Source organism: Saccharothrix espanaensis DSM 44229 (assembly GCF_000328705.1).
Taxonomy (GTDB): domain Bacteria; phylum Actinomycetota; class Actinomycetes; order Mycobacteriales; family Pseudonocardiaceae; genus Actinosynnema; species Actinosynnema espanaense.
The window spans coordinates 3428172-3485842 of sequence record NC_019673.1; the positions used below are offsets into that span (position 1 = coordinate 3428172).

The 57671-nt window shown below is 72.6% G+C and carries 38 protein-coding genes and 1 pseudogene (2 of these 39 cut by a window edge); 31 read left to right on the forward strand and 8 right to left on the reverse strand.

Annotation, left to right across the window (positions count from 1 at the left end; genetic code table 11):
* The 12 genes from BN6_RS15670 to BN6_RS15725 all read left to right on the forward strand — a co-directional run.
* Positions 1-651 carry the 3' portion of an AfsR/SARP family transcriptional regulator gene (locus BN6_RS15670; protein WP_041312885.1) on the forward strand. Its footprint begins 57 nt before the window's first position, so only the last 651 of its 708 coding nucleotides appear in the window; its start codon lies beyond the left edge, outside the window; its stop codon occupies positions 649-651.
* Between the two features lie 13 nt (positions 652-664).
* Entirely contained in the window at positions 665-1429 is a 765-nt protein-coding gene (locus tag BN6_RS15675; RefSeq protein ID WP_015100638.1) for an AfsR/SARP family transcriptional regulator, read from the forward strand.
* A 78-nt stretch (positions 1430-1507) separates the two neighbouring features.
* Positions 1508-1771: an acyl carrier protein gene (locus BN6_RS15680; RefSeq protein WP_015100639.1), complete on the forward strand. Its 264-nt coding sequence runs from the start codon at positions 1508-1510 to the stop codon at positions 1769-1771.
* 28 nt (positions 1772-1799) lie between these two features.
* The gene (locus BN6_RS15685) at positions 1800-3032 is read left to right on the forward strand and encodes a beta-ketoacyl-[acyl-carrier-protein] synthase family protein (RefSeq protein WP_015100640.1); all 1233 of its coding nucleotides are present in this window, start codon (positions 1800-1802) and stop codon (positions 3030-3032) included.
* 2 nt (positions 3033-3034) lie between these two features.
* Positions 3035-3754: an alpha/beta fold hydrolase gene (locus BN6_RS15690; protein ID WP_015100641.1), complete on the forward strand. Its 720-nt coding sequence runs from the start codon at positions 3035-3037 to the stop codon at positions 3752-3754.
* On the forward strand, positions 3751-4719 hold the full coding sequence (locus BN6_RS15695; RefSeq protein ID WP_015100642.1) for an acyl-CoA thioesterase family protein: 969 nt from the start codon (positions 3751-3753) through the stop codon (positions 4717-4719). Before BN6_RS15690 ends, BN6_RS15695 begins: the two co-directional genes overlap by 4 nt.
* Entirely contained in the window at positions 4716-5762 is a 1047-nt protein-coding gene (locus BN6_RS15700) for a beta-ketoacyl synthase N-terminal-like domain-containing protein (RefSeq protein WP_015100643.1), read from the forward strand. The genes BN6_RS15695 and BN6_RS15700 overlap by 4 nt, the downstream gene beginning before the upstream one ends.
* The gene (locus BN6_RS15705) at positions 5759-6097 is read left to right on the forward strand and encodes a MaoC/PaaZ C-terminal domain-containing protein (RefSeq protein ID WP_015100644.1); all 339 of its coding nucleotides are present in this window, start codon (positions 5759-5761) and stop codon (positions 6095-6097) included. Before BN6_RS15700 ends, BN6_RS15705 begins: the two co-directional genes overlap by 4 nt.
* Positions 6094-6558 carry a 3-hydroxyacyl-ACP dehydratase FabZ family protein gene (locus tag BN6_RS15710; protein ID WP_015100645.1) on the forward strand — a complete coding sequence of 155 codons (465 nt, stop codon included), beginning with the start codon at positions 6094-6096 and terminating at the stop codon, positions 6556-6558. The genes BN6_RS15705 and BN6_RS15710 overlap by 4 nt, the downstream gene beginning before the upstream one ends.
* Entirely contained in the window at positions 6555-7289 is a 735-nt protein-coding gene (gene fabG, locus BN6_RS15715) for a 3-oxoacyl-[acyl-carrier-protein] reductase (RefSeq protein ID WP_015100646.1), read from the forward strand. The genes BN6_RS15710 and fabG overlap by 4 nt, the downstream gene beginning before the upstream one ends.
* A gap of 1 nt (position 7290) precedes the next feature.
* Positions 7291-7980 (forward strand): 2-hydroxychromene-2-carboxylate isomerase, encoded by a 690-nt coding sequence (locus tag BN6_RS15720; protein ID WP_015100647.1) that lies wholly within the window; start codon positions 7291-7293, stop codon positions 7978-7980.
* A gap of 211 nt (positions 7981-8191) precedes the next feature.
* Positions 8192-9175: a Gfo/Idh/MocA family protein gene (locus tag BN6_RS15725; protein ID WP_041312887.1), complete on the forward strand. Its 984-nt coding sequence runs from the start codon at positions 8192-8194 to the stop codon at positions 9173-9175.
* Here the strand turns inward: BN6_RS15725 and BN6_RS15730 are convergent.
* Positions 9168-11606, reverse strand: coding sequence for an ABC transporter permease (locus tag BN6_RS15730; protein WP_015100649.1), 2439 nt, complete (start codon positions 11604-11606; stop codon positions 9168-9170). The genes BN6_RS15725 and BN6_RS15730 overlap by 8 nt on opposite strands.
* Positions 11606-12391: an ABC transporter ATP-binding protein gene (locus BN6_RS15735; RefSeq protein WP_041312889.1), complete on the reverse strand. Its 786-nt coding sequence runs from the start codon at positions 12389-12391 to the stop codon at positions 11606-11608. Before BN6_RS15735 ends, BN6_RS15730 begins: the two co-directional genes overlap by 1 nt.
* A gap of 387 nt (positions 12392-12778) precedes the next feature.
* Here BN6_RS15735 and BN6_RS15740 point away from each other — a divergent pair, with 387 nt between their 5' ends.
* The 8 genes from BN6_RS15740 to BN6_RS15775 all read left to right on the forward strand — a co-directional run bounded on the left by BN6_RS15740 (position 12779) and on the right by BN6_RS15775 (position 20816).
* On the forward strand, positions 12779-13813 hold the full coding sequence (locus BN6_RS15740; protein WP_015100651.1) for a LysR family transcriptional regulator: 1035 nt from the start codon (positions 12779-12781) through the stop codon (positions 13811-13813).
* Positions 13814-14275: 462 nt separating this feature from the next.
* Positions 14276-15202 carry a 3-oxoacyl-[acyl-carrier-protein] synthase III C-terminal domain-containing protein gene (locus BN6_RS15745; RefSeq protein ID WP_015100652.1) on the forward strand — a complete coding sequence of 309 codons (927 nt, stop codon included), beginning with the start codon at positions 14276-14278 and terminating at the stop codon, positions 15200-15202.
* A 2-nt stretch (positions 15203-15204) separates the two neighbouring features.
* Positions 15205-16557 carry a preATP grasp domain-containing protein gene (locus BN6_RS15750; protein WP_015100653.1) on the forward strand — a complete coding sequence of 451 codons (1353 nt, stop codon included), beginning with the start codon at positions 15205-15207 and terminating at the stop codon, positions 16555-16557.
* A complete protein-coding gene (locus tag BN6_RS15755; protein WP_015100654.1) occupies positions 16554-17861 on the forward strand; it encodes a type III PLP-dependent enzyme in 1308 nt (435 codons plus the stop codon). Before BN6_RS15750 ends, BN6_RS15755 begins: the two co-directional genes overlap by 4 nt.
* On the forward strand, positions 17858-18130 hold the full coding sequence (locus tag BN6_RS15760) for an acyl carrier protein (protein ID WP_015100655.1): 273 nt from the start codon (positions 17858-17860) through the stop codon (positions 18128-18130). The genes BN6_RS15755 and BN6_RS15760 overlap by 4 nt, the downstream gene beginning before the upstream one ends.
* Before the next feature lie 3 nt (positions 18131-18133).
* Entirely contained in the window at positions 18134-18958 is an 825-nt protein-coding gene (locus BN6_RS15765; protein WP_015100656.1) for a beta-ketoacyl-[acyl-carrier-protein] synthase family protein, read from the forward strand.
* Positions 18955-19638 carry a hypothetical protein gene (locus tag BN6_RS15770; RefSeq protein WP_015100657.1) on the forward strand — a complete coding sequence of 228 codons (684 nt, stop codon included), beginning with the start codon at positions 18955-18957 and terminating at the stop codon, positions 19636-19638. Before BN6_RS15765 ends, BN6_RS15770 begins: the two co-directional genes overlap by 4 nt.
* The gene (locus BN6_RS15775) at positions 19635-20816 is read left to right on the forward strand and encodes an acyl-CoA dehydrogenase family protein (RefSeq protein WP_015100658.1); all 1182 of its coding nucleotides are present in this window, start codon (positions 19635-19637) and stop codon (positions 20814-20816) included. The genes BN6_RS15770 and BN6_RS15775 overlap by 4 nt, the downstream gene beginning before the upstream one ends.
* An 80-nt stretch (positions 20817-20896) precedes the next feature.
* Here BN6_RS15775 and BN6_RS45655 read toward each other — a convergent pair whose 3' ends face one another.
* Entirely contained in the window at positions 20897-22012 is a 1116-nt protein-coding gene (locus BN6_RS45655) for an MBL fold metallo-hydrolase (RefSeq protein WP_015100659.1), read from the reverse strand.
* A gap of 323 nt (positions 22013-22335) precedes the next feature.
* Between BN6_RS45655 and BN6_RS45660 the strand changes: the two genes are divergently transcribed.
* Positions 22336-22605 (forward strand): hypothetical protein, encoded by a 270-nt coding sequence (locus BN6_RS45660; RefSeq protein WP_231905402.1) that lies wholly within the window; start codon positions 22336-22338, stop codon positions 22603-22605.
* A gap of 139 nt (positions 22606-22744) precedes the next feature.
* Here BN6_RS45660 and BN6_RS49600 read toward each other — a convergent pair.
* Positions 22745-22957 (reverse strand): annotated as a pseudogene (locus tag BN6_RS49600) (MarR family transcriptional regulator); the annotation flags it as partial.
* 146 nt (positions 22958-23103) lie between these two features.
* Complete coding sequence (locus BN6_RS15785) at positions 23104-24696, reverse strand: tryptophan halogenase family protein (RefSeq protein WP_015100660.1); 1593 nt, start codon at positions 24694-24696, stop codon at positions 23104-23106.
* Positions 24697-25077: 381 nt separating this feature from the next.
* Between BN6_RS15785 and sbnB the strand changes: the two genes are divergently transcribed.
* From sbnB to BN6_RS15835, 10 genes are all read left to right on the forward strand, one after another.
* Positions 25078-26106, forward strand: a complete 1029-nt coding sequence (gene sbnB / locus BN6_RS15790; RefSeq protein WP_041312892.1) for a 2,3-diaminopropionate biosynthesis protein SbnB — start codon at positions 25078-25080, stop codon at positions 26104-26106.
* A 36-nt stretch (positions 26107-26142) separates the two neighbouring features.
* Positions 26143-27129 carry a 2,3-diaminopropionate biosynthesis protein SbnA gene (sbnA, locus tag BN6_RS15795; RefSeq protein ID WP_015100662.1) on the forward strand — a complete coding sequence of 329 codons (987 nt, stop codon included), beginning with the start codon at positions 26143-26145 and terminating at the stop codon, positions 27127-27129.
* Entirely contained in the window at positions 27126-41807 is a 14682-nt protein-coding gene (locus tag BN6_RS15800; RefSeq protein ID WP_015100663.1) for a non-ribosomal peptide synthetase, read from the forward strand. The genes sbnA and BN6_RS15800 overlap by 4 nt, the downstream gene beginning before the upstream one ends.
* Positions 41804-42616, forward strand: a complete 813-nt coding sequence (locus BN6_RS15805; RefSeq protein WP_015100664.1) for an ABC transporter permease — start codon at positions 41804-41806, stop codon at positions 42614-42616. The genes BN6_RS15800 and BN6_RS15805 overlap by 4 nt, the downstream gene beginning before the upstream one ends.
* Before the next feature lie 20 nt (positions 42617-42636).
* Positions 42637-43848 carry a cytochrome P450 gene (locus BN6_RS15810; protein WP_015100665.1) on the forward strand — a complete coding sequence of 404 codons (1212 nt, stop codon included), beginning with the start codon at positions 42637-42639 and terminating at the stop codon, positions 43846-43848.
* A gap of 90 nt (positions 43849-43938) precedes the next feature.
* Positions 43939-44166, forward strand: coding sequence for an MbtH family protein (locus BN6_RS15815; protein ID WP_015100666.1), 228 nt, complete (start codon positions 43939-43941; stop codon positions 44164-44166).
* Entirely contained in the window at positions 44166-45110 is a 945-nt protein-coding gene (locus tag BN6_RS15820) for a daunorubicin resistance protein DrrA family ABC transporter ATP-binding protein (protein ID WP_015100667.1), read from the forward strand. The genes BN6_RS15815 and BN6_RS15820 overlap by 1 nt, the downstream gene beginning before the upstream one ends.
* Positions 45111-45225: 115 nt before the next feature.
* Positions 45226-46488, forward strand: a complete 1263-nt coding sequence (locus BN6_RS15825; RefSeq protein WP_015100668.1) for a cation:proton antiporter — start codon at positions 45226-45228, stop codon at positions 46486-46488.
* Positions 46485-47006: a flavin reductase family protein gene (locus tag BN6_RS15830; RefSeq protein ID WP_015100669.1), complete on the forward strand. Its 522-nt coding sequence runs from the start codon at positions 46485-46487 to the stop codon at positions 47004-47006. Before BN6_RS15825 ends, BN6_RS15830 begins: the two co-directional genes overlap by 4 nt.
* 100 nt (positions 47007-47106) lie before the next feature.
* Positions 47107-47754 carry a hypothetical protein gene (locus tag BN6_RS15835; RefSeq protein WP_148302891.1) on the forward strand — a complete coding sequence of 216 codons (648 nt, stop codon included), beginning with the start codon at positions 47107-47109 and terminating at the stop codon, positions 47752-47754.
* A 114-nt stretch (positions 47755-47868) separates the two neighbouring features.
* Here BN6_RS15835 and BN6_RS15840 read toward each other — a convergent pair whose 3' ends face one another.
* The 3 genes in view from BN6_RS15840 to BN6_RS15850 are tightly spaced (each overlapping or abutting the next) and all read right to left on the reverse strand, a layout consistent with a single transcriptional unit that may run on beyond the window.
* Positions 47869-48060 carry an MbtH family protein gene (locus BN6_RS15840; protein ID WP_015100671.1) on the reverse strand — a complete coding sequence of 64 codons (192 nt, stop codon included), beginning with the start codon at positions 48058-48060 and terminating at the stop codon, positions 47869-47871.
* On the reverse strand, positions 48050-49282 hold the full coding sequence (locus BN6_RS15845) for an MFS transporter (protein WP_015100672.1): 1233 nt from the start codon (positions 49280-49282) through the stop codon (positions 48050-48052). The genes BN6_RS15840 and BN6_RS15845 overlap by 11 nt, the downstream gene beginning before the upstream one ends.
* A protein-coding gene (locus tag BN6_RS15850) for a non-ribosomal peptide synthase/polyketide synthase (RefSeq protein ID WP_015100673.1) crosses the window boundary here: on the reverse strand, positions 49279-57671 show its final stretch. 10192 nt of this gene lie beyond the right edge of the window; the window shows 8393 of its 18585 coding nt (coding positions 10193-18585); its start codon lies beyond the right edge, outside the window; its stop codon occupies positions 49279-49281. The genes BN6_RS15845 and BN6_RS15850 overlap by 4 nt, the downstream gene beginning before the upstream one ends.

Sequence of the window (57671 nt, forward strand, 5' to 3'; positions counted from 1 at the left end):
GGATCGCCGGTCCCGTTCGACCAGCTGGTCGAGGAATTGTGGGCCGGTAAACAGATGGGAAACGCGCGCAACGCGCTACAGGCCAATGTGGTGCGGTTGCGGAAACTCCTGGAGCAGTTCACCGACCGGCCGGGCGACGAGCTGGTGCGCACGGTGAGCAGCGGCTACCTGCTCGACGTGCCCGCCGACGCGGTGGACGCGCACCTGTTCCGCGAACTCGCCGACAAGGGCTCCGACCGGGTGCACACCCGGCCGGACGAGGCGATCGAGCTGCTGGAGCGGGCGCTGCGGCTGTGGCGCGGACCGGCGCTGTTCGACGTCAGCGACGGGCTGAAGTTCCGGATCGAGGCCGCCCGGCTCGACGAGCGCCGGCTCAGCGCCCGCGAGGACCTCATCGCCGCCAAGCTCGCCAACGGGGAGGACCGCGGCGTGGTCTCCGAGCTCAAGCAGCTCGCCGCCGAGTACCCGGAGCGCGAGCGGTTCAGCGAGCAGCTCATGGTCGCGCTCTACCGCAACGGCCGGCAGACCGAGGCGCTGGACGTGTTCCACCACACCCGCCGCCGCCTGGCCAGCGAACTGGGGCTGGAGCCCGGCCGCGCGATGCGCCGGCTCTACCAGGCGATCCTCGTCCACGACCAGGTCTTGCTGTAGGAGGGGAAACGAAGTGCTGGAGTTCCGGATCCTGGGGCCGGTCGAAGTCCACCACGACGGCGCCGAGGTGCCGTTGGACGGGTCCAAGCCGCGCACCGTGCTGACGGCGCTGCTGCTCGCCGACAACGGCGCGGTGTCCGACGCGCAGATGAGCGACTTCCTGTGGGGGCAGCACCCGCCCGCGACCTACAACGCGCAGATCTACACCTACGTCTCGCGGCTGCGCAAGACGCTGCGCCGGGAGGTCGGCATCACCCGCCGCTCGCGCGGCTACGAATTGCGGCCCGCGGCCTGCTCGTTCGACCTGAGGGAATTCGAGGAACAGGCCGCGCAGGGCCAGGCCGCGCTCGCCGCGAACCGCTACGAGGACGCCGCCCGGCTGCTGCGCGGCGCATTGCGGCTGTGGCGCGGGCCCGCCCTCACCGGCGTTTCCGAGCACCTGTCCGACGCCGAGGCGCCCCGGCTGGAGGAGGCCCGGATCGCGGCGCTGGAGAGCCGCATCGAGGCCGACCTGGCGCTGGGCCGGCACGCCCCGCTGCTGCCCGAGCTGACCCGGCTGGTGCACCAGCACCCGCTCCAGGAGCGCTTCCGCGCCCAGCTCATGACCACCTTCTACCGCTGCGACCGGCAGGCCGACGCGCTCTCGCTCTACGAGGAGGGCCGCCGGATGCTGGCCGACGAGCTCGGTATCGACCCCGGCTCGCTGCTGCGCGAGGTGCACCTGGCGATCCTCACCGCCGACCCGGTGCTGCGGGGACCCCGGCGCATCGCCGTATAGGTCCCCGCATAGGCCGGATATAGCCGCCGAAAGCACGCTGGGAAACGAAGCGGAATCCCGTGTGCTTGGAGGCCCAAGGTGACCAGTTCGGTGAGCATCGACGCGGACGGCAAGGCGAAGATCAAGGAAATCGTGTCCGAGATCCTCGAGATCGACCCCGAGGAGATGACCGACACCAGCCTGTTCAAGGAGGACCACGACGCCGACTCGCTGGGCGCGATCGAGATCCTGTCCGCCCTGGAGCGCACGTTCAGCGTCGAGATCGACCAGGCCGAGCTGACCCGCATGGTCAACCTCGAAGGCGTCATCGCCGTCGTCGCCGAAGCCCAGGCCGCCAAGTAGGCCGCGGCGCGGGCGCTGGGAGGACACGATGCGCGACGGAGGGCGGCAGCCGCGCCGGGTGGTGGTCACGGGACTTGGCGTGGTCACCAGCATCGGCATCGGCGTCACCGAGTTCCTGGCCGGCCTGCGCGAGGGCCGCAGCGGCGTCAAGCCGATCACCTCGTTCGACACCACCGGCTTCAGCCACGCCAACGGCTGCGAGGTCGCCGACTTCGACCCGGCGGCGTGGCTGGAGCGGGTCGACCCGGACGAGCTGGGCCGGGCGAGCCAGTTCTCCGCCGCCGCGGCCCGGATGGCCGTCGCCGACGCGGCGATGAGCCTGGACGAGCTGCGCGGCAAGCGCGCCCTGGTGTCGGTCGGCACGACCGACGCCGAGTCCCGCGACCTGGACAACCTGATCGCCGACCAGCTCCGGGACGGCCCGGAGTCGCTGGACCCGGTGGTGGCCCGCCGGTCCACGGCCGGCCGGCTGTCCTCCAGCATCGTCCGCGAGCTGGAACTGGCCGACGTCGAGGCGGTCACCATCCCGACCGCGTGCGCGGCCGGCAACTACGCCATCGGCTACGGCTTCGACGCCATCCGCGAGGGCGAGGTCGAGGTGGCGCTGTGCGGCGGCGCGGACGCCGTGTGCCGCAAGACCTTCACCGGGTTCTACCGGCTGGGCACCATCGCGCCGGAGGTCTGCCAGCCGTTCGAGAAAAACCGCAAGGGCATCCTGACCGGCGAGGGCGCGGGCATCCTGGTGATGGAGTCGCTGGAGTCGGCACTGGCCCGCGGCGCGCGGATCTACGCCGAGGTGCTCGGCTACGGCCTCAACTGCGACGCCAACCACCCGGTGGCCCCGGACCGCGACTCGCTGGCCCGGTGCATCGAGCTCGCGCACCGCAACGCGGGCGTGAAGCCGGCGGACATCGACTTCATCTCCGCCCACGGCACCGGCACGAAGGCCAACGACGTCACCGAGTCCGGCGCGATCCGGCAGGTGTTCGACACGCCGCCGCCGGTGGTGTCGATCAAGTCGATGCTCGGCCACTCGATGGGCGCGGCGAGCGCGCTGGCGTCGGCGGCGTGCGCGCTGGCGATCCAGGAGGGCTTCATCCCGCCCACGATCAACCACCACGAGACCGACCCCGAGTGCGGCGTGGACTGCGTGCCGAACACGGCCCGGCCGGCGAACCTCGACGTGGTGCAGAACAACGCCCTGGCGTTCGCGGGCAACAACGCGGTGCTGATCCTGGGCCGGTACCGGGACGAGGGCTGACGGTGGACGGCAAGGCGCAGGCGCTGTTCCTTCACGGACTGGCGGGCAAGGCGGCGGTCTGGGACCCGATCGCCGCCGCGCTGCCCGACCGGTTCGCCACCACCAGGCCGGACCTGCCCTGGCACGGCATGGCCGACCCGGCGTGGGCGCACCTGCCCGACCCGGGCCGGTACCTGGTGGACGCGGTGTGGGACGGCCACGACGTCGTGGTGGCGCACTCGATGGCGGCCATGCTGCTGGTCGAGTGCTACGCCCAGGGCCGGGTCCGGCCGCGCCCGACCGTGCTGCTGTGCCCGTTCTACCGCCCGGACCCGGCCGACTTCGACTGGCCGACGATCTCCTACTACCTCAACGACTTCCACCGCACGTTCACCGAGGCCCTGCGGGTCGGCGAGACCGCCCGCTTCCCGGAGAGCCGCCGCGAGTGGCTGGCCCGGTCGCTGCGCGACCAGGTCGGCCCCTACGGCTGGACGCGGTGGTTCGAGACCTACCTGCGCACCCCGTTGCTCGACCTCGGCGCGATCGGCGCGCCGGTGCTGGTGGTGAGCGGCGTGGACGACGTCGCCGCCCGCCCCGAGGACGGCCGCGCGCTGGCCAAAGCGCTGCCCCGCGCCCGGTTCGAGCTGCTCGACGGGTGCGGCCACTTCCCGATGATCGAACAGCCCGACCGGCTCGCGGCCCTGGTCCGCGACTTCTTCGAGGAAAGCCTGGAGTTGACGTGACGACCACCTCCGTTTCGCTGCGCCCCCGCTACGAGGGCTCCAACATCTGCACCTGGATCGGCTTCAAGCACGTCAACTACATGGTCGAAGAGGCCGTGCTGGACCACCTGCGGCAGAGCGGGTTCCCGGCCGGGCAGCTCTACGAGCGCTTCGGCCTGTGCACCGACATCGTGGACCTGGACACCAAGATCCTCACCGCGTTCCACATCGACGACCTGGCGCAGGCCACCGTCTCCAGGGTCCGCCCCGAATCGGCCACCCAGGACGGGGGTCCGCTCAAGCTGCTGGTGGAGCTGACCGTCGAGCGCGACGACAAGACCGTGAAGGCGGTCAAGTCCAAGGTGTCCGTGTCGTTCCGGCTGGACCCGCACGGCTTCGACGCCGAGCCGGTCCCGGCCGCGCTCGCGCCGCACGTCGTGGAGCGGATCGCCGCCCCGGCCAAGACCACCGGTGCCACCGCGCCGATCCCGGTCGGCGACGCGGACCCGCTGGACCTGCTCACCGCCGGGCGCAACGCCTTCGCCTGGGCGTGGCGGATCCCGTACTTCTACTGCCACTTCACCGAGCGCGTGCAGATGTCGGGCTACCTCCGCCAGATGGAGGAGATCCTGGACCTGTTCGTCGAGGACCGGGGCGCATCCATCAAGACCCTGCTGGACGAGCAGAACTGGATCCCGGTGGTGCCGCACTCGCGGATCACCTTCACCGAAGAGGCGAACATGGAGGAGACGCTCTACACGGTGTTCACCGTGGAGGAGGTCTTCAAGAAGTTCACCTTCACCGCGCGGATGGACTGCTACGTGCTGCGCGACGGCGAGCTGGTGCAGACCGCCACCGGCAAGATCACCCACGGCTGGGCGGTGATCGAGAACCGCAAGGACTGGAGCCTGGTGAACTTCGACGACCGGCTCATCGGCGCGATCACCGGCAAGGCGGGGTCGCTGTCCGGCCGGGGCGTGTCGTGACCACCGCTCTGGAGTCCGGTGTGGACACCCTGGTCTTCTCGGCGTGGTCGGCGGTCTCGCCCTTCGGGGTGGGCTCGGCGGCGTTCGCCGAGGGCGTGCGGGCGGGCGCTTCGGCGCTCGCCCCGTCCGACGGCCCGTTCCCGACGGCCGCCCTGGTGCCCGACTTCAGCGCGCAGGAGGCGTTGGGGCGCAAGGGGACCCGCTCGATGGACCGGGTGACGGCGCTGGCCGTGAGCACGGTCGGCCGGCTGCTGGAGGAGTGCGGCCCCGACCTGCTGGCGCAGCCCGACCGGGTCGGCGTCGTGCTGGGCACCGGCTCGGGCAGCGTGCAGTCCATCATGGACTTCACCCGCGACGCGCTGACCGGCGACAAGCCCTACCACGTCGACCCCGCGCTGTTCCCGAACACGGTGATGAACCGGGCCGCCGGGCAGAGCGCGATCTGGCACAAGATCAAGGGCCCCAACACGACCATCGCGGGCGGCGCGCTCACCGGCCTGCTCGCGCTGAGCTACGCCACCCGGCTGCTGCGCGGCGGGCACTGCGACCGCGTGCTGGTCGGCGCGGCCGAGGAGTACTCGACGCAGCGCGCGTGGCTGGAGTGGCGCGGCAGCGAGGGTTCCGCCGCACCGCTGGGCGAGGGCGGCGCGGTGTTCCTGCTGGAGTCCGAGCACGCCGCCGCGGCCGCCGGCCGCCCGGTGCTGGCCCGACCGGTCGCCACCCGGTTCCGCGGCTTCTTCGAGCCCTCCGGCGCGGGTGCCGCGCTGACCACGTGCGTGCGCTCGGCGTTGGCGGAAGCCGGTGTGGCCGCCGATGACATCGCATTCGTCTCCACGGACGGCGCGCACGAGGACGCGGTCGTCGAGGCGCTGGGCCGCACGCCCGAGTGGGTCCGGTGCGCGCCGCTGGTCGGCGACACCTCCGCCGCCGCCGCCAGCTTCCAGCTCGCGGCCGCCGTCGCGACCGGTCGTTCCGGGCACGCCCTGGTGACCGGCGTCGAGTCCGACGGCACGGTCGGCTGCACGGTGCTGGAGCTGCCGTGAGCACGGCCGGCCCGGTGTCGCCCTCGGTGTCCACTTCGGCAGTGCACGTGGACCCGGCGGACCCCGTGTTCGCCGGGCACTACCCCGGCTTCCCGATCCTGCCGGGCCTCTTCGTGGTCGAGCACGTGCGCGCGGCCCTGCGCGAACAGGAGCCGGGGCTTCGGGTGACGGCGCTGGACCGGGCCAAGTTCCTGCGCCCGGTGTTCCCCGGCGACGACCTCGCCATCGAGACGACGCTGACGCGCGAGGAGGACCAGGTGCGCTGCGTGGCCAAGGTGTCCACGGCGGCGGGCCCGGTCGCCGAGTTCAAGCTCCGGCTGGGAGGTGCGGCGTGACCGGTGTGGACGCGATCCGGCGGATCATCCCGCACCGCCACCCGGTGCTGCTGGTGGACCGGGTGGTCGAGGTGGACCCCGGCCGGGGCATCGTCACGCTCAAGGCCGTGAGCGGGAGCGAGCCCTGCTACGCCGACGGGACCGAGGACGCCTACCCGGTCGGGCTGCTGCTGGAGTCGTGGGCGCAGTCCGCCGTGCTGCTGACCCGGTGGGAGAACCCCAACCCGGACGTGCTGGCCGACAAGGTGGAGCTGATCACCGGCATCCGCGACGTCGTGCTGCACGCCGAGGTGTTCCCCGGTGACGTGGTCGAGCACCACGTGCAGGTGGTCCGCGAGGTCGCGGACGCCGCGATCCTCGCCGGCCACAGCGTGGTCGCGGGCCGCAAGGTGCTGGAGATCGGTTCGTTCACGATGGCGCGGCGCGGCGTCGAGGTGCTGCGCCCGGAGGGAGTGGCATGAGGCGCGTCGCACTGGTCACCGGGGGCTCCCGGGGCATCGGGCACCGGGTGGTGACCCGGCTGGCCCAGGACGGGTACGACGTGGCGTTCTGCTACCAGGCCAACAAGGACGCCGCCGACGTGGTGGCCAAGGAGGCCGCCGAGGCCGGCGCCGCCGTGTTCGTCGCGCAGGTCGACGTGGCCGAGAAGCGCGAGGTCGACCGGTTCGTCAAGGACGCCGAGAAGGAACTCGGGCCGCTGCACGCCGTCGTGTCGTGCGCGGGCATCGTCCGGGACAACCCGTTGGTGCTGCTGAAGGAGGAGGACTGGCAGCGGGTGCTGCGGGTCAACCTCGACGGCACCTACCACCTGTGCAAGGCCGCCGCGTTCGCGATGATGAAGCGCAAGGCGGGCTCGCTGGTCACGCTGTCGTCGGTGGCGGGGGTCTACGGCAACGCCGCGCAGACCAACTACTCCGCGTCCAAGGCCGGGATCATCGGGTTCAGCAAGGCGCTGTCCAAGGAGGTCGGCAAGTACGGCATCCGGGTCAACGCGGTCGCGCCCGGCTTCATCGAGACCGACATGGTCGCGGGCCTGGGCGAGGACTTCGCGGCGAAGATGACCGCGCAGATCCCGCTGGGGCGCTTCGGGAAGCCCGAAGAGGTCGCCGACCTGGTGGCGTTCCTGGTGTCGGACCGGGCGTCCTACGTCACCGGCCAGGTGTTCGGCGTCGACGGCGGTCTGGTGATCTGAGATGAGCAAGCACCCGAAGTTCTACTTCTCGTTGCGCAGCCCGTACTCCTGGCTCGCGTTCCACGACCTGCTGCGCGACGCGCCCGACGTCGCCGACGCGATCGACTGGGCCCCGTTCTGGGAACCGGACGAGCGCAACGACCAGGCGCTGAAGGAACGCGGCGAGCAGTTCCCGTACGTGGCGATGTCGCGCGCCAAGCACCTCTACATCCTCCAGGACGTGGCCCGGCTCGCCGGCGCGCGCGGGCTGTCGGTGAAGTGGCCGGTCGACCGCGAACCGGTGTGGGAGGTGCCGCACCTGGGCTACCTGGTCGCGCTGCGGTCGGGGCTGGGCCGCGAGTACATCGCCGAGGTGTGCTCCGCGCGCTGGCAGCACGGTCGGGACATCTGCGACCGGGCGACCGTCGCGGACATCGCGGCCCGGCTGGGTCTGGACGCCGACGAGGTGTCGAACGCCGCCGACGACCCGGACCTGCGGGCGCGCGGCGTGGAACTGCTGATGGACGTCTGCCGGGACGGCGTGTTCGGCGTCCCGTTCTTCGTGCACCGGTTCACCCGCTTCTGGGGCGTCGACCGCCTGCCGGACTTCGTCGCCCACGTCCGGTCCAAGCTCGCCCCGGCCGGCGCCCTGCCCGAACCGGTCGCGCACGCCGCGTCGGCCGAAGCCGGCCACGAGGGCGGCTGCGGCTGACCCACCCCGCACCCCCGCGACCGGTCCCGACGCCGGTCGCGGGCGTGGGCGATCCGCCCTGGCCTTCGCCGCCGAGGGCGGACACCGGTAGTGCCGGCGGCTGCGCCTGACGCACGGGCGTTCGTGGTCGACCGGCGGGTCCGGTGTGGACGGGCGCGGTGCGGGTGGGTGAAACGGTTCACTACGCTGACCTCGATCACGAGGAGGCGACATGTCCGACCTGCGCTGGGGTGTGCTCGGTTCGACGGCGTCCATCAGCCGGCAGGTCGCCCCCGCGATCCACCGCGCGCCCGGCAACGCCGTCACGGCGGTCGCGGGGCGGCCCGGTCGGGTCGAGGCGTCGACGGTGTTCGCCGAGCCGTTCGGCGCGCGTGTCCACGACGGTTTCGACGCGCTGCTGGCCGACGAGGACGTGGACGTCGTCTACATCGCCCTGCCCAACACCGAGCACGTCCCGTGGACGTTGCGCGCGCTCGACGCCGGCAAGCACGTGCTGTGCGAGAAGCCGATGGCACTGTCCGCCGCGGACGTCGACCGGATCGCCGCCGCCGCGGGCGACCGCACGGTGATGGAGGCGTACATGTACCGCTTCCACCCGCAGCAGCGCCGCGTGGTCGAACTCCTCGCCGGCGGCGAGATCGGCGACCTGCGCGTGGTGCGCGCCGCGTTCGCGCACCCTATGCACCCCGGCGGCATCCAGTACGACCCGGCGTTGGGCGGCGGCGCGACCTGGGACGTCGGCTGCTACGGCTTCGACGTGGCGCTGTGGGCGTTCGACCGGACCCCGGACAGCGTCCGGGCCCGCTGGCACGCCGAGGGCGGCGCGGCGGTCGACACCACCGGCGTGGCCGTGCTGGACTTCGGCGCGGGCCGGTCGGCGCTGGTCGACTACAGCTTCGACTACGGCCCGCGCTCCCGCTACGAACTCCAGGGCACCCGCGGGTCGATCTCGGTACGCAACGCGTGGGCGTACTCCGACGAGGAGTGCGTGATCACGATCGCGACCCTCGACGGCACCCGCGAGGAGGTCCTGCCCGCCGCCGACCCGTACCAGCACCAGGCCGAGGCGTTCGGCGCGGCGGTGCGCACCGGGACCGCGCCGCTGGTGTCCCTGGCCGACTCGCGGCGCACCGCCCGGGTGGGCGAGGCGCTGGTCGAGTCGGCCAGGACGGGTGTCGACGTGCGGCTCAGCTGAGCGTCGCCGCGGCTTCCACGGGCGGGGTGCGCAGCACGTAGGCCGTGGACAGCAGGGTGGACAGCAGGGTCAGCCCGCTGACCGCGCCGACGATGGTCAGGTAGATCCCGATCGGCCCGCTCGGCCACCACGAGCCGTCCATGGCCAGCGCGAACGGGACCAGCGTCACCAGCGACACGATCCCGCCGAGCAGGATGCCGCCCAGCGACACCACCACCGCCTCGACGCCGACCATCCGCAGGATCTGCCCGTGGGTGGCCCCGATCAGCCGTTGCAGCGCGAACTCCCGCCGCCGCTCGCCGGTCGCGATCACCAGCGTGTTGACCAGCGAGATCACCGTGTACGCCAGGATCATCCCGACCAGCAGGTAGTTCACCCACGCGCCGGTCTGCTCGCCGCCGCCCCCGCTGCCGCCGGCGGACGCCTCGGACGGGTCCTGCACGCGCAGGTTCGGGTACTTGTCGGTCAACGAGGTCAGCGCGTCCGTGCCGCCCTTGACCAGCACCCAGCTGATCTGGCCGCCCTTGGCGTGCTTGAGCACCAGGTCGACCGGCATCAGCGCGGACTCGTACGGCCCGTCGTGCACCGCGACCAGCTTGACCTGCACGAACTGGCCGTCGCTGAGTCGCATCTTCACGGTGTCGCCGACGGCGGCGCCCAGCTCGTCGGCCCACTTCCCGGGCAGCACCACCGCGTCGCCGCGCAGGTCGGCGACCGACCCGGCGGTGACCGTGACGGCCAGCGTCTGCTCCACCGCACCCGGCGTCACGCCCAGCACGGTGATCTCGTCGTCGTCGTCGCCGTGGTCGGCGAAGTACCCCTCGGTGTCCACCAGCGCGGACGCCGCCTCCACGCCGGGCAGCGCGGACGCCTCGGCGACCACCTCGGCGGGCAGCGAACCCGACGAGCTGCCGAGCACCGCGTCGGCCCGCAGGTTCTCGGCGAACCCGCCGCCACCGCCGCCCGCCTGCGTGGTCTGGAGGTAGATCAGCGCGGTCGCCAGGCCGGTGGCGAGCATGACCGGCGTGATCGCGCCCGCCACCCGGACCCGGCGCGCGCCCGCGTTGAGCACCGCCAGGTACCCGGCGAGCCCGCCCAGCGCGCGGACCGGCCAGCGCAGCAGGGCGATGATCACCGTGGCCGCGGCGGGGGAGAGCAGCGCGATGCCCGAGGCCCACAGCATCGCCGTGGGACCGGCCGTGGACGCCGCCACCGGACCGGACATGACCAGCGCGGTGATCACGCTCAGGGCGACCCCGCCGCCCAGGCAGACCAGCGCGAACACCAGTCTGGGCACGGAGAACCACCGGCTTTGCAGACTCGCTTCCATCAGTGCCTCGGTGGGTTTGGTGACCGCGGCGCCCCGGCCCGCGACGAACGCGGCGACCAGCGCGCTGAGCATCGAGATGGCCGCGCCCGCGGCGATGGGCACCCAGCCCTGCCGGAACGCGAGCTGGGTCGGTGCGACGCCGGCCCCGCCGAGCTGGGTCAGCAGCCACCGCCCGAGGTACCCGCTCAGCGGCCACCCGAGCAGCGTGGCGAGCACCGCGACGACCGCCGTCTCGCCCAGCACCAGCCGGCGCAGCTGCCCCGGCGTCGAACCGATCGCCCGCAGCAGCGCCATCTCCCGGTGCCGCTGCTGGACCGAGAGCCCGAGCGTGCCCGCCACGACGAACATCGCGACCATGATCGCCAGCCCGCCGAACACGGCGGCCAGCGTGATCACGCCCTCGCCGCCGCCCCGCGCGTCCGGGAACTCGGCCAGGCCGCGCTCGTCGCCCGCCAGGACCACCGCGCCCCGACCGCCGATCGCGCCGGCCAGCTCGTCGCGCACGGTGTCGGCCGACGCGCCGGGTTCGAGCAGCACGCCGAACAGGTCGACCTTGCCGGGCTTGGCGTAGAGCCGGCGGCCCTCGTCGTCGGAGAAGTAGGCGGCGGGCGCGTCGACCGGCCCGGACAGCAGCCCGACGACCACGAAGTCCCGGTTCTTGCCGGCGATGCCGAGGGTGATCTCCCGGCCGACCGCCGCGCCGGACTTCGCGTCCAGCACGACCTCGCCGGTCCTCTCCGGACCCCGGCCGGTGTCCACCCGGTACGGCGTGAGCTCCAGCGCCGACCACAGGTGCCCGGTCGCGTCGCCGCCGGGCAGCGCGACCGGGATCGACACGTCCGGCACGACCTTGGCCACGCCCGGCACGTCGACCGCGGCCGCCAGCGACTCGGCCACCGGCGGGCGCTCCAGGTAGGACGGATCGCCGGACACCAGCAACGGCGCGTTGGCCAGGCGTTGCGGCGCCACGGCGTTGCGGATGCCGGACTCCATGAGCCCGCCGCAGGCCATCACGATCGCGGCCCCGAGGAACAGGGCGATGAAGGACGCCGCGAAGCCGCCGATGCGGAAGCGGAGCGTGCGCAGTGCCAGGCCCAGCATCAGCGCAGCCCACCTGTCAGGTCGGCCGCGGGCACGTCGGCCCAGGCGCCCAGCTGGGTCATCCGCTCGCTCACCGCGTGCGCGGTCGGCGAGGTGAGCTCGCCGGCGATCTGGCCGTCGGCGAGGAACACCACCCGGTCGGCGTGGGCGGCGGCCACCGGGTCGTGCGTCACGATGACAACGGACTGGCCGACCTCGCGCACCGCCTGCCGCAGCAGCGCGAGGACCTCCAGCGCGGTCCGGGTGTCCAGCGAGCCGGTCGGCTCGTCGCCGAAGATGACGGCGGGGCGGGTGATCAGCGCGCGGGCGATGGCCACCCGCTGCTGCTGGCCGCCGGACAGCTCGCCCGGCCGGTGACCCTTCCGGTCGGACAGTCCCACCCGGGCGATGACGTCGTCCACTTCGGTCCGCTTGGCCCGCCGGCCCGCCAGGCGCAGCGGGAGCTGGATGTTCTCCACGACGGTGAGCGCGGGGAGCAGGTTGAAGGACTGGAAGACGAAGCCGATCCGCTCGCGGCGCAGCTCGGTGAGCTCGCGCTCGCTCAGGCCGGTGATGTCCTGGCCGTCGAGGACGACGGTGCCCGACGTCGGGCGGTCCAGGCCCGCGGCGCAGTGCAGGGCGGTGCTCTTGCCGGAACCCGAGGGACCCATCACGGCGGTGAAGGTACCGCGTGCGATACCGAGGGTGACTCCGTCAAGCGCGACCACGCCGTTGCGCTCATTGCCGTAAACCTTGCGGACCGAATGCAAGCGCACCACGTCGTCCGAGTCTTGATTCGGAGACATTTTCACGTTCTAGCTCCCCACGTGACCAATCGGGTGAGTACCCGCGCGGGAGACCATACGTTCGGGTTCCGCAGCGCGGCACTGGTGCAGACCCCCCGATCCGCCATCCGGGGGCCGGCGGAAGTCGCTGCACCGCAACGGTCCGGCCACCGGCGCTGCCGACGATCGAGTAGGTGGTGCGGGGCATCCTAGCCACCGTTTCCATAATTCCGGCGGTGCTCCGGCGAAGAATGGGCAACCGCGGAAACGCCGCGCGCGTCCGACGAGGTGGGGTACGTTGTAACGGCCGCCCGGCACCGCCGAGAGGGTTTGGTGAATACCGCCCGAACGGCCGAACAACGCTCCGCGCGTGAACCCCGAGAACCGACGCGAAGGGGTTGGACAACCATGCACCTGGAGATTCGGCACGCGCGGGTGGTCATGACGCTCGCCGAGGCCGGCAGCATCTCGAAGGCCGCGGCCAAGCTGTCGTTGCCGCAGCCGAGTCTCACCGCCCAGCTCCGGCGGATCGAGAAGGCGGTCGGCGGCGACCTGTTCGTCCGGTCCGCCTTCGGCATCACGCCGACCCCGCTGGGCGAGCGGTTGATCCCGATGCTCGCCGACCTGGCGACCCGTGCCGACGCGGTGGTGGCCGAGGCGTCCTCGCTGTCGTCCGGCATCCTGCGCATCGGCAACGCCGAGTGGACGCCGGTCACGTTGCGCCGCGCCCTCCAGTCGTCGCTGCCGTCGGTCGAGGTGCAGACGGTCACGCTGGACCCGGCGCTCGGCGTGGACGCGGTGAGCCGGGGCGAGCTGACCGCGGCGCTGGTGCCCAGCCCGGAAGCCGTGGACGGCGTGCGCGACCTCGACCCGTCGCTGGCCAAGGAGATCATCGTCCGCGAACCGATCTGGCTGGCGCTGCCGCGCGACCACGCGCTCGCGCGCCGGACTACGGTGAGCCGAAGGCACATGGTCTCGTTGAGCTGGGTGCAGCACGTGCCGGGGCACTGGTTCCACCCCGTCGAGGAGCACCTGTTCCGCAAGCTCGACCACCCGACGCCCGAGGTCCTGCACTACGCGGGCGGTCACGCCGAGGCGATGAGCTGGGTCCGCGACGCGGGCGCGGCGGCCCTGGCCACCCCGACCGGCTCGACGGCGGACGTCAGCCTGGTCGCGATGACCGAGCCGCTGCGCAGCCGGCTGCTGCTGGTGTGGCGGCCGGGCTCGATCCACCCGAACACGTTGCGCCAGCTCATCGACGCCCTGCGCCGGTACTACTGCGACTACGCCCGGACCATCCCGCGCTACTGGAACTGGATGACCGAGCGCCCCACCGACTTCCCGGAACTGGCCAACTTCCTGCCCCGCCCGAGCCGCTGGTGGCCCCGCGACTCCGGCCCCGAACCCCCCACCGGCACCACCCCGCGCAGCGCCGCCACCTGACGGCCCGCGCCCTCGCCGCATCGCGAGTCATATCGCCACTCGTGTCGCGAGCCGCGCTGTGAGCTGCGGCGCGAGTCGTACCGCGAGTCGTACCGCGAGTTGTGCTGCGATCCGCGTCGCGATCCGCGCTGTGAGTCGTTTCGCGAGTCGTTTCGCGAACCGTCCCGCCCGACGGTGGGGTGTCGGTCGCCCCGGCTGCCTGCCGGGAGTCGTGTCGCGATACGTATCGCCGGCGGGGTCGCGAGCCATGTCGCCGGCGGGGTCGCGAGTCGTTTGGCCGGCGGTTGCGCGAGGCGTGCGGCCGAAGCTGGGGGAGCGCGTTCGGCACGTGTTGTGGCAGGGTGGGTTCTATCTTCTTTCTATAGCGAAACCACCGGTCAGCGCCCTGTCAGCCCGGTGTCAGCGACCCTCGCGAACCTTGTCCCGCAACCGGAGGAGAAGGCCCTAGCGAGGAGGTCGCACATGACGGCGTTGGTGGCGGTGTCGAGTCACCTGCCGGAGACGGTGGCCGTCGCGGAGCTGCAGGAGCCGCTGGGGCTGGACGACCAGCAGGTGCGTCGGTTCACCCGGCTCTACGGCCTCGACCGGATCTGCAAGTCCCCGCTGTCGGAGGCGGAGCTGCTGGTCGCCGCCGCCGAGAAGCTCGACGGGCTGCGCGGCCAGGAGGACCGCGTCAAGTACGTCATCCGGGCCAAGGGGATGCGGACCACCGCGCCCTACCCGGTCAGCCCGGTGCACCAGGTCCGCGAGACGCTCGGCCTGCGGCACGCCCAGACGCTTTCGGTGGCCGACCACGGCTGCGCCACCGGGCTGCTGGCGATGGACGTCGCCGGCACGCTGCTCGCCGCCGACGGCGACCCGGACGCGCTGGCCCTGATCCTGGCCGGCGACAAGACGTTCACCCCGTTCACCCAGTGGGTGCAGGACACCTCGATCATGGGCGAGGGGATGGCCGCCATCCTGGTCGCGCCGGACGGCGACCGCGACACCGTGCGCGGCTACGCCAGCCGGATCCACGGCCGCACCGACGGCGTCATCGACCTCACCCCGGAGATCGCCAAGCACGCCCGCAAGATCTACCAGGACGCGCTCGCCGAAGTGGTCGGCGCGGCGGCCGAGGAAGCGGGCATCGGCATTCCGGACATCGACCTGGTGCTGCCGCACAACGTCAACCGCGTGTCGTGGACCGTGGCCGCGAAGAACCTCGGCCTGCCCAACGACAAGTTCTTCCTGGACAACCTGTCGGCCACCGGCCACTGCTTCTGCGCCGACCCGTTCATCAACTACCAGACGGTGACCGAACTGGGTCTGCTCAAGCCCGGCGACAAGTACCTGATGACCGCCGCCGGCCTCGGCCAGACGTTCGCCGCGATGGTCCTGGAGCACTGACAATGGACGATTTCACCCGCAGGCTCAAGACCGCGCTGCTCGGCATCACCGACGGCTCGCTGGCCTTCCTGGGCAATTTCGAGGTCGAGGAGCGCTGGGCGCTCGGCGAGCACACGCTGCCCCGCATCTCCGCGGCCGGCGGCGCGGCCGTGGTCAACCACATGGACGAGTTCGCGCTGCTCCTCGCGTCCGGCGACGACCACGTCGTGCTCAAGGCCGCGCCGGACCCGGACTTCCTGGCCTACCTGCGCGGCCTGGGCATCGACCTGCCGACCGTGCACGTGGTCGCGGACTCCGACCCGCGCCGCACGGTCACCGCCGACGCGCTCGCCGACCCGGCGCTGGTCGCCCGGCTGCGCGAGCTGGCCGCCCAGGGCGTCCGGCTCACCGCGCACGGGGTGTCCGACGTGGAGGAGTCGCTCGCCCGGGCCTCCGGGATGGCCCTGGCCGCGCCGGACTCGGTGACCTGCAAGGCGGTCAACAGCAAGGTCTACAGCCGCCGCGCCGCCGACGAGCTCGGCCTGCGCCAGCCCGCCGGCTGGGCGTGCGAGACGGTGGACGAGCTGCGCGCGGCCTTCGACGGCGCGCGCGAACTCGTCGCCGCCGGCCACAAGGTGGTCGTGAAGGAGGCGTTCGGCGTCTCCGGCAAGGGCATCGCGGTGCTGGAGAGCGACCGCCGGATGGACCGCCTGCTCGGCCTGATCGCCAAGGCGGTCGACAAGTCCGGGCAGCCCCGGGTGGCGTTCGTGGTCGAGGACTGGGTGGCCAAGCGCGCCGACCTCAACTACCAGTTCACCGTCGGCCGCGACGGCGACGTGCGGTTCGACTTCGTCAAGGAGCTGCACACCGAAGGCGGTGTCCACAAAGGACACCGGATGCCGGCGCGGCTGTCCCCGGCGCAGGTCGCCGAGCTCACCGACACCGCCCACCGGCTGGGCAAGAAGCTCGCCGCGGACGGCTACTTCGGCGTGGTCGGCGTGGACGCGATGGTCGACCCCGACGACGGGCTGTACCCGGTCGTGGAGATCAACGCGCGCAACAACATGTCCACCTACCAGACCCGCGTCCAGGACCGGTTCGTCGGCGCGGGGCAGATCGCGCTCGCCCGGCACTACCCGGTGCGGCTGACCGGGCGGCTGGCCTTCGCCGAGGTCCGCGCGCTGCTGGCCGGCCTGCTGCTGGAGCACGCCGGCGGCACCGGCCTGCTGGTCAACAACTTCGCCACGGTGAACGCCGGCCACCGCGCCGCCGCGACGTTCGACGGCAGGCTCTACGGCCTGCTCGTCGGCACGTCGGACGAGCAGATCGCGGCCGTGGACGACGAGATCACCTCCCGATTGGAGGCACGGCCGTGACGGCTGAGTTCGAGGTCCAGGGCATCGGCATCACCGAGATCGCCGAGCGGTACGGCACCCCGCTGTACCTGTACGACGGCGACGAGCTGGCGTCCCGCGTGGACGACCTGAAAGCCCTGCTGCACCCGCGGCTGGAGTTCTTCTTCTCGATGAAGTCGAACCCGAACATCGGTGTGCTCTCCGTGCTGCACTCGCGCGGCGCACGCGCCGAGGTGTCGTCGATGGTCGAGCTGGTCACGGCGCTGCGCGCGGGCGTGGAGCCGGCCGACATCATCTTCCTCGGTCCGGGCAAGAGCGAGGAAGAGCTCAACGCCTGCCTCGACCACGGGATCTACGCCATCGTCTGCGAGTCGCTGGGCGAGCTGGAGCTCATCGACCGGCTCGCCGCCGAACGGGGCGTGCGCGCGTCGGTGGCGCTTCGGGTGAACCCGAGCTTCTCGGTCAAGGGCTCCGGCCTGACCATGGGCGGCAAGCCGCGCCAGTTCGGCATGGACGAGCAGCAGCTGTTCGCCACCGAGGGCCTGGTGGCCCGCCACCCGAACGTCCGGTTCCTGGGCGTGCAGGTGTACATGGGCACCCGGATCCTGTCCGAGGAGGCCGTGGCCGAGAACACCGAGCGGATCTTCGAGCTGGCCGACCGGCTGGCCGCGCACCTGGGCATCCCGCTGGAGCTGGTGGACATCGGCGGCGGCCTGGGCGTGGCGTACTTCGACGGCGAGCGCGACCTCGACCTGGAGCTGCTGGCCGCGCGGGTCAACCCGATCCTGGCGGAGTTCGCCGACCGGCACCCGGGCACCCGGCTGGTGATGGAGCTCGGCCGGTTCCTGACCGCGACCTGCGGCACGTACGTCGTGCGCGTCCGGTACGTGAAGGAGTCCATGGGGGAGCGGTTCGCCGTCGCCGACGGCGGCACCAACCACCACATGGCGGCCGTGGGCATCGGGTCGTTCGTGAAGCGGAACTTCCCGATGCGCGTGCTCAACCGGCTGGACGAGCCCGCGTCGGAGAGCTGGCACGTCACCGGCCCGCTGTGCACGCCCAACGACACGCTCGGCAAGAAGATCCAGCTCCCGCCGGTCCGGCCCGGTGACCTGGTCGGCGTCGAGCGGTCCGGGGCCTACGGGCCGACCGCGTCCCCGGTGCTGTTCCTCAGCCACGGCTACCCGGCGGAGGTGCTCGTCCACGGCGGCCGGGCCCACCTCGTGCGCTCGCGCGACGAGACCGAGGACCTGTTGCGCCACCAGCACCTCCCTGAACTCGCCGCCACCGCCGCCACCGCCATCACCGAAGGAAGCGCATCATGAGCGAAACCACGGCCGTCGCCTCCCGCGAGCGGATCGTCGAGGCGATCACCTCCGTCCTGGCCCAGGTGCTGGACTACGAGCTGCCGGAGCTCAGCGAGCAGTCGCGGCTGTTCGACGAGCTGGGGCTGGACTCGACCGGCGTCTTCGAGCTGCTGATGCAGCTGGAGGAGGCGCTGGAGGTGGAGTTCGACACCGACAACCTGGAGATGGCGCACTTCGAGACGGTCCGCTCGCTGGCCGACTTCGTCGCGGCGGAGATGGACCGCTAGGCCATGTACCGGACCACCGCACCGGTCTCCCGGCCGGGCGCGCCCGCCACCACCCTGGGCCTCGCCGGGGTGGTGCGCGCGGTCGGCGTGCCGGACGGACGACTGGACGACGAGTTCTCCCTGCGCCACTTCACCGACCTGACCGCGGGCCACGACGTGGCGCTGCGGCCGGACCTGCTGGCCGCCGGCACGACGTTCACCGCGCTCACCCGCGCGCTGCACGAGCAGTTGGAGCCGCTGGCCGGGCCGGTGGACGTGGCGATCATCGCGCACGCCACCCCGGATCTGGACTGCCGGTCGGCCGCCGCGACCTACCTGTCCGAGGCACTGCCGAACGGCCCGCTGTCGTTCTCGGTGTCCGACGTCGGCGTGTGCGCGCCGTTCGCCGCGATCCGGCTGGCCCGCGACTACGCCGCGCGGCACGGCTACCGGCGGGCGCTGGTGGTGATCGCCGACCAGGCCACGCTGCCCTACGACGTGGCGGACCGCCCGGCCGGCGACGCCGGCGTGGCGCTGCTGCTGGAAGCCGGCGCGACCCCGCTCGCGTTGGTGCACAGGACGGGCGTGGCCGGCCGCGACCTGCGCGCGGTGCTCGCGTCGGTGCTCCCCGAGTTCCTCACCGACGGTCCGACGACCGTGGTCGTGGGCTCGGGCGTCGACCCGGACGTGCTGCCCGACGGCATCGGGGCGGTGCGGTCCGCGCGGGCCGGCTACCCGTGCACGGCGCTGTGGGACGGCCTGGCCGACTCGCCGACCCGCGCGCTGCTGGTCGAGCACGACCCGGTGACCGGCGACCTCGGCGTGGCGTCGGTGGGTGGGACGCCGTGACCACGTTCGTCCGGGTGGGCGCGGACCAACTGGCGCGCTGCCACCGCGCCGCGCGGGAGGAGGGCCTGGCCCCGGCGCTGACCGTGCTGCGCGCGCTGGTGCTGCCCGGCCTGCTGCCCTGCGGGCCCGGCGGGCACGCCGTCGTGCCGCAGGAGGTCGCGGCGGGCGCGAACCGGGTGTGGCTGGACGGCGTGACGGTCGACCGCTCGGCCGACGAGGAGTCCACCGTGGACTCCATCGACCTGCCCGGCGGCACGGTCGTGCTGCTGCGGCACGGGATCGGCTCGCGCGGCGCGGACGTGCACGCCGAGCAGCGGGCGTCCTGGCAGCTGGGCCTGGTGTGGCTGCGGCTCGGGCTGTCCGAGGCGCTGCGCGAGACCTGCATGCGCTACCTGAACGGCCGGCGGACCGGCTCCACCACGCTGCTCCAGCAGCAGATGGTGAAGTCGACCGTCGCGGACGGGCTGATCGAGCACCTGGAGGTGCGCGCGGTGCTGACCGGCGTGGACGCGGGCGACCTGCCCGAGGTCATCCTGGCCCACCTGCACGCCCGGATCACCGCCGCCGACCGCTGGCTGGTGAACCTGCTGGGCGCGAGCGGCTACCTCACCGGTGGCCCCGGCCAGGCGGCGCACGTGTCCGAGCTGGTGGCGGAGGCCTACCTGCGGGCGGAGTCGTGACCGCCCTGGACGGCCGCCTGCTCGCCCTGCGCGACCAGATGCGCGAGTGGGGTGCGGACTTCCGCCGGCTCGGCCTGGCGCTGGACCGCGACCCGGAGCTGATCCGGCAGCACTTCGACCTGCCCGCCGTGCGCTACCTGTCGACGATGGGCATCCCGCCGGAGTACGGCAGCGTGCCCATCCCGATCGCCGGGAACCGGTTCTACGGCACGCAGGCGCTGGAGCGGGCCATCATCATGGAGGAGCTGGCCTGCGCCGACGTCGGCATGCTGGTCGCCTCGCCCGGACCGCTGCTGGCCGGCGTGCTGGTGGACCTGCTGGCCGACGACGCGCAGAAGGAGTGGTTCTACGGGCGGATGCTGGAAGCCCCGCTGTGGACGTTCTTCGCGCTGACCGAACCCGACCGGGGTTCCGACGCGGGCGCGCTGACGACCACCCTGACCCCGGTCGAGGGCGGCGGCGTGCTCTCCGGCGAGAAGCGGTACGTCGGCAACGCGTGCCGCGCGCAGCTCGGCGTGGTGTTCGCCCGGGTCGGCTCGGGTCCGCTGGGCATCAACGCGGTCCTGGTGGAGACGCCCGCGGAGGGGTTCAAGGCCGAGGCGCTGGACACGATCGGCCTGCGCGGCGCGCGGATCAGCGCGATCACGCTGGACGGCGTGCACGTGCCGGCGGAGCGGTTCGTCGGCCGCCACCTGTCCCCGTCGAGGCGGGGCATGTGGGCGTTCGTGCAGACGTTCAACCTGCTGCGGCCCGGTGTCGCGGCGATCGCGCTGGGCATCGCCCGCGCGGCGCACGAGTACGTGGCCGACAACCGGACGTCCCTGCGCCGCGACGAGCAGGACCGGCTGGACCTGCTGGGCCGCCGGATCGAGGCCGCCCGGTCCCTGGTGCACCTGGCGGCCCGCGCGGTCGACGCCCGGACCAGCGACGGGTACCTGGCGTCGGCGGCCAAGGCGCGGGCCGCCCAACTGGCGATGGAGGCGACCCGCGAGGCGTGCGGGTACTTCGGCGTCGGCGCCCGGTTCGACCACCCGGTGCTGGACAAGCTGGTGCGCGACGCGCGCGGCATGGAGTTCATCGAGGGCACGTCGAACATGCAGAAGCTCAACCTGTTCCAGGGCCTGTTCACCGGGAAGCTGGACCGCGACGACCCGTTCCGGGTGACCGTCGGGAACTAGGAGCTGTTCGGGGTTCGAAGCGGCACGGGCCGTGTCCGCGCAACGTGGACACGGCCCGTCCCCTCGGGCCAGGCGAACGCTCACCTCGTCCTGGGCAGGCGCAGGCGCATGAGGTCCTTGCCCACGACCACCTTCCCGTCGTACCCGCCCCGCCGTGCGCCGGCTGCCGCGCGTTGCTGCCAGCGGGCGTGCGACTGGAACTCCCCGATGTGGCTGAGCACCAGGGACGAAGCCTGCGACCGGCGTGCCACGGCACCGAGGTCGAGCACGTCGGTGTGGGTGGTGCGCATGTGTTCCACGAACTCGTCCCCGGCGCCGTGCTCGTGCCACCACTGCGGATCGCTCGCCTCGTGCACGAGGACGTCCGCCCCGTGGGCGAGCGTCGGGATGTTGGGCGTCAGCGCCGTGTCCCCGGAGAAGACCACGCTGCCGTGCTCGGTCTCGAACCGGTACGCCAGGCTCGGGAAGACCACGCCGTGCGACACCAGGATGGCCGTCACCTCGACGTCGTCGTTCCGCAGCACCGGGAACGGCCGCATGACCGGGGCCGTGTCGCCGATCGGGGACGCGCCGACGTCGGGCAGCGCGACCTCGTGCACGCGCAGGACGCGGGTCGGGTCGAACCCGATCCGCTCGGCGAGGAAGGTGTTGGCGGAGTAGGCGAACGCCTCGTGCGAGAGCCGCGTCAGGTCGGCGAGCCCCGGCGTCGGGCGGTGCGGGGCGACCCAGTCCACGCCGGGCACGGCGGGCAGCGCGCCGGCGCTGGGCGGGCCGTGGACGTCGATCTCCGGTACCCGGCCGGTCCGGGCCCGGATCAGCGGAGCCAGGAACGTGGCGAAGGTGAAGTAGTCGGCGATGTGGTCGGCGTGCAGGTGGGTGATGAAGATGCCCTTGAGCCGTTCCGGGGCCAGGCCGGCGCGCACGTACTGCGACACCGCGCCGAGACCGCAGTCGATGATGTAGACGTTGCCCCGGACGACGAGCGCACTGGCGATGCCGAACCGCTCGACGCCCGGCGACGGCCCGGCCGCCGTCCCCAGCAGGACCAGCTCGGTCCCGTCGGTGGCCGGTGGGGATGCGGCAGCGACGCCGGGGCTTGCCGCGCCGAGCGCGGTGACGCCGGCCGCGAGCGCGGTCGAGCGCAAGATCGTCCGCCGGTCGACCGGACTCGACAAGAGCGCGTGTTCACTGTTCATGGGGCGGTTCCTCTCCCGGGTCGGTGTGACGTTCGGGTTGGGTGGCCGGCCGCGCGGCTCACGGTGAACCGACCGCGACTGCGTTGCCAGGTCGCGGTAGGTCGGGGCTGCGCGGTGCGAACGAGGTCGATCCTCGCTCGCACCCCGTCGTGCTCGCGTCGGTGGAAGTCGCCTACCTCGGACGTCACCACCGTTGCTGCCTGTCGGGTCAGGCCGGGCCGTCCGCCGAAGTGGAGCAAGCGGCGGTTGATCAACGGCGTCCGGCGGCGGGTGCGCGTGGGTGGCCCCGTGACGTTCCGCCCGACTACGGACCCTGGCAGACCGTGTACGGGTTGTTCCGGCGCTGGCAGCGGGCCGGGGTCTGGCGGCGGATGCTGACTGTGTTGCAGGCCCGCGCGGACGCCGACGGGTCGATCGTGTGGGACCGAGCCCGACCACCACGGGCCGGGGCGGTCGCGGGGCGACTCCCCGCAGTTCGTGCCGGTGATCGAGGGCATCCGGGTGCCGCGTCCGGACGGCGGCGGGCACGCACCCGACCGGACCGGGTCCTGGCCGACGCCAGCCCACGCTCTCGACGTTGGCGGCGAGCTTGAGGCACAGGTGTCGCAGGAGCGCCGGCTCGTCCGCGTCGAACCCGCGGAACAGCGCGCCCATCGCGACCTCGGAGGGCCGGCGGAAGGCCGCCACCCAGTGCTCACCGGGCGGCGTGATCTTCGCGCGCACCGACCGGCGGTCGGTCTCGTGCGGCTGTCGGGTCGCGAGGCCGTCGCGTTCGAGGGTGTCCAGCAGCCCGGTCGCGTTGCGCGGGCTGACCACGGCGGAGGCGGCGAGGTCGCCGATCGCGATGCCGTCGGCACCGGCCACGCTGAGCCGGACGAGCAGGTCGAGGGCACCGGAACTCAGGCCGCCCCGACTGTCGGAACCCTTGGCGCGCAGGCGTTCCACGGCGTCGGCCGCGGTGCGGACGGCGACGGCGGACTCGAAGGACGTGAGAAGGCCCCGCCGGGTGAGGGGAACCCGGCGGGGCCTGTCTCAGGGGTACTGCCTGGCGAACGTGCCGGCCGGCGGAAGTGCTGCCCAGCCGGTGTGGATCACTTGCCGTGCAGCTGCTTGAGGTACTCGTGGGTGGTGGGCAGCGTCGCCATGAGTTCCTTCTGCTTCTGCTTGATCTCCGCGAACACCGCGTCGGCGGAGTCCAGCACGTCCGGCCGCGCCGCGAGGGCGGGCAGGGTGTGGTCGGGCAGGTAGTCCAGCCCGGCGAAGATGCAGTAGTAGTTCGAGTTGTTCCAGAAGTTGCGGAACTCCGCGTCGAAGCTGGAGTAGTAGGTCGACTCGTCGGTGATCGGCATGTTCACCGCCAGGCCCGCCTTGTACATGCGGACCTTCTCCTGGAAGTCGTCCGCCAGCTTCAGCTCCTTGCACGCCTGCCAGAACGCCGTGTCGTTGCGCGGGGCGAAGCTGAAGTGACCCTGCACGAAGTCCCGGGAGTCGTCGAACATCGTCTCGATCTCCGCGTTGAAGCGGTCCTGCAGGATCGAGTCGAAGTTCTTGTCCGGGAAGTGCTTCGCCAGCTGGTACAGCGCCGCGTAGACGAAGTAGATGCCGGTCGACTCCAGCGGCTCCAGGAAGCAGGACGCCAGGCCGATCGAGACCACGTTCTTGACCCAGGTGCGCCGGTTGCGGCCGACCCGGAACTTGATGTGGTTGAGCGGCTGGGTCTCGGGGTCGACGCCCCACATGTTGCAGAACTCCAGCGTGGCGTCGTCGCGCGTCTGGAACCGGGAGGAGAACACGTAGCCGGTGCCGAAGCGGCCCAGCATCGGGATCTTCCAGGACCAGCCCGACGACATCGCGATCGAGCCGGTGTAGGGCTCGACGCCCTCGGCGTCGTCGTCGTGCGGGATCTGGGTGGCGACCGCGCTGTCGTTGAGCAGGTGGTCGCTCATGTCCAGGAACGGCTCCTTCATGGCCTGGTTGATCAGCAGGCCGCGGAACCCGGAGCAGTCGATGAACAGGTCGCCGTCGATCGTGCGGCCCTGCTCGGTCCTGAGCGCGGACACGTGGCCGCGCTGGTCGATGACCGCCTCGGTCATCTTGTCCTCGATGTGGACCGCGCCCTGCTTCGTGGTGGCGAAGCGCCGGAGGAAGTCGGCGACCAGGTTCGCGTCGAAGTGCCACGCGTAGTTGGTCCACTTGGTGCCGTCCAGGAACCGGGGCGACAGCTTCTGGTCCATGATCGGGGGCTCGCGGTAGCACGCGTAGTCGAACGGCTCGTCGGTCTGACCGCTGAGCTTCTTGTGCGTCCAGTAGTGCGACAGCGGCTGGTTCTCGTGGTTCGGCAGCAGGCCGAACAGGTGGTAGTAGTGGTCGACCGAGTCACCGTGCGGGCGCGCGGTCGCCTCGCCGCGGCCGGGCGTGCGCCAGTTGGTGAACTTGATGCCCATCTTGAAGCTGGCGTTGCACTCCCGCATCCAGTCCTCCTCGGCGATGCCGAGGAAGTCGAAGAAGGTCTTGTGCAGGTTCGGCACGGTGGCCTCGCCGACGCCGATCTTGGGGATCGCCGGCGCCTCCAGCACGGTGATGTTCACGCCCGGACCCAGCGCCTTGCCCAGGTACGCCGCGGCCATCCAGCCCGCGGTGCCGCCACCGAGCACGACGACTTTCTTGATCCTGCGATCTTCCATGTGGAAATGTCCTCCCGTCATGATCACGACAAAGGCCGCGGAACGACGTTCGCCGCTCACCGCGCGAGTGTCGCCAGTGTTCGAGGGCAGAAGCCCGGATAAATTCGCTCGAATCGGCTGGAACGGAACCCTAGACACGGCTCGTCGGGCCTGTCAATGTTCCGCCACGGTTTCGACGCGGTGGTCGGCCGGAGTTTCTATATATTTTCTCTACCGACCTGCCGAGCGTGCCTCACCTTCGGCGAATCCGCTGGTGGTGGGCGCTTTGCCGGGACTTGCGGTACGCCGTCAGCCCGGTGTCAGCGGCTCGTCAGTCGCGTTCGCCAGCATCTTCTCCGGGACCGTCACCCGATCGGGTCGACGGCTGTCTAGTGAAGGGACATGGACGTGACTCCTGCCTTCGCAGTGATTTCCGGTGCGCAGGTTCACCAGGTTTTGCAGGGTCGGGAGAAGCACGTTCTCGAACTGATCGAGGCGGCCTACCGGGTGCACGGCGAGGGCGACACGGTCAATCCGCCGTCCTATTTCCTGCGGTTCCCGGAGGACCCGGCGTCGCGGATCATCGCGCTGCCCGCCTCGGTCGGCGGCGAGATCGGCGTGCACGGCGTGAAGTGGATCTCCAGCTTCCCCGCGAACGTCGCCGAGGGCCTGCCCCGCGCGTCCGCCGTGCTGATCCTCAACGACCAGCGCACCGGCTACCCGATCGCCTGCCTGGAGAGCTCCATCGTCAGCGCGGTCCGCACCGCCGCCTCCGCCGCGCTGGCCGCCGACTGGCTCTCCCGCGACCGGGGCCGGCCGACCCGGGTCGGGTTCGTCGGCACCGGCCTGATCGCCCGCTACATCCACACCTACCTGCACACCACCGGCTGGTCGTTCGACGAGGTCGGCATCCACGACCTGAGCGCGGACTCCGCCCGCGGCTTCCAGTCCTACGTGGACGAGACCGCCGGTGGCACCACGAAGGTCCACGACACGGCGGAGAGCCTGGTCCGGGAGAGCGACCTGGTGGTGTTCGCGACCATCGCGGGCACCCCGCACGTCACCGACCCGGCCTGGTTCGAGCACAACCCGCTGGTGCTGCACGTGTCGCTGCGCGACCTGTCGCCCGAGGTGATCCTGGCCTCCACCAACGTGGTGGACGACGTGGAGCACTGCCTCAAGGCCAACACCTCGCCGCACCTGGCAGAGCAGGTCACCGGTAACCGCGACTTCCTGGCCGGCACCTTGTACGACGTGATGACCGGCGCGGTCCGGCCCCCGGCCGACAAGCCGCTGGTGTTCTCGCCGTTCGGCCTGGGCGTCCTCGACCTGGCGGTCGGCAAGCACGTCTACGACGAGGTGTCGCGGGCGGGCGACCTCGCCGTCGTGGACGACTTCTTCTACGACCTTCACCGCTACGGCAAGCGTTGAGCCGCCTGACCGTGGACCTCGCCTAGGAGTCGGCTCATGCCAGTGATATCCACGCCCCAGGAGTTCAACGTGGACGACCTCTACGTCGACCTCCGGCGGCTCACGGGCCACCCGCTGTACCTCAAGTGCGAAGGGTTCAACTTCGCGGGCTCCATCAAGCTCAAGGCCGCCAACGAGATGGTGTCCGCGGCGGTGCGCTCCGGCGCGCTGCACGCGGGCACCACGCTGGTGGAGAGCTCGTCGGGCAACCTCGGTGTGGCGCTGGCCCTGGTGGCGGCCAGTCGCGGGCTGAGGTTCCTGTGCGTCACCGACACCCGCTGCAACCTCTCGACCCGGCAGCTGATGACCGCGCTGGGCGCGGAGGTGCACGTGATCACCGAGCCGGACCCGCTCGACGGGTTCCTCGGCGCGCGCATCCGGTTCGTCCAGCAGGTGGTGGCGGACAACCCCGACCACCTGTGGCTCAACCAGTACGCCAACCCGGGCAACTCGGCGGCGCACTACCAGACCACCGGGCCGGAGATCCTCAAGAGCTTCCCCGACGTCGACGTGGTGTTCATCGGCGCGGGCAGCACCGGCACGCTGATGGGCTGCGCCCGCTACTTCCGGGACCACAAGCCGACCGTGCGGGTCGTCGCGGTCGACAGCATCGGCTCGGTCACCTTCGGCACGCCCGCGCAGCCCCGGATGCTGCCCGGCCTGGGCACCAGCGTGCGCCCGCCGCTGCTGGACGAGTCCTACGTGGACGAGGTGCTGCACGTCGCCGAGGCGGACACCGTCCGGTGGTGCCGGGCCCTGCTGCGCCAGGGCTTCCTGTTCGGCGGGTCGACCGGGACGGTGCTCTCCGGCGCGGCCGAGTGGCTGGCCCGGCAGGACGGCGACCTGACGGCGGTCGCGATCGCGCCCGACCTGGGCGAGCGCTACCTGGACACCGTCTACCACGACCAGTGGATCGCGGACATCTACGGCGCGGACCTGCTCGGTGAGCAGGCACCCGCGACGCTTGCGAGGAGAATGCCATGACCGACGCGTTGCCCCTTTCCGCCGGACAGGCCGAGATCTGGTTCGACGAGAAGCTCAACGGGCGCGGCGTCGCTTACAACTCGGCCGGCTACCTGGACATCCGCGGCCCGCTGGACGTCGCGGCGCTGATCGCGGCCGCGCGCGGCCTGGTCGACGAGGCCGAGTGCACGCGCACCCGCTACACCGAGGTCGACGGCGTGCCGGCGCAGGTCGTGACGCCGCTGGCGGAGCTGCCGCTGACCCGGCTGGAGCTGACCGCGGCCGAGGCGGCCGACTGGATGGCCGCGGACCTCGCCACGCCGTTCGCGCTGGACGAGTTCCCGCTGTTCCGGTTCGCCGTGGTCAGGGTCGCCGAGGACCGGCACTTCTTCTACATGCGCATCCACCACCTGCTGTGCGACGGGTACAGCCAGGTGGTGTTCTGGCGTCGGCTGGCCGAGCTGTACGGCGGGACCGGGGGCGACCCGATCCCGCCGTTGAGCGCGTTGCTCGACGGCGAGCACGCCTACCAGGACTCGCCCGCCGCCGCGAAGGACAAGGCGTTCTGGGCCACCCGGTTCGACACCGCGCCGGACCTGGTGAGCCTGTCCACCCGCACCTCCGGCGGCCCGGAGGTGCACGGCTTCCTGCGCCGCACCGGGGTGCTGCCCGCCGCCACCGCGCAGGCGCTGCGCGAGGTGGCCGGCCGCTCCGCCTCGACGTGGCCGGCCGTCGTGCTGTCCGCGGTCGCGGTGTACACCCAGCGCCTGACCGGCGTCGGCGACGTGCTGCTCACCCTGCCCGCGACCGCCCGGATGGGCGCGACGATGCGCGCGGTGCCCGGCATGGTCGCCAACTACCTGCCGCTGCGGGTCACCGTGCGGCCCGACGACTCCCGCGCCGACCTGCTGCGCCGCACCTCGCGCGAGCTGATGCGGGTGCTCAAGCACCAGCGCCACCGGGTCAGCCGGATCCGCCGCGCGATCGGCCTGTCCACCGACGACCGCCGGCCGTTCGGCCCGTTCGTCAACATCCTGCCGCAGCAGACCGCGTTCCGGCTCGGCGAGTGCTCGGTCGAGGTGAACAACCTGTCGACCGGTCTCATCGAGGACCTGATGCTGACCGTCGTGGACGCGCCGGACGGCGGCCTGGAGGTCCACCTCAACGGCAACCCCGAGCTGTACACCGCCGCCGAGGCCGAGGCCCACCTCGCCCGGTTCACCGCCTTCCTGGCGGCCTTCGCGCGCGCCGCCGACGACGAACCGCTGGCAGCGCTGGAAGTCCTCACCGCCGACGAGCGCGCCGAGTGGCTCGGCGCGACCATCGGCGACACCCGCCCCGACGCGTTCACCGACGTGGTCGAGCAGGTCCGGGCGTTCGCCGCCGAACGCCCCGACGCGATCGCCGTGGTGGAGGACGACTTCGACGTCACCTACGCGGCCCTCGTCGCGCGGGCGAGCGCGTTGTCCCGCAAGCTCCCGAGCGCCCTGGTCGGCGTGCTGGCCGCACCGGGTGCCGGGTTCGTCACCGCCGTGCTGGGCGCGCTCGGCGCGGGCGGCGCCTACGTGCCGCTGGACGTCCGCGCGCCGCTGGCCCGGACCGCCGAACTCGTGCGGGACAACGGGATCGACCTGCTCGTGGTCGACGCCGCGCACCGCCTGCTCGCCGTCGAGCTGGGCGTGGCGCACGTCGTGCTGGACGACGCCGAGGACGCCGAGCTCGCGCCCGCGCTGGGCGCGCCGGACGACCTGGCGTACGTGATCTTCACGTCGGGCTCGACCGGCAAGCCCAAGGGCGCCATGGTGCACCGCGCCGGCATGGTGAACCACCTGCTGGCCAAGGTCGAGGACCTGGGCCTCACCGACGCGGACAGCGTGGTGCAGAACGCGCCGCTGACGTTCGACATCTCGGTGTGGCAGATGCTCGCGCCGCTGGTCGCGGGCGGCCGGGTGCGGGTGGTCGGCCGGGACACCGCCGCCGACCCCGACCTGCTGTTCGGCCTGGTCGCCAACGAGCGCATCACCGTGCTGGAGGTCGTGCCGTCGCTGCTGCGCGCCGCCCTCGACGCGTGGGACATCACCGGCGCACGGCCGAAGCTGCCGTCGCTGCGCGAACTCGTGGTGACCGGCGAGGCGCTGCCCCCGGACCTGTGCCTGCGCTGGTTCGCGCGCTTCCCGACCGTGCCGCTGGTCAACGCCTACGGCCCGACGGAGTGCTCCGACGACGTGACGCACGCGTTCGTCACGGTCGACGACGCCACCGGGGCGCGCGTGCCGATCGGCCGTGCGATCCGCAACACCAACCTGTACGTGCTGGGTGACGACCTGGGCCCGGTGCCGACCGGCGTGCCCGGCGAGCTGTACGTGGGCGGCGCGGGCGTCGGCCGGGGCTACCTGGCCGACCCGAAGCGCACGTCCGCCACGTTCGTCGCCGACCCGTTCAACGGCGGCCGGATGTACCGCACCGGTGACCGCGTGGTGCGCCGCGAGGACGGCCAGTTGGAGTTCCTGGAGCGCCGCGACCACCAGGTGAAGGTGCGCGGCCACCGGATCGAGCTGGGCGAGGTCGAGGCGGCCCTGCGCGGCCTGCCCGAGGTGGCCGACGCGGCCGTGCAGGTCGTCGGTGACGGCGGTGCCAAGCGCCTGGTCGGCTACGTCGTGCTCAAGGGCCGGGTGGACCTGCGCGCCCGCTTGGCCGAGCTGCTGCCCGACTACCTGGTGCCCTCGGCGTTCGTCGAGCTGGACGCGCTGCCGCTGACCGCGCACGGCAAGGTCGACCGCAAGGCGCTGCCCGTGCCCGGACCGGCGGCCGCACCCGCCCGCGCGCCGCGCTCGCCCCGCGAACGCGTGCTGTGCGAGGTCATGGCCGAGGTGCTGGGCCTGCGCGACGTGGGCGTGGACGACGACTTCTTCACCCTCGGCGGCGACAGCATCAGCTCCATCCAGGTGGTCAGCCGGGCCCGCCGCGCCGGGGTGGTGTTCACCTCGCGCGAGGTGATGAAGCACCGCACGCCCGCCGCCATCGCCGTGATCGCCAAGGACGCCGTCGAGACGGCCGCGGTCGTGGACGACGGCGTGGGCGAGGTCGAGCTGACCCCGATCGCCCACCAGCTCCGCGAGGACCTGGTCGACCTCGCGCCGCGCACCCGCCAGTACAGCCAGTACGTGGTGCTGCACGTGCCGACCGGGCTGGACCTGGTCAAGCTCGCCGGCGCGCTCCAGCACGTGCTGGACCTGCACGACGCGCTGCGCACCCGGCTGACCGTGCCGCTGCCCGGCCTGTGGACGATGGAAACCCTGCCGGTGGGCGAGATCCGCGCCACCAAGCTGGTCCGCCGGGTGCCGCTGGCCGAGGTGGGCGACGTGGACGAGGTCGTCGCCGAGGAGGTCGCGCGGGCCCGCGCCGGGCTCGCCCCGGAAGAGGGCCGCGTGCTCCAGGCGGTGCTCATCGACTCCGGCAGCACCGCGCGGCTCGTGCTGGTCGCGCACCACCTCGTGGTGGACGGCGTGTCGTGGCGGATCATCGTGCCCGACCTCGCCGACGCCGTCGCGGGTCGCCCGCTGCAGCCCGTGGGCACGTCCTACCGGCGCTGGGCCAAGGTGCTCGCCGAGCACGCCCGGTCCGCCGCACGCGTCACCGAACTCCCGCTGTGGGCCGCGCAGGCGCAGCCCGACCAGCCGCTGGGCACCCGGCCGCTGGACCCCGGGCGGGACACCTACGGCACCGCCCGGTCGCTGCGGCTGGTGCTGCCGACCGAGCAGACCGCCGCGCTGCTGACCACCGTGCCCGCCGCCTTCCACGCCGAGATCAACGACGTGCTGCTCGCGGGCCTGGCGATCGCGGTCGGCGACTGGCGGCGCAAGAAGCACGGCGTGACCGACCCGGCGGTGCTGGTCGAGGTCGAGGGCCACGGCCGCGAGCAGGTCGTGGACGACGTCGACCTGTCCCGCACGGTCGGCTGGTTCACCAGCGTGTTCCCGCTGCGGCTGGACCCGGGCGAGCTGGACCGCGCCGACCTGTGGGCGGCCGGCGGCAGCGCCGGCACGGCCATCAAGCGGGTCAAGGAGCAGTTGCGCGCGCTGCCCGACCGCGGCATCGGCTTCGGCCTGCTGCGCTACCTCAACCCGCAGACCGTCGGCGCGCTCGCCCGGTTCGGCCCGCCGCAGATCGGGTTCAACTACCTGGGCCGGTTCGCCGCGGGCGCGGCGGCGGGCGACTGGACGCTCGACGCCGGCTCCTCCGTGGTCGGCACCGGCGTCAGCCCGGACATGCCGCTGCGGCACGTCCTCGCGGTCACCCCGGTCACCGAGGACGGCCCCGGCGGGCCGAACCTGGTCGCGGACTGGCTGTGGGCCGACGGGCTGCTCTCCGACGGCGACGTCGCCGACATCGCCCGCACCTGGTTCCGGGCGCTGGAGGCGTTCGTCGAGCACGCCGCGCTGCCCGGCGCGGGCGGGCACAGCCCGTCGGACTTCGACCTGGTCGCGCTGACCGAGGGCGAGATCGCGGCGATCGAGCGCGAGACCGGCGCGGTGCAGGACGTGCTGCCGCTCTCGCCGCTGCAGAAGGGCCTGCTGTTCCAGGCCGAGTTCGACCGGGACGGTGCGGACGTCTACACCCTCCAGGTGGTCGTGGACGTCGAGGGCGCGCTCGACGTCGACGCGTTCCGGGCGGCCGCCGAGGCGTTGCTGCGCAGGCACCCGAACCTGCGCGCGTCGTTCCACTCGCGGCCGTCCGGCGACGCCGTGCAGGTGATCCCGGTCGGCGCCGCGCTGCCGTGGGAGGAGATCGACCTCACCGGCATGGACCCGGACGACCTGGCGCACGAGCTGCGCCGGCTCACCGACGAGGACTGGGTGCGCCGCTACGACATGGCCGACCCGCCGCTGGTCCGGTTCACCGTCGTGCGCACCGGGGCCGACCGGTTCCGGCTGATCTGGGCCGTGCACCACATCCTGGTCGACGGCTGGTCGATGCCGATCTTCGCGCGCGAGCTGTTCACGCTCACCGCGAACGGCGCCGACCTGAGCGCGCTGCCGCCGGTCCCGCCCTCGCGCGGCTACCTGGAGTGGCTGGCGCGCCAGGACGACGAGGCGTCCCGCGAGGCGTGGCGGACCGCACTGGCCGGCCTCGACGAGCCCAGCCGGATCGGCCCGGCCGAGCGGCCCCGGGTCACCGACTCGCCCGCCTCGATCACCGTCGACCTGCCCGCCGACTTCACCGCCGAGCTGTCCGGCTGGGCGCGCGAGCGCGGCCTGACCCTGAACACCGTCATGCAGGGCGCGTGGGCGATCCTGCTGGGCCGGCTGACCGGCCGCGACGACGTGGTGTTCGGCGCGGTGCACTCCGGCCGCCCGGTCGACCTGCCCGGCATGGAGTCCATGGTCGGCCTGTTCCTCAACACGCTGCCGGTGCGGGTCGCGCTGGACCCGACCGCGCGGGTCGCCGACCTGCTGGCCCGCGTGCAGGACGAGCAGTTCGACCTGGCCGCCCACCACCACCTCGGGCTGGCCGAGGTGCAGCAGGTGGCCGGGGTCGGCGAGCTGTTCGACACCGTGGTCAGCTTCCACAACTACCCGATGGACACCGACGGCCTGTCCGGGCTGATCCCGGGCGTCCGGCTGGTCGGCGCGGAGGGCCGGCTGGTCGCCGAGTACCCGTTCGCCCTGTCGGTCTACCCGGGCGAACAGCTCCGGCTGCTCGCGCAATACCGGGCAGACATCTTCGAGGAGCCCGCGATTCACTCGATCGTGGACCGCTTCACCCGGCTGCTGCGCACCCTCACCGGGCAGCCGGACGTCCGGGTGGCGCAGGTCGACCTGCTGGCCCCGGCCGAGCGGACCCGGATCCTGGACGACTGGGCCGGCCGGATCGCCGACCTCCCGCCGGTCGTGGTCACCGACCTGGTCGAGGCCCGGGTGGCCGACGCCCCGGACTCCGTCGCCGCCGTGTTCCAGGGCACGCCGCTGGCCTACGGCGAGCTCAACGCCCGCGCCAACCGGCTCGCCCGGCTGCTCGTCGCGCGCGGCACCGGGCCGGAGGCCATCGTCGCGCTGGCCATGCCGCGCTCGCTGGAGATGCTGGTCGCGGTGCTCGGCGTGCTCAAGGCGGGCGCGTCCTACCTGCCGATCGACGCCAAGTACCCGGCCGACCGGGTGGACTACATGGTGGCCGACGCGAAGCCGGCCGTGCTGCTGTCCACGGCGGAGGTCGCGGCGACCCTGAACGTCGACGTCGAAGTGCTGGCGATCGACGAGATCGACTTCTCCGGCTACCCCGACGGCGACCTGACCGACGAGCACCGGGTCGCGCCGCTGCGCCCGCACCACCCGGCGTACGTGATCTACACGTCCGGCTCGACCGGCAAGCCCAAGGGCGTCGTGGTCGACCACGCCGGGTTCGTCGCGATGGTGCTCAGCCTCAGCGACAAGTTCCAGGTCACCACCGACACCAAGGTGTTGCAGTTCGCCTCGTACAGCTTCGACGCCACGGTGTGGGAGATGGGCCTGGCGCTGTGCGGCGGCGGCACGGTCGTGGTCGCGGGCGAGGACGCGCGCGGCCCCGGCCAGGCGCTGATCGACCTCATCAACGACAACGGCGTGAACCTGGCCGCGCTGCCGCCGGTGGTGGCGGGCGGGCTGCCCGAGGGCACCGTGCTGCCCGACGACCTGACCATGGTGGTGGCGGGCGAGGCGTGCCCGCCGGAGATCGTGGCCCGCTGGTCGGCCACCCACCGGATGTTCAACGGCTACGGGCCCACCGAGTCGGTGCTGGCCTCGACCGTCGGCGGTCCGCTCGCGCCCGGCCCGAAGCCGCCGATCGGCGTGCCGACCGCCGCGCACCGGGTGTACGTGCTGGACTCGTTGCTGCACCCGGTCCCCGAGGGCGTGACCGGCGAGCTGTACGTCAGCGGCGGCCTGGCCCGCGGCTACCTCAACCGGCCCGGCCTGACCGCCGAGCGGTTCGTGGCCGACCCGTTCGGCGGGCCCGGCGACCGGATGTACCGCACCGGAGACCTGGTCAAGTGGCTGCCCGGCGGGCAGCTGGACTACCTGGGCCGCGCCGACGACCAGGTGCAGCTGCGCGGGTTCAGGATCGAGCTCGGCGAGATCGAGTCGGCCGCCCTGTCGCACCCGAACGTGGTGCTGGCGGCGGCGGTCGTCCGCGAGGACGAGGGCGAGGACCGCAAGCTGGTCGCCTACCTGGTCACCGACCAGGAGGGCACGGCGGTCCCGGCGGGCCTGCGGGAGAAGCTGGTCGAGGTGCTGCCGGAGTACATGGTGCCCTCGGCGCTGGTGGTGCTCGAAGAGCTGCCGCTGACCACGCAGGGCAAGCTGGACCGCAAGGCGCTGCCCGCCCCGGACTACGCCGGCCAGACCCGCGGCCGGGGCCCGCGCAACCCGGTCGAGGAGATCCTCTGCGGCGTCTTCGCCGACGTCCTGCAACTGCCGCAGGTCGGCATCGACGACGACTTCTTCACCCTCGGCGGGCACTCCCTGCTGGCCACCAAGGTGATCAGCCGGGCCCGCGCCGCGCTGGGCGTGGAGCTGCCGATCCGGGCGCTGTTCGAGGCCCGCACGGTCGCCGGCGTCGCGGAGCAGGTGGTCGGCGCGTCCGACGCCCGCCCGCCGCTGGTGCCCGCCGTGCGCGGCGAGCGCGTGCCGCTGTCGTTCGCGCAGACCAGGTTGTGGTTCCTGGACAAGTTCGAGGACGGCATCACCGGCACCTACAACGTGCCGATGGCCGTCCGGCTCAACGGCGACCTCGACGTGCCCGCGCTGCGCGGCGCGCTGCGGGACCTGGTGGCCCGCCACGAGGTCCTGCGCTCGGTGTTCCCGGACGTCGGCGGCGAGCCGTACCAGCGGGTGGTGGAGGTGCCGGCGGACTACCCGGCGCTGCCGCTGACCCGGCTGCCCGAGGCCGAGCTGCCGGCGGTGCTGACCGCCGAGGCCGACCGGGGCTTCGACCTCGCGGCCGAACCCGTGGTGCGGGCCCACCTCTACGGTGTCGCGCCCGCTGAACACGTGCTGCTGCTGGTGTTCCACCACATCGCGTTCGACGGCTGGTCCATCGCGCCGATGGTGGCCGACCTCGCCACCGCCTACCGGGCCCGCGTCGCCGGACGCCGGCCGGACTGGGTCCCGCTGGAGGTGCAGTACGCGGACTACGCGCTGTGGCAGCGGGAGCTGCTCGGCGACGAGCACGACCCGGAGAGCCTGCTGTCCCACCAGCTCGGGTACTGGACCAAGGCCCTGGCCGGGGTGCCGGAGGAGCTGGACCTGCCGACCGACTTCGCCCGCCCGGCGGTCGCCGAGTACACCGGCGACGAGCTGCGGTTCGAGGTCGACGCGGAGCTGTACCAGGCCGTGGTGACGCTGGCCCGCGACTCCGGGGCGAGCGTGTTCATGGTGTTCCAGGCGGCGTTGTCGGCCCTGCTGACCAAGCTCGGCGCGGGCACCGACATCCCGCTGGGCACGCCCACCGCCGGCCGCACCGACGACGAGCTGGCCGGCCTGATCGGCTTCTTCGTCAACACCCTGGTGCTGCGCACCGACACCGGCGGCGACCCGACCTTCCAGGAGCTGCTGCACCGGGTGCGCGACACCAACCTGGCCGCCTACCAGCACCAGGACGTGCCGTTCGAGCACCTGGTGGACAAGCTCAACCCGGAGCGGTCGCTGAACAAGCAGCCGCTGTTCCAGGTCATGCTCTCGTTGCAGACCAGCGACGACATCCCGCTGACGCTGCCCGGCCTGACCGGTCGGGTGGAGCCGGTGCGGTCGCAGCGGGCGAAGTTCGACTTCACCGTGCTGCTGGAGGAGCGCTACGCCGAGGGCGTGCCGGCCGGGATGCACGGCGTGCTGGAGTACAGCACCGAGCTGTTCACCGAGGCGTCCGCGCGGCGGCTGTCCCGCCGGCTGGTCGACTTCCTGCGGACCGTGGTGTCCGACCCGGCGGCCCGGCTGAGCCGGGTGGACGTGCTCGACGCCGACGAGCGGGACGCGGTCCTGCGGATCGGCACGGGTCCGGTCAGGCCGCAGGCGTACGAGGGCGTGGTGGAGCGGGTCCGGTCGCTCGCGCTGGCGAAGCCGGACGCCGTCGCCGTGGTGGACGACCAGGCGTCGGTCACCTACGCCGAACTCGTCGGGCGGGCCAGCGCGTTCTCCCGGCGGGTGCCCGGCGACGGGCTCACCGCCGTGCTGGCCGCGCCCGGGATCGGTTTCGTGACGGCGGTCCTGGGCGTGCTCGGCGCGGGCGGCGGGTACGTGCCGCTGGACGTGCAGGCGCCCGTGGCGCGGATCGCCGCGCTGCTCGCCGACAGCGGGGCCCGCGCGGTCGCGGTCGACGCGGCCCACCTGGACCTGGCGCGCGAGGTCGCGAACGGGATCGACGTCGTGCTGCTCGACGACGCCCTCGACACCGAGCTGGCCCCCGCGCTCGGCGAGCCGGACGACCTGGCGTACGTGATCTTCACGTCCGGCTCGACCGGCAAGCCCAAGGGCGCCATGGTGCACCGCCGCGGCATGGTGAACCACCTGTGGTGCAAGGTGGACGACCTCGAAGTGTCCGAAGTGGACACCATCGTGCACAACGCCCCGGTCACGTTCGACATCTCGGTGTGGCAGATGCTCACCGCGCTGATGGCGGGCGGCCGGGTCCGGGTCACCGGGCGGGACACCGCCGTGGACCCGAACGCCCTGTTCGCCACGGTCCCGGACGAGGGCGTGACGATCCTGGAGGTCGTCCCGTCGCTGCTGCGCGCCGCGCTCGACGCGTGGGACATCACCGAGGAGACGCCGGCGCTGCCCGGCCTGAAGTGGCTCGTGGTCACCGGCGAGGCGCTGCCGCCGGACCTGTGCCACCGCTGGTTCGCCCGCTACCCGGGCATCCCGCTGGTCAACGCCTACGGGCCCACGGAGTGCTCGGACGACGTGACGCACGCGCACATCCGGCTCGGCGACGAGCTCGGCGACGCCCGCGTCCCGATCGGCCGCCCCGTGCGCAACACCCGCCTGTACGTGCTGGGCGACGACCTGCGCCCGGTGCCCGCCGGCGTGCCCGGCGAGCTGTACGTGGGCGGCACGGGCGTCGGCCGGGGCTACCTGAACGACCGGGCCAAGACCTCGGTGACGTTCATGGCGGACCCGTACGGCGAGCCCGGCACGCGGATGTACCGCACCGGCGACCGGGTCGTGCTGCGGCCCGACGGCCAGTTGGAGTTCCTGGAGCGCCGCGACCACCAGGTGAAGATCCGGGGCCACCGGATCGAGCTGGGCGAGGTCGAGGCGGCGCTGCGGGCGGTGCCCGAGGTCGGTGACGCGGCGGTGTCCGTCGGCGGCGACCACGGCGGCCACAAGCGGCTGGTCGGCTACGTCGTGGCCGCGCCCGGCGGCACGCTGGACGCACAGGCCGTGCGGGACCGGCTCGGCGAGTCGCTGCCCGACTACATGGTCCCGGCGGCGATGGTCGTGCTCGACGCGCTCCCGCTGACCCCCAACGGGAAGGTCGACCGCAAGGCGCTGCCGGAGCCGGACCTGGCCACCACCCGCGGCCGCGGCCCGCGCACGCCGGTCGAGGAGATCCTGTGCGGCGTGTTCGCCGAGGTGCTGGGCTCGACCGAGATCGGCGTCGAGGACGACTTCTTCGACCTGGGCGGGCACTCGCTGCTGGCCACCCGGGTGGTCAGCCGGGTGCGCACGGTGCTGGACGTGGAACTGCCGGTCCGGGCGCTGTTCGAGGCCCGCACGGTGGCGGGCCTGGCGAAGCTGGTGGCGGGCGCGGACTCGGCCCGGCCCGCGCTGCGGCCGGTCGAACGCGCCGGGGACGAAGGTCTGCCGCTGTCGTTCGCCCAGCGCCGCCTGTGGTTCCTCAACAAGCTGGAGGAGGGCACCACCGGCACGTACAACATCCCGTTGGCGGTGCGGCTCAAGGGCGAGCTGGACGTCCCGGCCCTCACCGCCGCCGTGGACGACGTGGTGGCGCGCAACGAGATCCTGCGCACGGTGTTCCCGGACGTGGACGGCGTGCCGTACCAGCGGGTGCTGCCCGTGCACGGCTCGGCGCTGCGGATCGACAGCACCGACGACATCACGCGGACGTTGGCCGAGGAAGTCGACCGGGGCTTCGACCTGGCCACCGAACCCGCCCTGCGGGCCCGGCTCTACGCGGTCGACGAGCAGGAGCACGTGCTGCTGCTGGTGTTCCACCACATCGCGTTCGACGGCTGGTCCAGCGCCCCGCTGGGCCGTGACCTGGCCGCCGCGTACGCCGCCCGCCGCACCGGCAAGGCCCCCACGTGGGAGCCGCTGCCCGTGCAGTACGCGGACTACGCGGTGTGGCAGCGGGAGTGGCTCGGCAGCGAGACCGACCCGGGCAGCGTCCTGACCGCCCAGCTGGAGTACTGGACGCGGGCGTTGGCGGACCTGCCGGAGGAGCTGGACCTGCCGACCGACTTCGCCCGTGCCGCGGTCAGCGACCATGACGGCGACGTGCACCAGTTCGCCGTGCCGCCGGAGCTGCACGCCGGGCTCGTCGCGCTGGCGAGGGAGACCGGCGCGAGCGTGTTCATGCTCGTGCAGGCCGCGGTGTCCACCCTGCTGACCAAGCTCGGCGCGGGCACGGACATCCCGTTGGGCAGCCCGATCGCGGGCCGCACCGACGAGGCGCTGCACGACATGGTGGGCTTCTTCGTCAACACCTTGGTGCTGCGCACCGACACCGGCGGCGACCCGACCTTCCGGGAGCTGGTCCGCCGGGTGCGGGAGGCCGACCTGGCCGCCTACGCCCACCAGGACCTGCCGTTCGAGTACCTGGTGGAGGCGCTCAACCCGGACCGCTCGCTGTCCCGGCACCCGCTGTTCCAGGTGATGCTGGCCTTCCAGAACGACGACGAGGCGGCCGAGGCGCTGCCCGGCGTGCACGCCTCGATCGAGCCGATGAAGGCGAGCCGGTCGAAGTTCGACCTGACCTTCGACCTGGTGGAGCGGCAGCTCGACGGCGTGCCCGCGGGCATGGACGGCGTGCTGGCCTACCGCACCGACCTGTTCCGGGCGTCCACCGTGGACAGCATGGCCGAACGGCTGGTGCGCGTGCTGCACGCCGTCGTCGCCGACCCCGACGCGCCACTGAGCGACGTCGACGTGCTGGGGGAGCGGGAGCGGCAGCGGATTCTGGTCGAGTGGAACGACACCGCGCGGGAAGGTCGCGCGCTGCTGCCGGACCTGGTCGCCGACCGGACCCGGCAGAACCCCGGTGCGACCGCGCTGGTCGGGCCGGACGGCCGGTTCACCTACCGCCAGCTCGGCGCGCGGGCGAACCGGCTGGCCCGGGAGCTGATCCGGCTCGGCGCGGGTCCGGAGCGGGTCGTGGCGATCGCCGTGCCCCGGTCGGCGGACCTGGTCCTGGCGGCGCTCGCGGTGCTCAAGACCGGCGCGGCGTTCCGGCCGGTGGACCCGGCGAACCCGGTCGACGCCGGCGCGGCGCTCACCGTCACCACGGCGGACGTGGCCGGGCGGTTGTCCGGCGACCTGCTGGTGCTCGACTCGCCGGAGGTGGACAAGGTCCTGCGCGCCCGGGGCGGCGCGGCGGAGCTGACCGACAAGGACCGGATCGCGCCGCTGCGGCCCGAGCACCCGGCCTACGTCGACGGCTCGTCCGGCGAGCCGGGCCTGGTGCTCACCCACCGGGCGCTGCGCGACCTGGTGGCGGACCTGCGGCTGCGGCTGGCGATGAGCCGGGACGACCGGCTGCTGGTGACCGGCTTCGCCCTGGAGCTGTTCGTGCCGCTGGTGTCCGGGGCGACGCTGGTCGTGGCCGACGGGGACGCCCTGCGCGACCCGGCGGCGCTGGGCGCGCGGCTGCTCGACAGCCGGACGACCGTCATGCGGGCCGTGCCGGAGCTGTGGCAGGCCTTGGTCGACGCCGCACCGGACGCGTTGCGCCGGCTGCGGGTCGTGCTGGCCGGCGAGGCGAGCGCGTCGCTGGTCGAGTCCCTGCACGCGCTCACCCCCGACGTGCGCACGACTCCGTCCGAAGTGGAGGGTGGTGGGCCGGTCGACACCAAGGTCTACGTGCTCGACCACGCGTTGCGGCCGGTGCCGCCGGGCGTGCCGGGCGAGCTGTACCTCGGTGGCTCCGCGCGGGGCTCGGACCGCACCGCGGACCGGTACCTGGCCGACCCGTTCGGCGCGGCGGGCGACCGGCTCTTGCGCACCGGCGACGTGGTGCGCTGGGACGGTGCCGGCGAGGTCGAGTTCCTGGGCCGGCGCGACCACCAGGTGAAGGTGCGCGGGTTCCGGGTCGAACCGGGTGAGGTCGAGGCCGCGCTGCGGGCCGTCCCGGGCATCTCCGACGCGGTCGTCGTGGCCGCCGCCGGGCGCCTGGTCGGCTACCTGGTCGGCGCGGACGTGCCGGAGCCGGCCGTCGTGCGGCGCAGGCTCGGCGAATCGCTGCCCGACCACATGGTGCCGTCGGCGCTGGTCACCCTGGACGCCTTCCCGCTCGACGCCGACGGGAAGCTGGACCGGGCGGCGCTGCCCGCGCCCGACTCCGCCGACCGCGCGCCGTCCCGCGAGCCGCGCACCGCCGCCGAACGGCTGCTGTGCGACGTGTTCGCCGACGTGCTGGGCCTGCCCGAGGTCCGGGTGGACGACGACTTCTTCGAGCTGGGCGGGCACTCGCTGCTCGCCACGGGCGTGGTCAGCCGGGCCCGCAAGGCCGGGCTGCGCTTCGCCATCGCCGACGTCTTCGTGCACAAGACCGCCGAGGGCCTGGCGGGCGTGGCCGAGGAGCTGGAGGCCCCGGCGGCGGGCGCGTCCGCGGTCGCCCGGGTGTTCGACGAGGTGCGGGCGCTGGAGAGCGGCGACGACCCGCTGGACCCGTTCGCCGTGGTCCTGCCGATCCGGCCGGACGGGGCGAAGCCGCCGCTGTTCGTGCTGCACAGCGGCCTCGGGTCGAGCCTGCCCTACGTGGGGCTGGCCCGCGCGATCGACCCGGACGTGCCGATCTACGGCATCCAGTCGCCCAGCGTCGGGCAGCTGGCCCCGCTCCCGGACAGCATCGGCGCGGTCGCCGAGGAGTACCTCGGCTACCTCCGGCGGGTCCAACCCGAAGGGCCCTACCACCTGCTGGGGTGGTCGTTCGGCGGCGTGCTGGCGCACGAACTGGCCGTGCGGCTGCAACGCGACGGCGAGCGGGTGGCGCTGGTCGCGAACCTCGACGGCTACCCGCACAAGGCCGGCACCGAGGACGAGGACCTCAGCGACAACGAGTTGTTGCTGCGTGTCATGGAGGTCATCGGGCACGACCGCGCCGAGTTCACCGGCCGCGAGCTCAAGCCCGGCGACGTGGTCGAGGTGCTGCGCCGCGACCGGCACCCGCTGGCCGAGCTGGGCGAGCAGCGGCTGCTGGCCATGCTGTCCGTGGTGCGCAACCACGGCCGGATCATGGAGACCTTCGCGCCGGGCAGGTTCGACGGCGACCTGGTGCTGTTCTCCGCGGTGGAGGACCGCTCGGAGGCCGAGGTCGGGGAACTGGCCGACTCGTGGGCGGCGCACGTCACCGGCGAGGTCCGCACGCACCGCGTGCCGTGCGGGCACGAGTACATGATGCACCCCGAGCCGCAGGCGCTGATCGGCGCCGCGGTCGCGGAAGAGCTCCGCCGGGTGCAGGGCAACCACATCGGGGAGGCACGACCGTGACCACGCTGGACGTCCCGACCGCGCAGACACCGCTCGCGCCGGTCACCGAGGTGCTCGCCATCGCGGGCCGGCGGATGCGGCGGCTGCGCCGCAACCCCGGCCGGCTGGTCGGCATCACGCTCAACCCGCTGATCACGATGATCGCGCTGGGGTACCTGTTCTCCAACGCGATCCAGATCCCGGGCAGCAACAACTACATCGAGTTCATCTTCGCCGGCGTGGTGATGCAGGTCGGTCTGGCCAGCGTCGGCCCGACCGCGATCGCGGTGGCGCTGGACGTGCAGGGCGGCCTGGTGGACCGGTTCCGGTCGCTGCCGATCACCCGCTCCGCGGTGCTGATCGGGCACACCCTGGCGGACCTCGCGATCAGCCTGATCGGCCTGGCCATCGTGGTCGCGTTCGGCGTGCTGTTCGGGTGGCGGTCGCACACCGGGATCCTGCCGACGCTCGCCGGGTTCGCGCTCGTGGCGGTCTTCATCTTCACCGTCCTGTGGGTCGGCGTGCTGCTGGGCATGGCGTCGAAGAACCTGGAGACCATCGAGTCCGTCGGCGGCCTGGTCGCGGTCGTGTTCTCCTTCCTGTCCAACGGTTTCCTCTCGGTGGACAAGCTGCCCGGCTGGATCCAGCCGATCGCCCAGTACAACCCGGTCAGCTCGGTGATCTCGGCCTGCCGGGAGCTGTGGGGCAACCAGGCGGCCGGCCCGGCGAACCCGGTCGGCGGGAACAACTACCTGATGATCATCGTGTCGCTGGGGGTGCTGTTCCTGGTCACCTCCTACCTCAGCGTCCGCCGCTACCGCAACGCCTGACCCCGAAGGACGCGCCGACCATGACCGCCGACCTGGCAACCGTCGACCTCGCCGACCCGCAGACGTTCCTCGACGTCGACCTCACCGCGCTGTGGCAGCACCTGCGCGCGGAGAGCCCCGTGCACTGGAACGAGCCGCGCGGCGACCAGCCCGGCTTCTGGGTGGTGACCCGCCACGCCGACTGCGTCGCCGCCTACAAGGACAACAAGCGGCTCACCTCCGAACGCGGCAACGTGCTGACCACGTTGTTGCAGGGCAACGACTCCGCGTCGGGCAAGATGCTGGCCGTCACCGACGGCGCGCGGCACCGCGAGGTGCGCAAGCTGATGCTCAAGTCGTTCTCGCCGCGGCTGCTCGAAGCGGTGGCCCAGCAGGTGCGCGCGCGGACCTTCAGCCTGCTGGAGGAGGTCATCGCGCGCGGCGAGTGCGATTTCGCCACCGACGTCGCCGACCACATCCCGATCAACACCATCGGCGACCTGATGGACGTGCCCACCGCCGACCGGCCCCGGCTGGTCGACTGGAACAACCGCACGCTGAGCAGGATGAGCTCCGCCGACTCCGAGATGGACGAGTGGCTGGCGCGCAACGAGATCCTGCTCTACTTCACCGACCTGGCCGACCAGCGCCGCCGCACGCCCGGCGACGACGTGCTCTCCGCCCTGGCCAACGGCCTGATCGACGGCGAGCCGCTGGCCGAGGACGAGGTGGTGTTCAACTCCTACAGCCTCATCCTGGGCGCGGACGAGTCCAGCCGGATGTCGTCCATCGGCGCGATCCTCGCCCTGGCCGAGAACCCCGAGCAGTGGCGCCGGCTCAAGTCCGGCGAGGTGAGCATCGAGTCGGCCACCGAGGAGGTGCTGCGCTGGACCACGCCCGCCATGCACTTCGGCCGGCGGGCCGTGGAGGACGTGGAGCTCGGCGGCCGGACCATCCGCGACGGCGACATCGTCACGATGTGGAACAGCTCGGCGAACTTCGACGAGGACGTGTTCCCCGACCCGACCCGGTTCGACCTCGCCCGCACCCCGAACCGGCACATCGCGTTCGGCTTCGGCCCGCACTTCTGCCTGGGCGCGTTCCTGGGCCGCGCGCACGTCGGCTCGGTGCTGGAGGGCCTGCGCGACCTGGTGGCCGAGATCCGGGTGCCGGGTCCGGGCACCCGGCTGTACTCGAACTTCGTCTACGGCTACAGCAGCCTGCCGGTCGAGCTGGTGCCGGAGGCGCGCTGAGCATCACCGATCCGTCAGCGTGCGGTCAGCGCGCGCCGAAAGCATTGACCGACTGGGGCCCACCCCACCGCGAGGGTACGGAGAACCGAAGTGACGAACCCCTTTGACGACCAGGACGGCCGGTTTCTCGTGCTGGTGAACGACGAAGGCCAGCACTGCCTGTGGCCGGCGTTCGCCCGCGTGCCCGCCGGCTGGACCGTGGCACTGGAGGAGACCACGCGGGACGCGGCGCTGTCCTTCGTGGAGGACAACTGGACCGACATGCGTCCGCGCAGCCTCCGCGAGGCCCACGAGGCCACCGAGAGCAAGGCGAGCTGATGGACCTCGCGATCGAAGTCTCCGGCCTGCGCAAGACCTACGACAAGACCGAGGCGCTGCGCGGCATCGACCTGTCCGTGCGGACCGGCTCGGTGCTCGGCGTGCTCGGCCCCAACGGCGCGGGCAAGACGACCGCCGTCCGGGTGCTGGCGACCCTGCTCGTCCCGGACGGCGGCACGGCCCGGGTGGCGGGCTTCGACGTGGTGAAGCAGCCGCGCGAGGTGCGCCGCCGGATCGGCCTGGCCGGTCAGAACGCCGCCGTGGACGAGCTGCTCACCGGCCGGGAGAACCTGGTCCTGCTCGGCCGGCTGCTGCACCTGGGCGGCGCGGGCGCCCGCAAGCGCGCGGGGGAGCTGCTGGAGCGGTTCGACCTGGTCGCGGCGGGCGACCGCCCGGTGGGCACCTACTCCGGCGGGATGCGCCGCCGGCTGGACCTGGCCAGCTGCCTGGTCGGCAACCCCCAGGTGCTGTTCCTGGACGAGCCCACCACGGGCCTGGACCCGGCCAGCCGCCAGTCGCTGTGGAACACCGTGCGCGTACTCGTGGACGAGGGCGTCACCGTGCTGCTGACCACCCAGTACCTGGAGGAGGCCGACTACCTGGCCGACCAGATCGTGGTCATCGCGGCCGGCCAGGTCATCGCCGACGGCACCCCCGACGAGCTCAAGCGCAAGGTGGGCCAGGAGTGGCTGGAGGTCGCCGTCGCGCTGCCCGACCGGGTGCCCGACGCGCTGGCCGCGCTCGGCCCGCTGGCCATCGACGAACCGACCGCGGACGCCACCAGGGGTCTGGTCAAGCTGCAATTGAAAGACGGTATGGACGGCATCGCCACAGCGGCGGTCGCGCTTCGGGATGCCGGAGTGGACGTGGCGGACTTCTCGCTGCGCCGACCCACCCTGGACGACGTGTTCTTCAACCTCGTCGGACACCCGACGGAGAAGTAGGGACCACCTAGCAGGAAGGAACCGCCGTGCCCCAGCGCACCCAGAACTTCGCGGGCAGCCGCGCGCTGTCCATGAGCAGGCACCAGACCCGCGCGGGACGGCGGGGGGCGCGGGCATGAGCGACCTCCTGGTGCGCGTGGGGCACGTCGCCGCGGTCCTCGCGGTGGTCCTCGTCGCCGCCTACCTGGGCCGCCGCGCGGCCCGCGCGGCGCGGCAGCCCGAAGTGATCGGCGAGATCCTGGCGGGCATCCTGGTGGTCCCCGCGGTGCTCGCGATCGGCGGACCGGACGGGCTCGCGCGGGTGCTGCCCGGCGACGTCGTCGGCCCGCTCAAGACGCTCGGCCAGGTCGGCCTGGTGCTGTTCCTGGTCGGCGTGGCGCACGAGCTGCGGCACGGCAAGTCCGGGCTCGGCGCGAAGGCCGTGGGCTGGGTGACCGCGGGCTCGTTCGTGCCGGCGCTGCTGGCGGGCCTGGGGATGGCCGCCTGGGTGCTGCTGGCCGCCGACCCCGACCTGCGCGGCACCGCGCCCGCGCCCGCCCTGGTGCTGATGGTCGCCGTGGCGCTGAGCGTGACCGCCGTGCCGGTGCTGGCCCGGATCCTGGAAGACCGTCGGATGGTGGACAGCCCGTCGGGCAAGCTCTCGATGGCCGCCGCGGTCGTCACCGACTCCGTGGCGTGGGTGCTGCTGGTCGTCGCGGTCGGCATCTCCGGCGGCGTGCTCGTCTCGCTGGCGCTGCTCGCGGTCGGTGTCGCGGTCACCGTCGTCGGCCGGATCCTGCTGCGCGGCAAGACCCCGATGGCCGCCGCCGAGCGGTTCCCGAAGTCCACCGGCCTCGCCGTCTCCGCGCTGGCGCTGCTGCTGGCCTTCCAGTTCGAGCACTGGGGCCTGACCGCCGTGTTCGGCGCGTTCGTGGTGGGGCTGGCGCTGCCCGCCGGGCCCTGGACGACGGTGGTCCGGCCGGTGACCAACCTCGGCCGGCTGCTCGTGCCGGTGTTCTTCGTGGTGGCGGGCATGGGGGTGGCCAACGCGCCGCGCGCCGCCGTGCCGTGGGCCGCCATCCTGATCGCCCTGGCGCTCGCCGTCGTGGGCAAGATCGGCGGTGGCTACCTGGGGACGCGGCTCGCCGGGCAGGACCGGCGCACCGCGCTGACGGTGGGCGTGCTGATGAACACCCGCGGCCTGACCGAGATCGTCGTGCTCCAGGCCGGGTACAGCGCCGGACTGCTGTCCGTGCAGCTCTTCCTGGCCCTGGTCGTGATGGCCCTGGTGACCACCGCGATGACCGGCCCCCTGCTGTCCCTGATCGAACGCCGCGCGCGCGTCAGCGCCGCCGCGACCCGAGAGCTCGTTCCCGACTTGCCAGGCGGTAGGCCATGACCCAGTCGCTCCCCGTCATCCCGGTTGCCGAGTTCCGCACCCTGATGTCCCACTTCCCGACCGGCGTCGCGATCATCACCACGACGGCCCCGGACGGCGAGCCGCGCGGCATGACGGTGTCCTCGGTGTGCAGCGTCACGCTGTCGCCGCCGACCCTGCTGGTGTGCCTGCGCAACGGCAGCCCCACGCTGGAGGCGGTGCTGGGCAGCGGCACCTTCGCGGTGAACTTCCTGCACGGCGACGCCCGCCCGGTGGCCGAGCTGTTCGCCTCCGGCGCGCCGGACCGGTTCGACCTGGTCCCGTGGCGGCAGCCCGCCGGCGCGGCCGGCCCGCACCTGGTGCAGGACGCCCACGCGGTGGCCGACTGCCGGGTCAGCCGCACCGAGCCGGTCGGCGACCACACCGTGGTGTTCGGCGAGACGTTCCAGGTGGTGCGGGAACCCGGGCACCTCCCGCTGCTCTACGGCCTGCGCGAGTACCAGGTCTGGCAGGCGGACAAGTCCGCCGAGAGCCGGTAGCGCCGGAGGTCGGCCACCCGCCGCGCCACGATCGCCCCGGCGGAGCCCCCGCCGGGGCGATCGTGGCGCTAGCCTCGGTACAGTGCCGAATTTCTCGCCAGTGATGTGCAGGATCGGTCCGCCGGGCGGGGAGTTCACCCTCTGGCCGGTCGCCGCGGTCGACGGGACCTGGCTGCACCTCGACGGGACCGCCGACCAGCACGACGTGGGCAGCGCGTTGTGCGCCCTGTACTTCGCCGGCGGCGGGTCGACCGCGGGCAGCACCGACGAGGCCGTGCACGAGCTGATCGGCTTCGACACCCTGTACGCGCCCGGCGGTTTGTTGCTGCGCGACAACGGCACCAGTGTCGAACCGGGCCCGCGTTCGGAGCTGTTCGCTTGGCGCACCTGGCTGGCGGCGCTGTACCGGGCCGAGATCGATCTGGGGCCGGGGCCGTGGGTCGAGTACGTGGGCCCGGGAATGGGCGCGGAAGTGGGCGCGGAAGTGGGTCCGGAAGTGGGTCCGGAAGTGGGTCCGGACGTGGGTCCGGACGTGGTGCGCGTCTGGCCGGGGGAGGGGCGCGCCGGGCCGTACGTGGACGTGGCGCGGCAGGCCCTGCCGGGGATGCTGAGACAGGTGCAACGCGACCTGACGGGGTTCCTGGGTGCGTTGCGGACGTGGGCGGCCACCCACTCGCCGGACCAGACCGAACTGCTCGTCGCCGCGGTCGACGCGGGCCTGGAGATCACCGAACCCCTCCCGCTGTGAGCCGACCTCACCCGGCCGTGCGGCGATCGGAATTCCTTGTCGCAGAGCCACGTTCGGCCGGCTTGAATGACCGCGGCCTGGTGCCGGGACCGATCCCGGCACCGGGCCGCCACCTCACGCCATCGCGTCGCGCAGGGACTTCGGCCGCATGTCGGTCCACACCTCGTCGACGTGGGCGGAGCACTCGTCCAGCGTGCCGGTCTTGCCGTCCGCGACCCACCCCGCCGGGACCGGCTGGTGGGCCGGCCACAGCGAGTACTGGCCCTCGTCGTTGACCAGCACCTGGTAGGCGATGTCAGACCTCATCGGGAACACCCTCCTGATCGACTTTCCTGGCTGAATAGCGCCGCAAGGTCGGACTGACCGTCACGAACGCGGTAATCACGGCGATCCCCACGGCGCAGACCAGGACGGCCCGGTCCGCGGAGAAGGCTTCGGTGAGCGTCCCGCCCACCAGGGGCCCCAGCGCGCCCGCCGCGCCGACCACGACCGACAGCACCCCGCTCATCCGCCCGCGCAACTCGTCGGGCGTCAGCAGCAGCTGGTGCGTCGAGATCGTGGTGTTCGCGGTGGGCGCCAACAACGTCATGAGCGCGAACAACCCGCCCATCACGATACCGTCGGACACGAAGTAGGCGATGGGCGTCAGCAGCGTCAACGCCCAGAACACCGACGCGATCGAGATGAATGGCCCCAGCGCGCGGTGTAGCCACGGCGCGATCAACGCGCCCACCACACCACCGACACCGAGCATCGCGGCCATCACGCCGATCATCGCGGACGACACGCCGCGTGCCTCCGCCAGCACGATGACCACCAGGTAGAACGCGGTGAAGAACAGGTTCAGCACGACCGCGCACAACGCCGTGACCCGAACCTCCCGCCGCTGCCACACCCACCTCAGCCCGTCGCCCATCTCCCGGACGAAGTGCTGCCGGTTGACGACGGGTTCCCTGGGCGGCACCCGGAGAAACGCCAGCGCCACGAACGCCAGGCAGTGCGTGATCAGGTCCAGCAGGAACGGCAGCCAGCGGGTGAAGGCGAACAGCACGCCGCCCAGCGTGGTGCCGACCGTCTGGCCCAACGACGACCGCGCGGCGTTCATCGCCACCGCCGTCGCCAACTGCTCCTCCGGCACCAACCGGGGCAGGCAGGCGTCCTCGGCGGGTTCGAACAGGGCACGGGCCACGCCGAGCACCGCCGCCACCGCCGCCATGTGCAGGAAGGACGGCTCGCCCACGATCAACGCGATCACCAGCGACGCCAGCGCGACTGCCTGCGCCGCCTCGCACGCCAGCATGATCCGGCGCCGGTCCATCCGGTCGACCAGCACCCCGGCCGGCACGCCGGCGAGCAGCTGGGCGGTGGCGTCCACGGTGAGCACCAGGCCGGACGCGACCGGCGAGCCGGTGATCGCGAGCACCAGCAACGGGAAGGCGATCATCGTGGCCGAGAAGCCGACCTCGGCGACCGCCTGCCCGCCCCAGAGCAGCGTGTAGTTCCGGTTGCGCGCCAACGAGACGGTCACACCGCACCCCGGCAGTCCTCGGCGATCGCCCGCAACGCGAACCCGAAGTCGGCGACGACCCGCCGCACCACGTCCGGCGAGTGCACGTCCGGGTGGTAGTACCAGGAGAACCCGAGCCGCCCGCCGCCGGCCTCGCCGACCACGTCGATCAGGTGCTCGCCCTGGTCGGCCGGGTCGTGCTCGTGCCCGATGGACGGCAGGACGCCCCGGTAGAGCCCGGACGACTCCTCCGAGCCGGAGTCGAACTGGCCCAGGTAGTTGAACGCCACCGCCGGCACGCCACCGCCGGACACCCGGCCGTGCTGCCGCAGCGCCCCGTACCCGATCCCGTTGGCCGGCACGTCCCGCAACTGCCGCCGCACGGCCTTCACCCGCGACCGCCAGTCACCGTCGGGCACCTGTAGTTCCACCGGGAACACGGTGGTGAACCAGCCGACGGTGCGCGAGAGGTCCACGTCGTCGAACAGGTCCTCGCGGCCGTGGCCTTCGAGGTCGACCGACACCGTCGGCGACCCGGTCCACCGCGACAGCGACCACGCCAGCGCGGCCAGCAGCACGTCGTTGATCCGCGTCCGGTAGGCGGCGGGAGCGCCGCGCAGCAACGCCTCCGTGTCGCCCTCGGACAGCTCGACGGTCACCACCTCGGCGGCCGCCGACGACTTCTCCTGCTCCGGCAGCGGCTTGTCCCAGTACGCCACCTCGGCGTCGAAACCGCCTTCCTCGACGTGCGCGGCCAGCCGTTGTGCCCAAGCCTGGAACGAGGTCGTCTTGGCACCCAGGTCCCCGCCGTCGTAGGCGGTTTCGAGGTCGTCGAGCAGGATCCGCCAGGACACCCCGTCCACCACCAGGTGGTGCGCCACCAGGAGCAGCCTCGGGTGCTCGGCGTCGGCGAACAGCACCGCCTTGAACAGCGGTCCCGCGCCGATGTCGAACCCGGCGTGCACCTGGTCGGCGAACGCCTCCGGATCGTCCACATCGGACACCACGGTCAGCACGTCGACGTCCGAGACGTCGGCGTTGTCCTGCCGCCACTGCCCGTCCACCTCGGTGAACCGCATCCGCAGGGCGTCGTGCTGCGCCGGCAGCGAGTTCAGCGCCCGGCGCAGCCGGTCGACGTCCACGGCGGGGTCCAGCTCCACGAAGTGCGACTGGTTGAAGTGGTGCGGGTTGCGCCGCCCCGAGTGCAGGAACCAGTGCTGGATCGGGGTCAACGGCACCGCGCCGACCACCGCGGCCTGGTCACCGGCCGCCTCCTCCACCCGGACCACGGGCGCGAGCTGCCCGACCGTCTGGTGCTGGAACAGCTCCTTGGTGGTGAACCGGAGCCCGGCCTGCCGGGCGCGGGCGACCACCTGCATGCTCAGGATCGAATCGCCGCCCAGCGAGAAGAAGTTGTCCGCCGTGCCGACCCGCGGCACGCCGAGAACGTCCGCCCAGACCGCGGCGAGCGCCTCCTCCACCGGCCCGGCCGGCGGCACGTACCCGGCCGTCGACAGCGCCGAGAAGTCCGGCTCCGGCAGCCGCGCCCGGTCGACCTTCCCGTTGGGGCTGACCGGCATCGAGTCCACCGGCACGAACACCGACGGCACCAGGTAGTCCGGCACCGACTCGCCGAGGAAGTCGCGCAGCTTCTCCACCGCGCCGACCACGTAGGCGACCAGCCGCTTGTGGCCGCCGGCGTCGGCCCGCGCCACCACCACGGCCTCCCGCACGTCCGGGTGCCGCAGCAGCGCGGTCTCGATCTCGCCCAGCTCGATCCGGAAACCGCGGATCTTGACCTGCTCGTCGGCCCGCCCGACGAACTCCAGCTCGCCGTCGCGGCTCCAGCGCACGACGTCGCCGGTCCGGTACATCCGGCCGCCGTCGAACGGGTTCGCCACGAACCGCGACGCCGTCAACCCGGGCCGGTCGAGGTAGCCGCGCGCCAGGCCGACGCCCGCGACGTACAGCTCGCCGGGGACCCCGATCGGCACCGGCTGCAACGCCGCGTCCAGCACGTGGGTGCGGGTGCCGGGGATCGGCCGCCCGATCGGCGGCGCGCCGCCGGGCTTGAGCGCCGTGCTCCACGATGTGACCACGGTCGACTCGGTGGGCCCGTAGGCGTTGATCATCCGTCGGCCGGGGGCCCACCGCCGCACCAGGTCCGCCGAGCACGCGTCGCCGCCCACGACCAGCGTCCGGAAGTGCGGCAGCGCCACGTCCGGCAGCGTCGCCAGCGCGACCGGCGGGATCAGCGCGTGCGTCACGCGCTGCCCGGCGATCACGTCCGCCAGCTGGTCGCCCAGCAGCGGCCCCTCCGGCGGGACGACCAGCGCGGCCCCGGCGGGCAGCGCCATGCACAGCTCCAGCACCGAGGCGTCGAAGCTGGGGGAGGAGAACTGGAGCACCCGGTCGCCCGGTCGCACGTCGAGGTGCGCGATCTCGGCCGCCGAGAACGCGCCGATGCCGCGGTGGGACACCACGACGCCCTTGGGCCGGCCGGTCGAGCCGGACGTGTAGATCACGTACGCCGGGTGGTCGGCCCGGACCGCCACCCCCGGGTCGGTGTCGGGCAGGCCGGCGACGTCCACCGGGCCGTCCAGCACCAGCAGCGGGTTCGCGTCGTCGAGCATGAACGCGATCCGCTCCGCCGGGTAGGCCGGGTCCACCGGCAGGAACGCCGCGCCGGCCTTGAGCACCGCCAGTTCGGCGACCACCAGCCCGGCCGACCGGGGCAGCCGGACCGCGACGATCCGCTCCGGCCCGGCACCTTCGGCGATCAGGTGGTGTGCCAACCGGTTCGCCGCCGCGTTCAGCTCCGCGTAGGTCAACTCCCGCGCACCGGCCAGCGCCAGTGCGTCGGGCGTGCGCTCGACCTGCGCTTCGACCAAGTCGGTGAAGGAGGCGAACGGTGCCGGCTCGTCGCCGGAGCCGAACCGCTCCACCGCCGCGGCCTCCACGGCGGGCAGCACCGGCAGGCTCCACAGTGGACGGTCCGGTTCGGTGGCGATGCCGGTCAGCAGCACGCCCAGGTGCAGCGCCAACCGGGTCGCGGTCACCGCGTCGAACAGGTCGGTGTTGTACTCGATCGCACCGGCGAGCCCGCCGCCGTCCAGCTCGGTGAACTCCACCGTCACGTCGAACCCGGTGGATACCACCGGCTGGTCGACGTCGGAGGCGTCCAGACCGGCGAACCCGGCCGCCTGCGGCGCGTTCTGCAACGCCACCACGGCCTGGAACAGCGGGGTCCGGCTGGTGTCGCGGTCCGGCTGCACGGCGTCGACCACGCGCTCGAACGGCACGTCCTGGTGCGCGAAGGCGTCCAGCACGGTGCCCCGGACCTGGCCGAGGAACTCCGGGAACGACGCCGACGCGTCGATCCGGGCCCGCAGGGTCAGCGTGTTGACGAAGAACCCGACCATCCGGTCGAACTCGGGCCGTTCCCGGCCCGCCGCGACCGTGCCCAGGGCGAAGTCGTCCTGCCCGGACCAGCGGTGGAACAACACCTGGCAGGCCGCGACCAGCGTCATGAACAACGTGCTGTCGTTGCGCCGGGCGATGTCCCGCAAGGTATTCGCGACCTGCGCGGGCACCGAGAACTCCAGTTGCGCGCCCGCGTTGGTGTGCACCGGCGGGCGCGGCCGGTCGGTGGGCAGTTCGAGCGCCGGCACCCCGGCCAACTGGTCCCGCCAGTACGCCAGGTGCTCGTCGAGCGGCAGTTCCCGTTGCCACGCCGCGAAGTCCACGTACCGCACGGGCAGTTCGGGCAGCGTGCCACCGGTGTACAGCTCGGCCAGGTCGGTCACCATGACGCCGCCGGACCACCCGTCGGTGACGATGTGGTGCATGGTCAACGCGAGCACGTGCTCGTCCGGCCCGGTCCGCACCAGCGCGGGCCGGAACAGCGGGCCCGCGCCGAGGTCGAACGGCTCGATCGTCGGCAGCGCGTCGAGCACCGGCAGCCGCACCTCGTACGGCGGGTGCACCACCTGCACGGGTAGCCCGTCCACGGCGGGGAACGTCGTGCGCAGCGATTCGTGCCGCGCCACGAGCGCCGAGAGCGCGCGCTCCAGCCGTGGCACGTCGAGTTCTCCGCCCAACCGCACCGCGAACGGCGTCACGTACTCCGTGCCGCCCGGCGAGAACTGGTCGAGGAACCACAGGCGCTGCTGCGCGAACGACAGCGGGAACCCGCCCGTCGCGCGGGGGATCGGCGCGAGCGTGCCGCCGGTCAGCGCGGCGGCCAGCCCGGCGACCGTCGGGTGGTCGAACAGGGCGCGCGGCGAGAGGTCGAACGACTCCCGCAGCCTCGACGCGACCCGGATGCTCAGGATCGAATCGCCGCCCAGCGCGAAGAAGTTGTCCTCCGCACCGACCCGGGCCAACCCCAGCACGTCCGCCCAGACGCCGGCGACCAGGCGTTCGGCCTCGGTGCGCGGTGCCACGTAACCGTCACCGACGGACGCCGCGCGTTCGGGCGCGGGCAGCGCCGCCTGGTCGAGCTTGCCGTTCGCGTTGAGCGGCAACCGGTCCAGCGCCACGTACGCGGCCGGCACCATGTGCTCGGGCAGCGACCGCGCCGCGTGGTCCCGCAGTTCCGCCACCGACACCTGATCGGCGACCACGTACGCCACCAGCCGCTGGTCGCGCACCACCACGGCGACCTGCCGCACGGTCGGGAACTCCGCCAGCACCGCCTCGATCTCGCCGAGTTCGATCCGGAAGCCGCGGATCTTCACCTGGTGGTCGGCACGGCCCAGGTAGTGCAGCCGGCCGTCGACCCAGCGTGCCAGGTCGCCGGTCCGGTACATCCGGGAACCGGGCTCGCCGAACGGGTTCGCCACGAACCGCGAGGCGGTGAGCCCCGGCCGGTCGAGGTAGCCCCGGGCCAGGCCCGGTCCGGCCACGTGCAGCTCACCGGTGACACCGGGCGGAACGGGCCGCAGGTCGTCGTCGAGCACGTAGACGCGGAGGTCGGGGATGGGTTCGCCGATACTTCCGTCGGCCTCGGTGTAGGTGACGTGGACGGTGGTCTCGGTGATGCCGTACATGTTGATGAGGGCGCCGCTGCCCTGCCAGTCCTTGACCTTGTGCAGGTCGAGCGCCTCGCCGCCGAAGATCACGTAACGGGCGTCGGGCTGTTCAGGTAGCAGTTGGTAGAACGCGGAGGGGGTCTGGTTGAGCACGGTGACGCCTTCGTCGCGCATGAGCTGCGCGAACTCGGCGGGCGATCGGGAGATCTCGTACGGCACGACGACGAGTCGTCCGCCGTGCAGCAGCGGGCCCCACAGCTCCCAGACGGAGAAGTCGAAGGCGTAGCTGTGGAACAGCGTCCAGACGTCGTTCTCGCCGAACCCGAACCAGTGACTGGTCGCCGAGAACAGCCGCTCGACGTTGCTGTGCGGGATCACCACGCCCTTCGGCTTGCCGGTCGAGCCGGACGTGTAGATCACGTACGCCGGGTGTTCCGGCAGCAGCGCCGTTTCCGGTGCCGTCACGGGACGATCCGACACGTCGGGCAGGGCGTCGAGCACCACGACCGGCCGAGCGTCGGCGACCATGCCGTCGATCCGGTCCTGCGGGTATGCCGGGTCGATCGGCAGGTACGCCGCCCCCGCCTTCAGCACGGCCAGCACCGCCACGACCAGGTCGGCGCTGCGCGGCAGCACCAGCGCCACGAACCGCTCCGGGCCCGCGCCCTGCGCGATCAGGTGGTGTGCCAACCGGTTCGCGCGCTCATCCAGCTCCCGGTAGGTCACCGCGATGCCCTCATGGGTGAGTGCGACGGCGTCCGGGGTGCGGGTGGCCTGCCCGGCGAACAGGGCCGGGATGGTGGAGGACGGTGCGCTGTCCGCCTGGCCGTTCCACTCGACCAGCACCTGGTGGCGTTCCTCGTCCGACAGCCACGGCAGTTCGCCGATCGTGCGGTGCGGGTCGTCGCCGAGACCGGCCAGCAGCCGGGTCAACCGGTCGCCGAGCCGTTCGATCGTCGTGCCGTCGAACAGGCGCGGGTCGTAGGTGAGTTCGACGTGCAGCTCGTCGTCCACGTGCGCCCGGACGGTCAGCGGGAACGTCGTCGTGTCCAGCCCGTCGACCTCGCCGACCTGCGGCGCGTCGTCGGCGGCAGCCTCCACCGGGTAGTTCTCGAACGCCAGCAGGCTGTCGAACAGCGGCCCGCCGAACCAGCCCTGCACCTGGGCCAACGACACGAAGTCGAACCGCCGCGACTCGGTCTGCGTCTCCTGCAACCGGCGCAGCCACGGCAGCACGCCGTCCCGGGCGTCCACCGACACCCTGGTGGGCACGGTGTTGATGAACATGCCGACCATGTCCTCCACGCCCGGCAGCTCGGCCGGCCGGCCGGACACCGTCGTGCCGAACACGACATCGCGTTCACCGGACACCCTGGCCAGCAGCAGCGCCCACGCGCCCTGCACGAGGGTGTTCACCGTCAACCCGTTGGCCCGTGCCACGTCCGCGAGCCGCGCGGCGGGCAGGTCCAGCACGACCTGCGCGGTCGACTCGGCCCGGTGGGCGTCGGCCGGCGGACGGTCGTAGGGCAGGGGAGTGCGGTCGGTGACCCCGGCGAGCACTCCACGCCAGTGACCTTCGGCCGCGACCGGGTCCTGCGCGCCGAGCCACTCCAGGTAGTCCCGGAACGGCCGGCGCGCGACCGGCGTGCCACCCGAGTACTCCGCCAGCACCTCGCCGAACACCTGCGCGGTGCTCCAGCCGTCCAGCAGCAGGTGGTGCGACGTCCACAGCAGGTCCACCTCGTGGTCGGACACCCGCCCGATCGTCAACCGCATCAACGGCGCGCGCGTCAGGTCAAGACCCGTCCGCGCGTCGCGGGCGACCAGCTCGTCGGTAACCGGCGCGTACTCCACCGGCACGACGACATCGCGGTGAACGACCTGCAACGGCTCGTCCACCCCTTCCCACACCACGGCCGTGCGCAGGATCGGAGTGCGGTCGACCACCCGCTGCCACGCCCGCGCCAACCGCTCAGGCGAGTCCACATTGGACAGCCGGACGCGGAGCTGGTTGAAGTACGCGGTGCTGTCGTCCACCAGGCTGTGGAACACCATGCCCGCCTGCAACGGCGTCAGCGGGTAGACGTCCTCGACGTCCGGCCGGGCGATCCGGTCGACCTGGGCCTGGTCCAGCCGGGCCAGCGGGAAGTCCGACGGGGTGCGGCCCCAGGCGTCCGGCGACGCGCAGTGCGCCACGATCTCGCGCAGCGCGTCGACCATCCGGTCCGCCAGCGCCCGCACGGCGGTCTCGTCGTGCACCTCGGTGGAGTACTCCCAGTCCAGCGCGAGTTCCCCGTCCGCCACGGCGGCCGTGATGTCCAGCAGGTGCGGTCGGACCAGGTCGTCGGGCACGTCCCGGCCGTGGTCGCCGTCGCTGATCGAGCCGGACTCGAACTGCCCCAGGTAGTTGAAGCACACCCGCGGCAGCCGGCCGGTCAGACCGCGGCCGGCGTAGCGCAGCGCCTCGTAGCTCAGACCGCGGTCCGGCACGGCCCGCAGTTGCTCCTTCACGGCCTTGAGCGCCTGACCCCAGTCGACCTCGTCCCGGCCGCCGGCGGGGATCTCCAGTTCCACCGGGAACTGCGCGGTGAACCAGCCGACCGTGCGGGACAGGTCGACGTCGAAGAGCTCTTCCCGGCCGTGGCCCTCCAGGGTGACCAGGGCGTGACCGGCGAACGCCGAGGTCAACGCGGCCAGCAGCACGTCGTTGACCTGGGTCCGGTACGCCTCGGGCACCTGGTGCAGCAGGGCGTCGGTCTCGGCCTTGCCCAGCCGGACGGTCACGCTGCGCGCGCTGCCCGCCGTGGTGGGGATCGGCTCGTCGGTCCGGGTGGCCATCCAGTGCAGCAGCGACCGGTCGAACTCGCCGTCGCGGACGTGCGCGTCCAGCCGGTGCGCCCAGTCGGCGAACGCCGTCGACTTCGGCCCGAGCTCGCCGCCCCGGTAGGCGGTGGCGAGGTCGTCCAGGACGATCCGCCACGACACCGCGTCCACCACGAGGTGGTGCGCGGTCAGGAACAGCTTGCCGTCCGGGAACAGCACCGCCTGGAACAGCGGTCCCTGCCGCAGGTCCAGTCCGGCGCGGGCCAGGTGCGCCTCGGCCTCGTAGTCCACAGTGGACGCGACGCGCAGCACGTCGACCTCGGTGTCGGCGACCTGCTGCCGCCACTGCCCGTCGACCTGGGTGAACCGGGTGCGCAGCGCGTCGTGGTGGGCCACGACCTTGCCGAGCGCGGCGCGCAGCGCCGGGACGTCGACGTGGTCGAGGTCGGTGAACACCGACATGGTGAAGTGCGCCAGCGGTCCGTGCTCGGCGAAGAACCAGCGCTGGATCGGGGTGAGCGGCGCCGGCCCGGTGGGCGTCACGTGCGTCGTGC

Bases quoted from the DNA above. Each gene is read 5' to 3' on its own strand.
- BN6_RS15685 (WP_015100640.1), top strand. From the start codon at position 1,800: ATGCGCGACGGAGGGCGGCAGCCGCGCCGGGTGGTGGTCACGGGACTT.
- fabG (WP_015100646.1), top strand. From the start codon at position 6,555: ATGAGGCGCGTCGCACTGGTCACCGGGGGCTCCCGGGGCATCGGGCAC.
- BN6_RS15720 (WP_015100647.1), top strand. From the start codon at position 7,291: ATGAGCAAGCACCCGAAGTTCTACTTCTCGTTGCGCAGCCCGTACTCC.
- BN6_RS15725 (WP_041312887.1), top strand. From the start codon at position 8,192: ATGTCCGACCTGCGCTGGGGTGTGCTCGGTTCGACGGCGTCCATCAGC.
- BN6_RS15730 (WP_015100649.1), bottom strand. From the start codon at position 11,606: ATGCTGGGCCTGGCACTGCGCACGCTCCGCTTCCGCATCGGCGGCTTC.
- BN6_RS15735 (WP_041312889.1), bottom strand. From the start codon at position 12,391: ATGTCTCCGAATCAAGACTCGGACGACGTGGTGCGCTTGCATTCGGTC.
- BN6_RS15740 (WP_015100651.1), top strand. From the start codon at position 12,779: ATGCACCTGGAGATTCGGCACGCGCGGGTGGTCATGACGCTCGCCGAG.
- BN6_RS15745 (WP_015100652.1), top strand. From the start codon at position 14,276: ATGACGGCGTTGGTGGCGGTGTCGAGTCACCTGCCGGAGACGGTGGCC.
- BN6_RS15750 (WP_015100653.1), top strand. From the start codon at position 15,205: ATGGACGATTTCACCCGCAGGCTCAAGACCGCGCTGCTCGGCATCACC.
- BN6_RS15760 (WP_015100655.1), top strand. From the start codon at position 17,858: ATGAGCGAAACCACGGCCGTCGCCTCCCGCGAGCGGATCGTCGAGGCG.
- BN6_RS15765 (WP_015100656.1), top strand. From the start codon at position 18,134: ATGTACCGGACCACCGCACCGGTCTCCCGGCCGGGCGCGCCCGCCACC.
- BN6_RS45655 (WP_015100659.1), bottom strand. From the start codon at position 22,012: ATGAACAGTGAACACGCGCTCTTGTCGAGTCCGGTCGACCGGCGGACG.
- BN6_RS15785 (WP_015100660.1), bottom strand. From the start codon at position 24,696: ATGGAAGATCGCAGGATCAAGAAAGTCGTCGTGCTCGGTGGCGGCACC.
- sbnB (WP_041312892.1), top strand. From the start codon at position 25,078: ATGGACGTGACTCCTGCCTTCGCAGTGATTTCCGGTGCGCAGGTTCAC.
- sbnA (WP_015100662.1), top strand. From the start codon at position 26,143: ATGCCAGTGATATCCACGCCCCAGGAGTTCAACGTGGACGACCTCTAC.
- BN6_RS15800 (WP_015100663.1), top strand. From the start codon at position 27,126: ATGACCGACGCGTTGCCCCTTTCCGCCGGACAGGCCGAGATCTGGTTC.
- BN6_RS15810 (WP_015100665.1), top strand. From the start codon at position 42,637: ATGACCGCCGACCTGGCAACCGTCGACCTCGCCGACCCGCAGACGTTC.
- BN6_RS15820 (WP_015100667.1), top strand. From the start codon at position 44,166: ATGGACCTCGCGATCGAAGTCTCCGGCCTGCGCAAGACCTACGACAAG.
- BN6_RS15825 (WP_015100668.1), top strand. From the start codon at position 45,226: ATGAGCGACCTCCTGGTGCGCGTGGGGCACGTCGCCGCGGTCCTCGCG.
- BN6_RS15830 (WP_015100669.1), top strand. From the start codon at position 46,485: ATGACCCAGTCGCTCCCCGTCATCCCGGTTGCCGAGTTCCGCACCCTG.
- BN6_RS15840 (WP_015100671.1), bottom strand. From the start codon at position 48,060: ATGAGGTCTGACATCGCCTACCAGGTGCTGGTCAACGACGAGGGCCAG.